Here is a 57,671-nt window from a genome sequence, read left to right as displayed (position 1 = left end):
GCCGCTGTCCCAAAGATCACCGGTGCCGGCGGCCAGGTTCGCGGCAGAGGAGGCAACAAGGATCTGGTAGGCGCTCTGGACTTCGTGGGGGTCGGGATCGTTTCCGTGCCATCCGAAGTAGGGCACCGCCGACGTGCCCACCGGACCGGTGACGTCGTCGACCCGCAAGTCGGTCGGCGCCCCGGGAGGCGAGCTCCCCGGTGGAAAAGCCGGCAGCGCGCCCGGGTCGGCATCCTTGTGAAGCGTCAGAGTGAACGTCTTCTCATCGGTCGCTCCGGCCCCCCCGGTCTCCGTGCCGCGCACTCGGACCGAGAATGTCTGTCCGTCGGCATACTGGGGGAGAGAGAAGTCGGCCGCGGTCTCGAGCTGTTCGCCGTCGATCTGGAACAGCCCGTTGTCGGTGTCGCCGGTTCCGGAAACGAGAGCGAAGCTGGAAGCTGCCGAAGCGGTGAGCGTGCCCACCTGCGTGCCCACCGGGTCGGATCCACCGAAGGCGGTGCTGTCGAGGGCGATACCGTAGCTGCCGGTTGCCGAGAGGGTCGTGACCGTCAGGTTGTCGATCAGGTGCCCGTCCTCGTTGCAGCCGACCTCGAAGTGCAGCTGCCCGGCATTTCCGTCCCAAACGAAAGTGTCGTTCGCGACCTCGACCCCGCCAATCGTGGTTAGGGCGTTCACACTCGTGCCGTCGGCAAACGAATCGAAAGCGAGATGGATCGCGACAGGCACGCTGGTGTCGTCCGCGGTCGTGACACTCAGCCCGGTGCCGAGGCTCGTTCCGCTGTCAAAGCGCTGGCAACCTCCGCTCTGCCGGATGAGGATGCCGTAGTCCGCGTCCGAGTTGTTCACACGGCTTGAGTCTCCCGAGTCCGCGTTGGTGGTGCCGATGCTCCACGCGTGCCACTCGTTACTGGCGGTATCGGTCGGCGTCCAGTCGTAGCGGATCGTCATTCCGCCCGCGGCAACCATGGCCGCGGCCCCGGAACCCCCTGCCCAGTCGTAACGGTCCGTGGCACCGGATACCGGGTCGTTCGTTTGCAACTCGAAGCGGAGGCCGCCACCGGGGGTCGATCCCGGGTAGTCGAGCGCGAGGCGGCCGCCGGAGATGTCCTGCCCTGTTCCGAAGGAACGCAGATGGGTTTCTCCAACCAGCGATCCAGACAGGCGACCGCTTGTGTCCGCGCTGTCGAAGGCTCCGTCAGCCGCATCGAAGTTGTCGCTGAAGAGCAGGCTTTCGTCCCCGGGTCCGATAATCCTCAGGTTGTCAACGGTCGCGGCGTAGTTGCTGGAGCGCACATCCGTCCAGATCCCGATGAACGCACCGGCGGAGGTAAACGAGGCGTTGGTGTAGCTGCTGACCGGATTGAGGCCGTCATCCTGGCCGACCCAACCCCCGACAAACTCGTCTTGGGAAATTCGCGTGATGTAGAGGCCCTTGAGGTTCGCAAGGTTCGCCGAGGTGTCGTTCTGCTGGCCTTCGTCCGTGGTGCCGACGAAGCGCTCGGACAAGAAGTCGTCCAAACCCGGGCGAAACGACGCCGTGAACAGGTCCTGGCGGGTGCTGGAAGTCGACGGCGGATCGGCACTCGCCTCCGCGGGGTTGCCTATCAGGGAAATCGCGAGGCCAACGTTCTCGTTGCTGTTCAGCCCGGAGACGCCAGTCAGGTCGAGGATGGCCGTTTCACCGGTTTCCAACCCGGCTGACTGGTGAAGGAACAGCGACTGGATCGCTCCGCTTCCGGAAAAGGCGGACGCCGACGTCGCCAGTTGGTTGTCGTCGCCGTCATCGATCGTGTAAGCAGGCGGGCCATCCGTGGAACTACTGTAGAGCACGTGGTAAGCCGCGTAGTCCCCGGACGTGTCGGTGCCGAAGTCGTCGGTGAATGGCGCGGCCGAGGCAAGGCCGGCAAAGGACACGGCGATGACCAACGCCTTCGCCGCGCGGCTGAGCACTGACGGGTTTTTCATGGAGAGCACGATCGGGGATCGGTGGATGGGATGACAAACTTGCATGGAACGGTGGTCAGGTCCAAAGGCGTTGGGTCGTGAAGAACGCGAAACCGCCCGCCGATCGCGCGCCGGTTCAGCGCGCGTCGGCGGGCGGGAGATGGTCGATCGGCAGATCGGCTATTCCTCGATTCGCAGGAAATATCGCGACGCGCCGCCGAACTCCGATGCCGGAACCGTGACCTGTCCCACACCGCTACCATCGGTGGATGGATTGAGCGGGGAAGCCAGCGGCACGAAGCCGGAGCCGAGGTCGGGCGACTTGGTCACGATGTAGCCGGTATTGGCCGCACCGGTGAAGTCGATGATCATATCGCCCGAGCCGTTGCGGGTCACGTTGGTGATTTCCGGCGGTGCCGGAGTCGCATCGATGATCCGGAAGTTGTCGACTTCGGCGCTGTAGCCCGATGAGCGGATGTCGGTGTAGATCCCGACATAGGCAGGCTGGCCGGCGAAGTTCGGGTTGGTGTAGCTGCCGACCTGGTTGAGCTGGAGGTTGGCGTTGTCGACCCAACCGGCGACGAATTCGGTGTCGGACACCCGGGTGATGTAAACTCCCCTCATGTCGCTCGGCGATCCGGCCTGCTGGCCGAGGTCCGTGGTGCCTTCGAAGCGCTCCGAACGGAAGTCGCCTCCGCGGCGGATGCCGGCAGTATAGATGTCCGAGCGGGCGCTGCCGCCACCCGGAGCGACCGAGGCCGGAGGGTTCGCCAGGGAGACGATCAGGCCGATCGTTTCGTTCTGCAGCGGGAAGCTGAAGTTGACGATATCGACCATTACCGTTTCACCCACCTGAAGCACCTCGCCATTGTTCGCGTAAGCAGACTGGAGGGCGCCCGCGGTGTGGGTCGGATTGCTGATCATCAGCGTGTCGCTGTCGCCCGCATCGATCTCATAGACCACCGAGCCGGTGCCCGGGTCATTGGAGAGCATGTCGCTTCCGGTCCAGCTAGCCGAGCTGTCGCTGTCAAAGCTGTCCTCGCGGAGAAGCACGAAGGCGTCGTTCAGGCCGTTCAGGTCGTCGTCCTTGAAGATCGTGAGCTCGAAGACATCCACCGAGGTTTCGCCACCGCCGTCGCCCTGGATCCGGACCGAGTAGGTCTGTCCGTTCACCGAGGCCGAGCCGGTAAAGTCGCTGCCGACCTGAAGCTCCCCACCTGCCGAGATCTGGAAGAGGGCGTTGTCGGTGTCGCCGGCTCCGGAGACGAAGGTGTAGGTCGCCGCTTGCGGGACCGCCGCGATGGTCGAACTCAGGGTGCCGATGGTCGTTCCGATCGGGTCCCCCGAGATGAAATTGGTGCCATCGATCACGGTGACCAGCGGCGGAGAAACGACAGCACCGTCGACCTCGTTGGTCAGGCCATACATGTGGAAGCTCTTGCCGGTGACCTGGGCGCTCGGGTGGGTGCCCGCATCGATCACGAGATCGGTGCCTTGCGCGGTGTAGCTCCAGCTGACGTAGCAGGCTTCGTGGTCATTATAGGTGCCGAGAGCAAAACCGGGAGCGTCCTCGGGAAAGGCCCCGAAGGCTTCCACGACTTCCGCACCGTTGGTGAAGGTGAGGTCGATCGGGCGATTGGAGCCGGGTGTCCACGAGCGGATGTAGAGACGGACGATGTAGTCCTCACCCGGGGTCAGACCGGACAGGGTGAAGGTCTGGGACTCGCCCGGATCACCGCCGTTCGTCGAGTAGGTCATCGTGCTCAGCAGGTTGATGATATCCGTGCCGGTCACGCCGCCGGTGGCGGGGGTCCAACCGCTCAGGTTGGGTGAGGTCACATTCGAGCGGGTGTTGCCACCGCTCGGGGTCCAGTCGAGGTTGGCGACGCTGTTCGAGGTGGTGAGCACGTCGAACAAAACTCCGTTCACGGTAGCAGCTCCACCGCCACTGACCTTGTGGGTATAAACCTTCGATGCAAGGATATCGCTGCTGGCGTCGTCGGTGATCGGGACGAGGCTCACACCGGGAGCGATCGGAAACTCGGCGTCGTTGTCGGGATCGGTGCCGAGCGCCACTTCGAATCCGTCGCGGCCGCCGTCACCATCCGTGTCCGGATCGTAGGGATTGGTGAGGAGCGTGTCCTCCTGGGCATCATCGAGACCGTCACCGTCGGTGTCGGCAAGGGTCGGGTCCCCGAGGGCGAGGTCCACCTCATCATAGTCGCTCAGCGTGTCGCTGTCGGTGTCCGCGTTCGTCGGGTCGATGTCCGGATAGGCTTCGGGAGAGAATCCCGAAAGTCCGACACTCAATTCATACTCATCGATGTCGTAGAGTCCGTCGCCGTCGAAGTCACCGGTTCCGGCACCCGGGCCCGTGCCGAACGCGGTGCCGTCGAGAACGGTCAGGTCGTCCGGTTCGGTCCAGCGGTATTCCCACTCGTCGGGAAGGTCGTCGTTGTCCGAGTCGGCTTCGCCGATGCTCGTGACTTCAAGGTTGTCGACGTAGAGGGTGCCGGATGCGTAGCGGTAAGCGCCGAATTCCCAGCGGAAGTCGTCGGTCGAGTCGAGGGTGAAGCTCTCGTTGAGGTACTCCACTCCGCCAACGGAAACCGTAACGTCCACCGTTTCTCCCGTGTTGAAGGACGGGAAGACCATATTGATCTCCAGCGGAGTCATCGTACCGCTCGACAGATTGGAGTTGTAGTTGGCAACGGTTCCCGTGGTCGTTCCGAAGAAGCTGATGACCCGGTCGCCTTCGAGGCGCAGACCATAATCACCGGTCTCGTAGATCTTTTCGACCGTCGGGTCGGAGTTCGGGGTTCCGAAGGAAAAGCCGAGCCAGTCGTTGTTGTTGGTGATGTTCGACAGGGCGAAGTCCATCCGGATACGGAGTCCGTTCTCGGTGAGGATCGCGGAGCGTGTGGCCCCGGCCGGATCGGCCCAGTTGTAGCGGTCCGTGGCACCGCCAAACCGGGCTCCTGCAGCCGCTCCACCCGACTTGTTCACCTTCAGGGTGTCGTTCGAGAGTTGTTGGGTTGCGGCGAACGACTCGAGATCGTGGGTCGCGGGAACAACGCCCGAGATCCCGGAGAGATCGGTGCGCGAGCCCAGACCGATGTTCCCACCGTCATCATCCGTATTGTTGAAGTTGTCGGAGAACAGATTCGTCTGGGAGGCGAGGAGCGAGCCCTGGGACCACGCGGGGGTGGTGAGGAGCCCGGCCAACATGATAGGAAGGAGAGGGTTTTTCATGGGTTGCTTGAGGGTTTCCTGATGGGTCTTGGTTGGGTCGTGTAGCGTTGAAGACTGTAGGTGGATGGCCCGGTTCCTCCTATACTCCGAAGGGACTACCCATGGTGGGTAAGGAGGTCGGGGCGCGGTCGGGAGTTAGCGTTGCCGGCGGCGGCGCAAGACAGTCGCGCCGGCTCCCACGAGCAGGACTGCGAAGGTTCCCGGCTCCGGAACCGTTCCGATCGACAGATTGTCCATGAAGCTGTCACCCCCTGCGAACGGGCTCGAGCCGATCTCCCAGCGGAAGTCATCGGTCGAATCCAGCGTGAAGGACTCGTTGAGGTATTCGGTGCCGTTGATCGAAACCACCGAAGTGACGGTTGAACCCGAGGCAAACGAGGTGAATCCGAAGTCGATCGTCACCGGCACGAAGGTGTTGTTGCCGATGCTTGAGTAGCTCACGTTGCTCAGATCGGTTCCGCCGTTGACGAAGCTGATCACCCGGTCGCCCTCGATCCGCAGGCCGTATTCGGCTTCATCGCGGTTGTAGGTCCGGGAGTCGGAGCTGGCGGGGTCGCTGTTGGCCGTGCCGAAGCCGAACGCGATCCACGAGTTGTTGTCGGTCGCGTTCGAGGTGGCGTAGTCGAAACTGATGCGCAGGGTGCCGTCGGCGAGAATCGTCGCGGCGGTGCTGCCGGTTCCCCAGTTGTAGCGATCGCCGGCTGCCCCGAAGCGCAGGCCGGCCGCGATGCCGCCCGGGTCGCGGACCAGCAGGGCGGAGTTCCCGGAGAGCTGCTGCTGTTCGCCGAAGGACTCGAGGGCGTAGGAGCCGCCGAGCGTGTTGACTTCGGGAGCGGAGGCTCCATTGAAACTGCCGTCGCTGCCGGAAAAGTCGTCGGCATAGAACAGCGTGGCGGCGTCGGAGGAGGCCACAATCGCGGTAGCGCAGGCGAGACGGAGGAGTAGCTGGTGGTTCATGGGTTTTTCGGGCAGTTGACGCCGGAGAGGGATCTCCCGCTTTCTGGATTTCCCGAATCATGCGCAGGTACGGTCCGATCCGCTCAATACTCCACGAGGGGTAGATTCGGGTGATCCCCGCTACCTCACGGGGGCGGGTTTCGACTCCGACAGACCGGCTGTCGATCCGCTCGACCCGATTCGGCTCGGTCGGCGTCTGGAATCACGTCTAACCCCTTCCACGCGGAGTTCGACTGCCTTCCTCAAGGGCTGGGGCGGGACTCCTGGCTCAGGGAGCCACCACGTGAACCACCACCCGCTGGTAACGCGTCAGACTCGGTGACCCGCCATCCGTCACCTCGCAGATCATGTGGATCGTGTTCCCGGGGACCGCACCGGCGGGAACCGCGATGGTGGCCGTCGATGAGGGAGTGGAAGGCAGGGCGGCTCCCGGGTAGGAATCGGCCTCGAAGTAGTTCCACCACATGAAGCTCAGCGCGTCGCCATCGGGATCGCTGGTGGGGGTGGCATCGAGTGTCACCACCTGCCCGGGGACGGCATCGATATCGAGCGGCGTCTTCAGCCGGACGACCGGGTGGTGGTTGGCGGACGCGTAGTCCATCACGCACCAGTCGGCGCGCGCGGCGAGGTCGTTCTGCGCGTCGTCCATCCAGCGCCAGATGGGCTTGAAGTATTGCTCGCGGTCCGGCTTGGCGTAGCCGAGCAGCGTCTTCGCCCAGCTGTTGTGAATCGACCGCCACTCCCCGGCCGCCGGGTTCGGATAGTTCCAGGTGCCGCCGGCGGCGGGCCGCGGATCCATCCAGACATTGTTGCGGCCGGGCACATTGACGTAGCGACCGCCCCACCCGCCGAAGCCTGGCGATTCCATGCTGCGCAGGCCGTTGGGAATGGTGTGCAGGAACGCCGGTGAGTCGCCTTCCGCGTTGAAGGCTCCGCCGCTGTTCACGTAGGCGGCGCAGAGCGCACCGTGACCGGTGACGATGTTGGTCGATGCCCAGGGTGAGTTGAAATGGCTGGCCTTCAGTGAATCCGGAAGGTCGTTCCCCCATTCGTAGGCGATGCAGTCGAACTGGTCGGAAATGATCGTCGGGATGTTCAGTGATTCCCAGTTCGGATAGATGTAGTCCTTGTAGCTCTGGTCCTGTTCCCAGATCAGAAAGAGGCGGAGCTTGGCGGCGACTTCCGCCATGCGTGCCGGGTGGTCGTCCTGGATGATCTTGAGCGCGGCCGCGAGCGTGTTGCAGCCACCCCATGCCTGCACCCAGACGGGACGCGGGTCGGTGTCATCAAGGAGGATGTCCACGATGAACTCGGCCCCTTCGGTGCGGGTGTTGTATTCACCGACGGCACTGATGTTGCCGACCTTGCTGCGGCTGAGCAGGAACTCAGGCGAGGGGTAGTTGGGGTCATGGAGCACCAGGTTGTCGTAGACCTGCCCATACAGCGCGATGTACTCCTTGAACCATTCAGTCCGGTGAAACGCGTTCCAGCCGGTTCCGCCGACCCAGTGGAACTGGGAGCTGCTGCTCACGATCGCTTCGACGTCGAATTCGTTGCTGGTGAGAAGGAAGCGCACCATCGAGGCTTGGTCGTCCTCTTCGCCGTCGGTGGTCACGATAACCCGGGGGCGGTCCGCTTCTTCGGCGCGGACCCGGAAGAATTTCTTGGGATCCGCTCCCACGGGCGCGGTGAAGCGCAGCTCCTGCACCATGTCGTCTTCGCTCAGGATCTCGGTCGTGCCGGCGGCTGGAGACCAAGGGCCGACGAGGTCGCCTTCTTCCACCGTGAGATTCAGGTCGGGAACGGACTTCGCCTTGCGGTAGGTGAGGCTGAGATTGGGCCCGGACAAATCGAACAGCGGCAGGAGGTCGGTATCGCTGACCAGCGGGTTCATGTAAAAGTAGCGCTCGAGCTCGTTGCTGGCGCCGTCGAGATCGAAGTCCGCATCGTCCGCGTAGGGGCCGGTTTCGTCGATCGTACCGAACTCGTCCATGCGCCACTGCTGTTCGGGCGTGAGAGGAGTGACATTGGCCGCCGTGGAGGCACCGCTTTCCGTCATGGAGCTGACGGCGGTCACCTTGTAGTCGTAGTTCGTGCCGCCTGCTGCCGTGCTGTCATAGAAGGTGTTGCCCAGAACGCCGGTCGCAATGGTCACATAACCCGACCCGCTATCACGCATGATGTTGAACCGCGTCGATCCCGGCTGCTCGTCCCAGGTGAGGGTGACGAGGCCGTCCTCGGTCGTGACGACCAGATTCGTCGGAACCGAAGGAGTAACCGGTTCGAAATACCACTCCTGGTTCAAGCTGCCGGTGTTCGTCCATTGCTGGACGTTGGCACCGTCGGCGAACGACAGGTTGACGACATCCAGCACTTTGCCGCTGTGCACCGAGCCGACGGTAAAGGTGTTGTAGATGTCACCTCTGGATTGGATCACCCATTGCTGGTTGGCTCCGCCTCCGTGAGTCCAGGTTTTGATGTCGCCGCCATCCACCGTGCTCCATCCGAAGACATCGAGCGAGAAGGCGTAATCCAAGGCACTCCTGATGGAATACGTGTCACCGGTGAGGTGCTCCACAACCCATTTCTGATTGTCGCCGCCGTTGGGTGCCCATTGCACCACGTTGGCGCCGTCGGAGGCGACCGCTCCGAAGATATCCAGCGCCTTGCCGCTGTTTCGGTTGATGATCGTGTAGGTGCCGTCTTCCAGATCGGGAGTCGGTTCTTCGATCACCAAACTGGTGGAACGAGCCTCGACTGTCGCGGCATCCATGGAGCCGCGGTAAACGTTGAATTCATGGATTTCCCCAATCCAGGTGGGGTCGGCCAGCCATGCTCCCCGCGCCAAGGTCGCCAGTTTGGTGGCGGTACCCGTGTTGATCGGGAAGGGGCCGTTGCGGGGCAGATACCCGTAGAGTTCTCCATCGAGATAAAAACTGAGCCCTTTCTCCGTCAGGACGCTGACGACATGGTGGAATTGGCCGTCATCGATTTCCGGTCTCAGAATCACCGTATCGATGATTCCGGTCTCGTGATAGCCAGGCCCGGAATATTCACACACCGAATTGTTATCGGTGCGCGTCAGGCCGACAAAATAGCCACGAGCTCCGCCCTCATTGCCGAAATGCATAAGATAGGTCCATTTGCCTGAGTTCTGCCCGTAGGACGTGGTCACGAAAGCTTCCAGCGTGATGGCATCATAGGAGTCGAAATCGAAAGCGTCCGGATCGAACGAAAGGTATTGGCCCTGTGCGGCAGTCACCAGCGCACCGTTACTGATAGAGGCGCCACCCTGGAGCGTGCCATGGGCGCCACCCGCCAGATCGTTTGCATTTCCTTCAAATGGATAGTGGTGCGTGGCGGCGATGACTTCGACGGTGTAGAGGGTCGTGGTCGTGCCATCGGACACTTCGATTTTCCCCATGCCGCGGCCGCCGGTCAGCGGGATGTTGATGTTGCCGCCATTGGTGACCGTATGGCCGCCATTCGCGGGAGTCGCGGTGAGATTGACCGACGAGGCCGCGCCGGCGATGAACACCTTGTAGTTGAAGCGGCCCTCTTCGAAAGTCAGCGAACCCGTGTCGATCGTCAGGTCGCTCAAGGTGGGGATGTCGCCATAAAAGGTGATTTCGGCGAGGTTGCAGTAGCTGTCCGCAGGAGCGCTGTACCAAACATACCGGAAGCTTGCTGTCGATGGGATGGGCAAACCGGTCGTGATCCCGTCGGCGGGTGCCGTGGCGATGGTGCCCAGAGTGGTGTAGGGGGTCAGGGTCGCGCTGTTCGATCCCCGGATTTCCCCTCCGACCATCCTCCCCGCGAATCCCGGTCTGGGAGCGAACGTGACCCAGCCGAGGCTCTTTTCGTTGCCCGCTCCGAAATCGTATCCGACATAGCCGCCCGATGCGGTCGGGGCATCGACGAAGGTCAGCAGGTTGCTGTCGAGCGCCGCGGTGATCGTGGTGGCAGGATCATTGTTGAAGGAGCCCGCATGGCCGATCGGCGTGGCACTGCTCAGTTTGATGTCTTCGTAGAATTCCAGCTCGGCGATGTTGCAGTAGCCGTCGACGGGGCTCGCGTAATAGACATACCGGAAGCTCAAGTCCGAGGAGATCGGCAACAAGGTCCTGACCCCTTCCGCGGGTGCCGTGGCGATCGTGGCGAGGGTGGTATAGCTGGCCAGGGTCGGATCATTCGATCCCCGGATTTCCCCGCCCACCATCCGGGCCGGGAATCCCGATCCCGTTCTTGGAGCATAGCAAACCAGCCCGAGGTTGACCTCATTGCCCGCCCCCACGTCATAACCGACATAACCGCCGGATCCGGACGCCGCGTCGACAAAGGTCGCAAGGTCGCCATCGAGTGCCGCCCCGATCTCGGTTGCCGGATTGTTCCCGTACGAGCCGGTATGACCGATAGGCGTTCCGGTCACCTGGTTCTGGGCGTGAGCACCGAACGGTGTGAGGGAAAGCAGGAGCACGAGTGCGCAGTGCCCCAAGGGGGATGTTCTTTCGGGTTTCATGGGTTCCTTCCCTCGCTTGACGAGGGGCTTGCTGAGCAGGCCATTGCTTGAAGTGGCCGTCGTGGGTTTTCGGGGGGCGTCTCCCATTCACCGCTTCGCGTAGAATGGGGAGCTTTTGCCGGAAGAACGCGGTTCGATGCGGTCTTCCGACATTCTCGGCGAAAATTTCTGGCTGGAAGCGCGAGCAGATCGGAAAGGAGTTCAGCGGAGGACCTTGAGCCGCATGAAGCGCTTCGGGTGGGCGGGATCGTTGACGGTAACGACATCGGTCACCTCAACGGCCCGGATGTCGCCGGTGCCCGTCTCGCTCACCAGCGCACTTGGGTCGGTGGCGACGAAGGCCGCGCCGTTCTCACTGCGGGCGATTTCCGTCCAGCCGCCGTCAAGTCCGTCGGAGACGGTGACGATGAGAATCAGGTCGGTGGCCGCGGTGTTGCGGTTGAAGGAAATCTTCAGTTTGCCGCCGGCGGTGGTGCCTTGGACGGGAGATCCATTCGCGAGGTTCGGGTCGGTGCCGGTTGCGTATTCGATCACGTTCACGTTGCCGTCCTTCTCGACGTCGATGTCGTCGCCGGACACGGCAAGGTTGTCCCAGTCGACTCCGAAATTCGCCTGCCGCCATGCCTCGGTCGGGGTGATGTCCGGTGTGAAGACGAGGGTAACCGAAGTCGCGTCTTGCTGGAGGGCGAGCGTTCCATAGTCGGTAAGGATTCGTCCGCCGGGATCATTGCTGACCGCTCCGAGGGTGAAGCTGCCACTGACGCTGGAGCCTGTCAGCACCGTCCACGAGCGGACTTGCGTCCAGAAGATGTCATCGAAGGCGACACCGCTGCCCGGAGCATTGAATGAGACATCGAGCGCCGCGCCGGAGGCAATCGTAACGGCACCGGAGGCAGAGACCTGATCGAAGCTTCCGGGGGAAACGCTGTTGGCGGTAAGTTCCCACTTCAGGACCGAAGCGGCTCCATAATCGAGCGTGCCACCGAAGTCCTGCTCGCCCGCACTCGCCCCGGGACTGTGGGTGCCGTTGATCGTGACCGGCCCGGCTATCGTACCGGTGCCGCCAAGGGTGGCGGCGCTTGCGACGGTGACGGTGGTGTTGCCCAGCGAGCCGTTAACCAGCGTCGTGCCCGTGTCGAGCAAGGTCGGCCCGGTGTAGGTATTGGTGCCGGAAAGGACGAGCGTCCCGCTGCCGCCGTTCTTGGTAAGTGCGCAGGTACCTTCGCTCGACAGGTCGGTGATGGACCCGCTGAACGTGAGCGTCCGGCCGGGGTCGATGTCGATCGCATTCCCCGTACCGAGACCGACATTGAGCGCCGTGACCGAAGAGTCGGCTGTCACCCGCAGCTTGGCGCCCGCGACGCGCTTGAAGTTCCACGAACCCCACGCGGTGCTGGGTCCACCTGCCAGGGTGCCGCCTGCCAGGGTGACCGTGCCGACGTTGACATCGGTATCACTGGCATCGGTGGTGAGCAGGCCACCGGCATTCACCGTGATCGGCTTGGTCTGCGTTCCGTTCCAACCGAAGAGCCCGTTCGGACCGGCCTTGAGGATGGCCCCGTCGTTGACGGTGATCCCGCTCACGTAGCTCATGGCGCGGTTGGTGGCCCCGTTGCCGGGATTGGCAAACAGCGTGCCGCCACTCACGGTCACACTGCCGGTGTGCGTGCAGGCGCCGCCAAGTGTCAGCGTTCCGGCACCGGTCTTGACGACGTTGATCTGGTCGGCGCTGCCGTTTTGAATCGCGGAAGTCAATGTGACGTCGCCGTCGCCCTGGAAGGTTAGGGTACGGGTGCCACCCGCAGCCGACTGCAGTACGGTGGTCATCGTAAGCAATCCGCTGTCGGACTGGATGCGGTAGTCGCCGCCACCGGCCTGTAGAAGCACACCCTGCATCGTGTTGTTGCCGGAGATGTTCCGGATGGAAGGCACGCTGTTGTTCCGACCGCTAAGATCGATCCACTTGTTGAGGGTGATGTCGCCGGCAAGTTCGAGTGTGGAACTGCCGCCATTGTTGTTTCTGATGTAGATCGGTGAGCGGGCGCCGGAAAGCGCTTCGGTCGTGGTAACCAGGAGGATGCCGTCGTTGGCGGTGGTGCTGCCGGAGTCGACGTAGACCACGCCGTTGAAGGTGCTGCTGGGGCTGTTCAGGATCAGGGAGCCCGGACCCTGCTTGGCCAGCGAACCGGCGGTCACACTCGGTCCGGTCAGTTCACAGTCGATGGTGAGCGTGCCCGTGGTGACATTGAAGGTGCCGCCGTTGACGTCGAAGAAGATGCCGCGGTTGGGATCGTCGAGGGTCAGCGTCTGCGTGGTCTCGAGCGTACCCCGGTTGAACTGGAGCCATGCTCCGCCCTTGAAAGTAGGATTGCCGCCGAGGTTGGTCTCATCACTGATTCTCAACTTGGTGGCACGTCCGTCGCCGATGATGGTGGCGCCGTGGTATCCCGAGTTGTCGCCGGTCAAGGTGATGGTGTTCTCCGAGTAGTGCATTCCACCCCCTCCCACGCCGCCCGAGATATTGGCGGAAATCACCAGGTCGCCGTTCGCGCCGCGAATGTAATTCTCGGTGGCCGTCGCCATGGTGATGTTCCCGGCAAGCGTCTGCGTGCCGCTGCCCGCGTTTGAGATCGTGCTACCCGCAAGGCGCAGGTCGTTCACCGTGGTGGTGCGCGCGGCGGTGCTCTTGATGAGCATCGTGCCGCCGCCGGTGATGGCGAGCGATTTGCCCGGGAAGGAGTTGTTCGACGAGTTGGCGGGAGTGCGCAGGGTCAACTCACCGATCTCATAGTCCTGGGTCGGGTTCGGGGTGGACTGGCCGTATTCCCAACTGCCGTTGACGAATCCCGAGCTGCCGAACGGATCATTCGCCCACAGCGTGACGACCGAGTCGTTCGGGCCCATCAGGTAGTTCGCAGCGACCTGCCTGTCATTGAGCGCCAGGCTTTGGACGCGGACGTCATGGTAATCCATGTGGGCCATCTGATCGTTGCTCCACAATGAGCGGCCGAGCCAGTTGTTGACGTCCTCGAGGTCGGCAGAGCTGAAGCTGACGCTGCGGGTCTTGATCAGGGTGCCATCGCGATACCACTTGATGGTGCCTCCACCGAACGTGATGGCGTAGTGATGAATCTCTCCGGCCGTCGTGCCCAGGTTGGAATCATCGGTCTGATAGGTTCCGTTTACACCGGTGATCAATCGCTGATTGTTGAGGCTGGCACCACCCATGGCGGCGCTCAATCCGATCTGGTCGGAGCCACTGGTGACACCGGGTGCGGGGCTTGAAGCGGTCGGCGTGTATTCGCCCGCCGCGCCCGTACCATCGCCGGCCTCGGCCGGACGGCCGATGTCGACCACACGCATCCAGGTCTTTCCCGAAAGCGGCGTGGCCCAGATCTCGAGCGTCCAGTTCGGCATCCCCGAGAACATTCCGTTGGGCAGATCGATGTAAGCGGCGATCGAGCTGCCGGCCGCATTGCCGGTCGTCCCGCCGGGCAGACGAAGCGCCGTGCCGGTGAACGTCGCTCCATTGCCGCGCACGTAAGCCGTGCCGCCCGTTCCGCCGATCGACGTCCCCGCCGGCGCGGCGCCCGCGGCTTGATTGAACTGCCAGCGGTGGGTGATCGCGCCGCGATACGAGCCCCAGACCACACGCTCCCTGCGATCGGCCACGCCTTGGGCGGCGTTTGAGAGGTTGGCGACGGCGTCGCCTCCCTGGAGCGCGGTGCCGAGACAGCTCCCTTCTCCGATCAGCTGGACGCCGTTGAGCCAGATGTTGGGGTTGGAGAAATACCCTTGGGAACCGCCACCGCAGTAGTTGTGCAGCATGATGGTCTTCGGGTCTGCCCGGCCGACCCGGTGATCCAGGCCATAGTTGTGGCCGCCGGACTCGTGGGCGACGATGTTGTTCCAGAAGGAGTTCGGCTGATAGGCGGCGTAGCGGCCCGGCTGCTGGGCGACCGCGGCGATCCCGGTGTCGGTGCCCTGGCAAATGTAGGCAACGAGGTCGGCACCCGCCGCATCGGCAGCGGAGGTCACGTCGTTCAGCTCGCTGTCGCCGTAGTTGTTCAACCAATTGACGTAGCCACCGAGGGTCGAACGGTTCCCCTGCCACCAGGTCTTGTGATAGCCGCAGACCCGCATGCGGGCCGGGCTGCCGCTGACCTGGTTGATGTAGTTGGAAGCCGCGACGGCATTGGCGGTGAGTACCTTCGCGTTCTCATCGCCACCGACGCCGTCGGTGTACGAGTTGTCGAAGGCCACGAGCAGGTCCGCCTCGGCCTCCGCGAGGGACGCCGCCGGCATGCCGAGAAGCACGGTGATGATCAGGAAAAAGCGCATGGGTTTGCGGGGGGAGAACTCAGTGATCGTGGTCCGGGTTGCCGCATCTTCCCTGGACGTAGGTCGCGGGATCGATGCTCTTGACGATGATCTCTCCCGGCTCGCGCGGGTCGGCCTGGAGGTGAAGGTTCTCCGAAGGTGAACTGACCGAGAACGCCTCGCGGCCACCCCGGAACGAGAGGATCACCATCGAGTCGGGCTGCCCGACGAGCCGGCCGGCGAGCGAGCCGGAGAATCCGGACGGGTCGAGGTCGGCATGGGCCACCTCGAACTGGAGCTCCCGACCGTCGAGCGCCGGCAAGGTAAGCCGGTCGACCGTCTTGCCCTCGGCCTTGGCCCGTTGGATCGCGACGCTCGCGGTTTCGTTGCGGTAGACCAGCTGGCGCCGATGGATGCGGTCGTTTTCCTCAATCATGCGGACAGCCTCGTCGGGGCTGTGGGCCAGCTTTTGGATCACGGTCAGATCGGAGGCATCCCCCTCGGTCCACTCATGGGTGTCGCTGGTCACGGAAACCGGAAGAGGGCGCAGAGCAACCTCGGTGGGCATCGTTGCGGGAAGCGAAGGGGAAGGATCCTTCGATGGTTGCGCGGTGGAAGAGCTTGCCGCGGCTTGGTGCTTCGGGGCGGGCGCCGCGGTCGGGCTTTTGAAAAGCGCGCCACCTGCCACCACGAGGATGAGAATCCCCCCGGCGGCGATCGCGCTCGCTGGTCGTGCTTGAATCATGGCTGGGTTTTTGCCGGACGGTGCGGCCGGGGTAATCAAGGGCCGCGTGGACCTCGGCTCAACAGGAATTAGGCGCCTCCAATAAGTCTAGTGAGTAGACTCTAGGGATGCTAGGATGGCGAAGCTGCCGGAAGGATCCGGCTCAAGGAATCCGATGCCGGGCACCCCAAAACGAATCCTGATTCACGACCAGCTTGTGACCTTGCTGCGTGAGGGGATTCTCGGCGGCCGCTGGCGGGGCAGCCTGCCTCCGGAGCTGACCTTGTGCCGGGAATTTCAAGTCAGCCGGATGACCCTGCGAAAGGCGCTGGCGCAGCTCGCCAACGAGAAATGGCTCGAGTTGGGCGGCCGGGGCCGGTCGCACCGGATCGTTCGGCGGCAGCGGAAGAGGCCCTCCGTTCGGGGGCGGATCGTCCGGGTTCTGACACCGTTCCACCCCTGGATGTTCAGCTCTTCCATCCGGGAAGTGCTGGAGGCATTGAATGAGAGGCTGATGTCGGAGGGCCTCAACCTCGAGGTGGAGCATCACCCCCAACTCTACGAGCGCTTCCAGGCCTCGAAGCTCGCTCGCCTGGACGCGCTTCCCGATACAGCAGGTTGGGCGCTGCTCTATGCGACGCCGGAGATCCAGAAGTGGTTCGCGAAAAGTGCTCGACCGACCGTGGTGGTCGGCCGGGTGACCGAAGCGGTACCCCTGTGTGCCGTTTATCCTGATGTCGAAGCGCTGGCGCGGCATGCGGCAGGCCTGCTGTCCGGGCGCGGTCATCGCGAATTGGTGTACCTGATGGCGACCGTCACCAGCGCGAGCGACCGCTTGACGGCGGAGGTCTTCAAAGCGGAAGCACTGCGGCTCGGAGCCCGGGCAACCGTCGTGACCTATGAGATGGGATCGCAAGCGGTCCGAAGGGCCATTCTGGATCTGCTCGCCTCGCGGCCGAGACCGACGGCCTTTCTCGTCGGGGCGAACGAGACGGCGGTCACCGTCCTGTGCCACCTTCTCGCAGCCGGAATCCGGGTGCCCGGCGAAGCGAGCGTTCTTTCATGTGTCGATGACTACCTGCTTGGCATGACTTATCCGACCACAGCCCGGTATCGGATCAATGCCGAGGCGATGGGGCGCAAGGCTGCGGAGATGATCGTCACGCTGATCCAGCACGGTACGGGCCGGATCCGGACCACAGCGGTCATGCCCGAGTTCGTCGAGGCCGAGAGTGTTGGTGCGGGACCGGCGTAGGTGGGGTCGCGGTCCGGAGGTCGGTGATCGGGCGGGCTGGCGGGATTGCCTCCGCTCCGGCTTGAAGTCACCCGGTCAGGAGTCTCTTCCGCGCAAACGCTTTGCCCGAGGCAGTCTTGAGGTAGGCCTCGAAAGCCACCGCATCGGGCTCCTTCTCAAAGGCCCCATACCACGCCAACATCCAGGGGCATCCGTGCCGCGTTGAGAGGTTCTCGCCCCGGTTGTGGGCCAGCAGGCGTGTCTTCAAGTCGGTGGTGAAGCCGTAGTAGAACCGGTCAGGATGCTTCTCCGAGCGTAGAATATAGGCGTAGAACACGTTTGATAGGTCACGCCAACCTGCCCTGCTTCGCCAAGGCAAGAAGTCGCCGCAGAGCACCATCGAGCCCTATCGAGAAACCGGGGCCGACCGCCGGTTCTCACGGCTACGAAGGGCATTCTTCCCTTTCGCCAAGGAACTCTCCACCTCCTACCCGCAGCGGAAGCTGCCACTTCGGGCCTGCCATTCGTAGCTTTCGCGAATGCGAAAGCGAAGAATGGTCGGGCTGGCGGGATTCGAACCCACGACCCCCTGCACCCCATGCAGGTGCGCTACCAGACTGCGCCACAGCCCGTCACACTTCCGCGAACGGGCGGGCAGACAATCAGGGCGCACGGAGGTTGGCAAGTCCTGAAAACGGGGCCGCCCACCCCGCCATCGCCATTTCCATCGGGAGTTGGCAAGGCCCGCGAATCGTGCGATTCCGGGGGCATGGAGCGTGTCAAAACCGCCATCGTCGGAGCCAGCGGCTACACCGGTCAGGAACTGGTGAGGCTGCTGTTGATGCACCCGGGCATCGAACTGGTCGCCGCCACCTCGCGTCAGGAAGCCGGCCGATCGCTCGGCGACGTGTTTCCGCGCTTCCGCGGCATGCCCGGCTCCGAACTGGCGTTCATCGGGCCCGACCCGGACGCGATCGCCGCGACTGGCGCCAAGGCCGCCTTTCTCGCCCTCCCACACGGGGTGGCGGCAGAGATCGCTCGGGCCCTTCTCGAGCGCGGACTCAAGGTGATCGACCTCAGCGCCGACTTCCGGCTCCGGGACCCGCAGGTCTATGCCGAATTCTACGGTCACGAGCACCCGGCTCCCGATCTGCTCGGCGAGGCGGTCTATGGTCTGCCGGAGGTGCGCAGCAATGCGATCGCCGCAGCCCGGCTCGTCGCGTCGCCCGGCTGCTACCCGACCAGCATTCTGCTGCCATTGATCCCACTCCTCAAGGCGGGGCTGATCGACCCCGCGACCATCGTCGCCAACTCGATGAGCGGCGTCAGCGGTGCGGGCCGGAAGGCCGACATCCCCCTGCTCTTCTGCGAGTGCAACGAAAGCGTCCGCGCCTATGGCGTGCCGAAGCACCGGCACCTGTCGGAGATCGAGCAGGAGCTGTCGCTGGCCGCCGGCGACAAGGTGACGATCACTTTCATCCCGCATCTGATCCCGGTGAATGCCGGAATCGCCACGACCACCACCGCGATGCTCAAGCCGGGAGTCGATGCCGCCGCGGTCGGCGAGGCGCTGGAGAAGGCCTATGCCGATGCCGACTTCGTCCGGCTGCTCGGCAAGGGTGGATGCGCTGATACCAAGCACGTTACGCGGACCAACTTCATCGACATCGGATGGGAACACGACGCGCGCACCGGCCGCGTCCTGCTGATGAGTGCCGAGGACAATCTCGGCAAGGGAGCCGGAAGCCAGGCATTACAATCGTTCAATCTTCTGTTCGGACTTGAGCCGATGGCGGGATTGCAATTGGTATAGTGGTTCGCGAGGCGCGGCCTCCACCCTTACTCATGGACTTTCCTGTCACCCGGATCAAAGGAGGCGTCGGCGCTGCCCGCGGCTTCCTGACCTCCGCCGTCTCGTGCGGAATCAAGAATCCGGATGCCAAACGGCTCGATCTCGCGCTCATTCATTCCGACGTGCCGTGCACATCCGCCGGCACTTTCACCACCAACCGGGTGAAGGCGGCACCGGTGAAGCTTTCGCAGACCCATCTGCGCCGCGGCGACTTGCGGACGATCGTCGCCAACTCCGGGAATGCCAACGCCTGCACCGGGATGCAGGGCATCCACGACGCCCGGGCGATGGCCAAGGACGTCGCCAAACGGCTTGAGATCCGACGCGGCGAGGTCGCCGTCTGCTCGACCGGCGTGATCGGCCTGCCAATGCCGATGGCGCGGATCGAACCGAAATACGACGATCTCGTGGCCGGGCTGGGGCCGAAGAACGGGACCGATGTCGCCAATGCGATCATCACCAGCGACACCCACCACAAGGAGCTCGCGATTTCCTTCGAGCTCGGTGAACACCGCGTTCGGCTCGGCGGCTGCGTCAAGGGTGCCGGCATGATCTGCCCGAGCATGGCGACGATGCTGTGCTTCATCACGACCGATGCCGCCATCCCTCGCGACTGTCTGCAGAAGGTCACGCTGGAGGCGGTGGAGGACAGCTTCAACCGGATCACCATCGATGGTGACACCAGCACCAACGACACCGTGCTGGTCCTGGCCAACGGCGCCGCCGGGATGAAACCGGTGCGCAAGAACGGCCCGCGCTGCCGGCAGTTCGGCAAAGCGCTGCGGTGGCTGATGATCGAGCTGGCCAAGGCGGTCGTGCGTGACGGCGAGCGGGTGACGAAATTTGTCACGGTCGAGGTCAAGGGCGCGCGCACTTATCTCGATGCCAAGAAGGTCGCCGAGGCCGTCTGCAAGTCGGCGCTGGTAAAAGCCTCATGGAACGGCGGCGACCCGAATTGGGGTCGTGTGCTGCATGCCGTCGGCTACTCCCGCGCCCGCATCCGCGAGGAGCTGGTCGACATCCTCTACGAAGGTCTGCCCGCCTGCGTGGGCGGATTGCAGGCGGACACCCCGATGGACAAGCTCCGGGACGTGGCGGCGAAGCCCGAGTTCCGGATCGAGATCCACCTCAACCAGGGCAAGGCGGACTACGAGATGTACAGTAGCGACCTCTCGCCGGAGTACATCGACTTCAACCGCTCCGAGTACGCCTACTGGAAGCAGGCGCGAAAGGACGGGCTGGTTTAGGGCTCGCGCGGTCCGGCCCCCGGTGCGGCTTCCCCGCGGCCTCGGAGCTTGCCACGCTCCGCTTTGCTCCGCAAAGTCCCGGCATGACGACCCACGAGGAAGCGGCCGAGCAGTTGCGGGCAATCCGTTCGATGATGGAGCGGGCGACGATTTTCCGGGCCTTGTCCGGCGAGGCGGCCCTGTTCGGTGGCGCGGCGTCGCTGGCGGCCGGCTGGCTTTCCGAATCGCGCTCCGGCTGGGCGTGGGGAACGGTCTGGCTGGTCGGGCTCGCCATCGTGATCGTCTTCGCGATCTGGCAGCTGCTCCGAACCGCCTCGGCCAACCAGAAATCGTTCTGGTCGCAGGGTCTGAAGATCGCCCTGCGCGGAGCCCTGCCATCGCTGCTTGCCGGCGGCTTTCTCGGTCTCCTGTTCCTCAAGTACGGTCAGACGGGCAGCGAAACCCTGGCGGCATCGATGTGGATCCTGCACTACGGACTCGCGCTGCTCGCGATCCGGGAGTTCGCACCGAAGTCGATGATCTGGCTCGGACTCGCCTTTCTGGTGACCGGTCTCGCGAGCTTCTGTGCGATGACTTTTGCCCAAACCATTTCCCCCATCCTCCGTACCCTCGGTCCTTCCGGACTCATGGCCGCCACGTTCGGGGGCTTCCATTTGCTCTACGGAGCGGCCATCGTCACCACCACCAAGCGCGGGGCCAGCGGCGAATGATCGATTTCTCCAAGCTCGACAAAACGATTCACGAAAAGGGCCGGCTCAGCATCATGACCCTGCTCGCTTCGCGTGCCGAGCCGTGGGCATTCCAAGACCTCAAGTCGGAGCTCGAGATGAGCGACGGCAACCTGATCACCCACCTGCGGACGCTCGGCAATGCGGGCTACGTCGAGTCGGTCAAACTCACCGGTGACGGACGCCCGCAGACGCTCTACTCGCTCAACCGCGCCGGACGGTCAGCTTTCGAAAGCTACCTCGCCGTGCTTGAGCAGATTCTCGATCTCGGGAAGTGAGTCCGTTGCGGAAGATGAGGCAGGGCCGAAACGCAATTTGATGCTTGCCAACTAAGCTTTGTTCTACAAAGTAAAGGTAGCCCGCGCGATCCGCGGGTTCTTTTCGAACCTCTTACTTTGTTTTACAAAGCCATGTCGACGATCATTTCCAAACCTTTGCGCGCGGAGCTTCTCCGGGCGGCGGTGCTCGGGATGAGTCAGGAGGCGCGGGATGCCGGATTGCAGGTGGACCGGCGTCTGGGATCGGGACCGCTGACCATGCTCGGCGCTCCCGGTCCGCACCGCGCGCTTCTGGACCGGGCCCGTCGTCACGGTGCTCTCGAAGGTGACCTCAACGATGCCTCCGCTCCCACCCGTCGTGTGATGGTGCCGATGACCGGAGCGTCCGCCGAGCAGCGCCAAGGGTGGCGCGCCAAGGGGCATGAGCTGGTCGACCTCACGCTTCCGTCGGTGCGACGCCTCCACGCGATGAAGTCGCTGCTGGCTTCCGAGCTCCGGCATCTGGTGCTGGTCGGGTTCCGAGGCGATCCCGAATGCGAGGCGCTGGTCGGGGGAAATGAGCGGGTGACGGTCGTCGAGAATGCCGACGAAGTCGTCCGGCTGCCGTTCTCACCCCGCTTCGGCCTGCTTTGCCAAACCTCGGTCGCCAGCCGCCGTTTCGCCACGGTCGCGGCGGCGCTGCGCATGCGGCATCCGGATAGCGATGTCCAGGCACTCGACACCCGGAGTCCGGCGATGATCCGGCGGGAGGATGCCATGGCCGACCTCACCCGGCGCTGCGATGCGGTGCTTGTCCTCGCCGACCTCGCCGACCTCAGCGGCACGACCCTTTACGAAGTCGCTCGGTGCCATGGGAAGCCGGCGGCACGAATCGGAAGTCCCGACACCGCCATTCCCCTCGATCTAACAGAATACCGAAGGATCGGACTGACGGCTGGAGTCCACACTCCGGACGCGGAGCTTGAGGCGCTCGAAGCCCGCCTCCGGGGTGGCTGAAGTGGTGCTGGCAGGGGTGGGGGATTTCTGACAAAAGCTCCGGCTGTGAGAATCCGTTCCCTGGCCATCGCGACCCTGCTTGTCCCGCAACTTCATGCCGCTCCCTTGAGCGAAGCCGACCGGCAGGCGCTGATCGAGCAGCTCGACGAGCTGAAGGGCCAGGCTGGCGAACAGGCGACCACCCGCTTGAAGGCTGCCGCCGCTGCCTTCTCCAGCGCGATGAAGGACGAGGACGCCGCGACGGAGCTGTATGTGAAGTGCATCGAGAAGGTCGACTTCGAGATGCAGGACCGGGATTCCTCGGCCTTCCGGGATTGGAAGCGTCGCAACAAGGACCGGCTCGATGAAGAAGGCCACGGCCTTGCGCTGCGCCACCAGCTCCGTTGGGCAGTTCTCACTCTGCAGGCCGCCAGCGACCGGACGAAGACGGCGGAGCTGGCGCCCGAGTTGCTGGAAGCACTCGAAGCGATCTACCGCGACCCGAAGGCCTTGAGTCGCCACTTCAACATCCTCGGCCAACCGGTCGATTCGACGGTCTTCGCGCGGGCCTATGGACTGAGCGGCTACAAGATCGAGAACTGGCCGATGTCCCCGCTGCAAGCCGGACGCGACAAGGTGAGGGTGGACGCTCCCTTCCAGCTGGTCATCTTTCCCGCGCTTCGACAGAAAAAGGACTTCGCAGGCCTGCGTGAGGCTTGGGACCGGCGGATTCACTTCGAGGATGTCACCTGCGGCTTCTGGTCCGGCGGCGACGCCGAGGATGGCATGAGCCCGGAGCGCATCGCTTTCACCACTGATACCCGTCCGATGCTGGAGTGGGAAAAGGAAGAGGATCTCTTCAAGCAGGGCGACCAGCAGACCGCCGCGGTCGCGATGCTGACCCATCTCAAGAACCACATCGGCCACAGCCATGCCCGCGACTGGGAAGCACGCTTCCGCGAACTGGTCGAGCCGAAGGACGAGGCGACCGATACCCAAGGCTAGGAATTGTCAGCAGATGGACCGCGAGCTTCAGCTCGCCCCGTCATGCCAGCTGCCGGACCAACCCGGGCGAGCTGAAGCTCGCGGTCCATCATTCCGGCGAAAAAGCTCAGGCCAGCTTCGCCTTCGCCGCGGCTTCCATTTCGCCGAGCTTGTCGCGTTCCGGTGCCGCACCGCGGGCCATGTCCGGCTTGCCACCGCCCTTGCCGCCGGCCAATGCCGCCAGCTCGCGAAGAAGATCGCCAGCCTTGAGACCCCGAGCTTGCGCCGCCTCGCCGCAGTAGGCGCCGAGGTGGAGCTTGTCGCCGTCGTCCACGATGACGAAAGCGGCATCCGTGAACTGCTTCTTCTTCAGGCCGTTCAGAAGCTCCTGCAACAGTGACGCGTCGGACTCGATCGAAGTCACGATCGGTCCTCCCTGTTCGATCAGCAAAGCCAGCGCGGCATCGGCCTGCTTGGCTGCGGCGGATGCCTGGAGTTTCTTCACCCGCTTTTCGGCCTCGATGCCCGCCTCGCGGAGCTCGTCCAGCTTCGAACGAAGCATGCCGAGCGTGTGATTGATCTGACGAATGTCGCCCTTTTCGACAAGCATCGCGGTCATGATCCGCGGCATGTCGCCCACCGAAACCGGCTCCTCGCCGAGCTCGTCGAGCTTCGCGTTCGCCGCCGCGAGCTTCGCTTGGAGCGTGTCCGTTTCGTCATCCATGTCGCGCGCCATGTGCTGCAGGTGCTCCCACGCACTGTCGCCGCAGACCGCCTCGATGCGTCGGACACCCGACGCGATCGCGCCTTCACTGCGGATCTTGAACAAACCGATTTCTCCCGTCTTGCGGACGTGGGTTCCACCGCAGAGTTCCATCGAATAGCCGTCGAGCTCGCGGGGGGCGCCACCGATTTGTACGACACGCACCGTATCTCCGTACTTGTCGCCGAAGAACTGCATGATGTCCTTGCGCTCCTTGATTTCGGCATGCGGGACCTCTGCCCAGGACACCGGCTCGTCGGCGGTAATGCAGGCGTTGACCTTTTCCTCCATCGCCTCGATCTGCTCGGCGGTGACCGGAGCGCTGTTGAAGTCGAAACGCAGGCGCTCCTCGTCGACCGACGAGCCCTGCTGGGCGGCGTCGCTCGACACCACCTCGTGAAGCGCCCAGTGAAGCAGATGAGTCGCGGTGTGGTGCGCCTCGATCGGGCGGCGGCGCTTCGCATCGACCCGGAGCTTCACGGTGTCGCCCGGCTTGACGTCGGCGTCGGCGGGAACCGCGTGGGCACGCGCACGACCGATCTGCTGAACCGCGGTGACGTTGTGGGCCAGCGCATCCTTGACTAGAATGCCGGTGTCTCCGACCTGACCACCCATTTCAGCATAGAACGGGGTCTTGTCGGTGATCACGAACAACGAATCGTCCTGGGGATGGACTTCAAGGACCAGCACATCGGCTTCGTCGGAGTCGAAACCCGTGAAGGCGGTCACCGCCTCCGTCGAGATGTCGAGAGCGCGCACCACCGAGGTCTTCTGGGCTGCGCGGGCGCGTTCACGCTGCTCCTCCATCAGTTCCTCGAAACGCTGCATGTTGACCTTGATCGCGCGGTCCGCGCAGAGCAGCTCGGTCAGGTCGATGGGGAAGCCGAAGGTATCGTAGAGCTCGAACGCCACCTCGCCCTCGATCCCGTAGAATGAATCGTTCAACCTTCGGAGCTGTGATTCCAACGTCCTAAGGTCACTTTCAAATCTGTCTCTTTCAATGGGTTCTCCGGTCAATAGCTCAGAGTTCGGCGGCTTGATGACGCTTTGCCAATCGTTAGAAAAACTAAGCGCCCTACTGGCAGCCTCTTGGACCCGAGTAGTTGAATATCTGTTGAAATGATCATATAGCTCTACCCCAGAAGCGTGCATCGACTGGAGAAGGTCGAGAATCAACTCCGATGCCACTCCGTCTTGAATCGCATGTCTGAGTTTTGCACAAATCTCCAGAAGCCTCGGGACTTCGATCTTTCGCTTTTGTAGGTGCTGATAGTGCGCGCCAAACAGCACTAGCCCACGGTCCAGCGTCTCGTTGAAGCTCGCTTCCTCGCGCTCGAGCGTCACGCGGATCGCAGCCTCCCGCTCCTTCAGTTCCGGGAAGACCCCTCCCATCTGTTCGACCAGCGTGGAAACCAGCGCGCCGAAGAACGGCTTGTCGCCTGAAAAGCCCAACTCGCGACCGTAGCGGACGGCCCGGCGCAAAATACGGCGAAGGACGTAGTTCCGGCCGTTGTTGCCCGGGAGAATCCCATCGGCGATCGAGAACGATAGCGTGCGCAGGTGGTCGGCGATCACCCGGAAAGCGATGGCCACCTTCATCTCCTCCGAGAACGCCGAGCGGTCGGCATCGAGTTCCGGATAGATGTTCACGTAGGTCTTGCCGCTCAGCTCCTCAAGCTTGCGGAAGATCGGGGTGAAGACGTCGGTCGCGTAGTTGCTCGGCTTGACCGAGAAGTCGGTGAAGCCCTTCGTGTTCTGGATGATCGAGCAGGCTCGCTCGAATCCCATGCCGGTATCGATGTGCTTGGCAGGCAGGTCGCGGAAGGATCCGTCGGCCTCGGCGTTGTACTGGATGAACACGAGGTTCCAGATCTCGATGCACAGGTCAGAGTCACCATTGACCAGCTGACCGTTCGAGTCGCCGTTCGGGGTGAGGTCGACGTGAAGTTCGGAGCAAGGGCCGCACGGGCCGGTCTCGCCCATCATCCAGAAGTTGTCCTTCACGTTGCCATCGACGATGTGCTTGCGGGGATCGAGGCCCTTGCCTTTGAAGAGCTCGGCCCAGAGATCCCAAGCCTCCTGGTCGAACTCACCCGGATCGCCCTTGGCCTTGTCGGGCGCGTAAACCGTCGCGTAGAGCCGGTTGGCCGGGAGGCCCCAGCGCTCGACCACCAGTTCCCACGCCCATTGGATCGCCTCGGCTTTGAAGTAGTCGCCGAACGACCAGTTCCCGAGCATCTCGAAGAAGGTGTGGTGGTAGGTGTCGTAGCCGACATCATCGAGGTCGTTGTGCTTGCCACCGGCGCGGATGCACTTCTGCGTGTCCGTCGCCCGTCCCGGATCGTACGGAGCCTTCTCGGTCCCGAGGAAATACGGCACGAACGGGTTCATCCCCGCGTTGGTGAAAAGAAGACCCGGCGATTGGGGAAGCAAGGGCGCGGAAGGCACGATGGTGTGCTGCTTTTCGCGGAAGAAATCGAGGAAGCTCTGGCGGATCTCGGCGGCGGTCATGGACGCGGGAAGTCGTTGAGGACGAAAGGGCGGGGAACTTGGGAAAATCCCGGCGCCGAGTAAAGCGTCGGCTGAGCGGACGCGCGGGGGCAAAGGGCCGTAGAGAAAGCCCACGGACGCGCGGGGGCGCGCGTCCCTACCTTTGCCGCCACGCTTGGGCGTAGCGTCGACCGAACTCGATCAACGCGTCCCGGCCGAAGTGCACCGAGTCGACCTTCTCCAAACCGGCCGCTTCGACAAATCGGGAACCGCGATCTTCTTCGGCAACCGCCCTCAAGCCCTGCCGGACCCGCTCATGATCGATGTTCGGCCGCGTCGGTTCGGCAAGGTCTCCGATCAGGAATGGGAGATCGGGTTGATCGAGCTCCCCCCTCATTGCGTGCATCAATCCCCGGAGTCGATCTGCATGGGCTGCCGAGTCCGCAGGATCGAGCGCATCCGTTTCCCCCTGGTGCCATAGTACCGCCCGGAGCACGCCGAACCGCTCCGCGTAGCGAGCACGGCGCACGGTATTCTGGAAGCTTGGTGAGCCCGGACCCAGAGACTGGATCGGAGCGCCTCCCCAAGCGCACGGAATCAAGCCGACCGAGTGACCCGGGGTTTCCTTCCTCAACTCGACCGCAAACGGCAAGCCGAGCCCGAAGCCCGCGCTCCGTTGGTTGAGATGCAAGGGATGGGATGCCGGTCGCCATCGGATCGAACCTCGCCGCTTCGAGTCCTTCAGCTTCGCCTGCCCACCGAGCACGAGCACGCCGGGCACCGGATCGAAATCGTCGGCCTGCCACGGGTCATCCGCACGGATACATCCGAAGCCCGCCATGTTCGATTGCCCCATCAAGAGGAACAGGTCGAACTTTTCCCGAGCCTCGGGAATCGACCACGGACCGCGAGGGCAGGCGGGAAAATGTCGCAGGCGCCAACGACGCACCGCGAGCCGTCTCACCACTGAACGGGAGCGAGGGCGGTCACATCGACGCTCTCCTCACCGGTGTAGCGGTAGTGGCCGATCACTTTGAAGTTGAGCAGGCAATTCTCCCACACGGGACCGGAACCGATATTGTGGACCACCCACGACTCGCTGCGATGCTCACCGGGACCCGGAACCACGATGCCGATGTGGCTGCGTCCGCCAGCCAAACGCCATGCGACCACGTCGCCGGGTTGGTAGTCGGTCAGGTCCTGACTCGGCTGATCGCCGTCAGCGGTGCTGACCAACAGCTCGGCGCCCGAGCGGCGGAAGAAGCGCTGGAGATTCGCGGTGAGGCGGTGGTCGATGTTCCGGTCAGCCGACTTGCGGCCGAAGATCTGCGGGTACTCGGAGAAGTTCCGGACCATGTCCTCATGAACCCGCTTCTGGAGGTCGATCCCAAGTGCCCGATACGAGCGGATCACCAGATCCTCGGCGCGGCCCTTGTCCGAAGGAATGTCGCCGTTGGGGTAAGGAATCTTGTAGTAAGCGTCCTCGTAGGCCACGGCCGACTGAGTCCGCTGGAGAGCGGCGGCAGCGAGGCGCTCGCCCGGTTTGGCGGACGGCTGAAGCTCGGCAATCAGACGGTCAGCACGCTCTGTCGTGGGAGCCGTTTGCTGGGCCTGAAGGAGCGGCAAAAAGGGCTTCCCGAAAAAGTAAACGGCGCCGGCAGCGACAAGCAGAACCACCCAGCCCGCAAGGAAATTCGGCCGCTTCGCCGGCTTCTGAGGCCGGGGGCCGATGTATTCGATCGTGTCGAGGTGATTGTTGGAGCGGCGAGCCATTTGACCGGGCAATCGATACTTGTCCTGTTACCAATCGCAATACGGGATTTGTCTTTTCAACTTTTCTGAAAGTTAAGGTTTCTGAATCTCGACGGCAACCCCAAAACTACCTATCTCATTGGGCATGAACGCGGTCCGATTCGAAAAGCCCCTGAGGTGGGGTGAGCTGGATGTTCCGCTGTTCGGCATCAGCTCGGATTGGTTCGGAAAACCCGTACAGCCGCCGGTCGCGTGGAGCCTCGCGCTCGATCCGGAGCGCTTCTGGTTCATCGCCTCGCATGGTCGGCCGGCAAGCATCCATCCCAAGGCCCGGCCCGGTCGTTTTTTGGCGGAGTTGTGGAAGTTCGATGTCGCGGAGCTCTTCATCGCGGATCCCGGAAGCGGACGCTACCTCGAGCTGAATCTCTCTCCGAACAGTGCCTGGTGGAGCTGCGAATTCAGCGCTCCGAGAGTCCGAACTTCGCCCGACGAAAGCGAGTGGCCGGGTGTGGAAACCTTTGCCGAACTCGCTGCCGATGGCACCTGGGTCGCGGCGATGGCACTTCCGCTCGCCACGCTCCGCGAACGCCTCAGCTTCGGCGAAACCACCACCGCCAACTTCACCTTCATCGTCGAATCACCGGAACAGCGCTTTCTGAGCGCCTCGCCGCTGGGCGACGGCGAACCCGATTTCCACCGTCCGGAGAAGTTCCAGCCGCTGCGGATTCACGATGGCGGCTTGCCCGGAACCGGCAGCCATCCCTAGCGTCATCCCGTGTCGGACGAGTCCTTGCTGATCGTTTCCCCGGAGTGCTGGCGCGACGCCTGTTTCTCGCTTCCGGCGACGCGCGCGCTGGCCCGGGTCCGTCCCACAGACATTCTCTGCCCCGAACCGCAGCGTCGACTTTGGGAGGCGTCCGGGGTCTCGCAGGTCCTGACCCACGACGGCAGCAAGAAGTCACTGGCGGAGTCGCTGACAGGAATCCAGCATGTGTTGCTCTGGGAAGACGGCGTGGTTGCGAAAGCCTGTGTGAAGGCCGCTATACCGGACCGGATCGGACTGCCCGCACCCGGTTTGGCGAAGAAGCTCACCCGTTCACTCGAGCGCACGGTGCGTCCCGGCCCTCCTGAACACGACGTTCGCCGATTCCTCGACACCGCCGCCACACTCGGTGCGGAACCTTTCCAGCAAGAGAACTTCGCGGCGTTGGAAATCGAGGGGGAACGCTACCCTGACAAAGTTCTGATCGTTGCTGACAGCGACTTCGGGAAAAACCACGAATGGCCTGCCGGGCGCTGGATCGAGCTGTTGGAAGAGCTTCCAAAGCATCTGCTGGTCCTTGCGTCGGGGCCGCTCGCGCGGAAAGTCGCGGAAGCCACCGGCATCGAGGTTCTGGAAATTTCCGATCCGATCGAAGCGGCCCGCTTCGGACAGCTGATCGGCGCGGACGGCTCCATGCCCCACGTCGCGGCCGCATTCGGTACGACATGTGCCGTACTATATGGTCCCGGCGACCCCGATCTGATCCGTCCGCTGGGCAAGCAACATTCGATCATCCGGAGGAAAGTCGAATGCTCTCCCTGCTTCGTCTCAAGCTGCCCGCTGGATCTCCGTTGTCAGGAAGACCTCAGCGTGGGACGGGTATCGAACTTGCTCCGAGGATTCATTCCCGCATGAGGAAGTCCAGCAACAGCCCTTGCAGCACCTGGTAGAAGTGGGAGCGGATCCGTGCGGATCGCTTGTCCGGAGGCATTGCCTCGAGCTCTTCATTCCCGAACCCGAACCGTGCTTCGAGAGAGAGGCGGGCCTGGTTCAGGCCTCCGTACCACAGCTCGGCATCCGGTCGCTCGATGAACAATGGCTGACCCGGTTCCAGCGGACCGAGCGCTTTCGCGATGACTTCAAGCTGGGCATTGAACTCGCCGCGAAGTTCGGGCAGCACGAAGTCCGACCAGTCATCTGCCAACGAGGCATCCATTTTGCCGGAGAGCCTTGTGGCGAGATCCGACCCGCCGCCTTGCGCGTCAGCAATGATCGACCGCAGCACCAGCAGATCCAGATCGGTTTCGAGGTCGACCCGGATGCGGCCGTCGAGCGTCGGTGCGGCCTTCATCCCTCGGTCTTCTCCATCGCCGCCTTGAGCTGGTGGGCCTGGAGTTGCTGCGTGTAGAGCTCCGCCTTTTCCTTCTGGCCGGTCCAGACCACCGAACGCCCGAGCTGGTGGACCTCGAGCATCAGCTTCTCCGCCCTCGGCTTGCCATAGCCCAGGACCTTCATGAAGACCCACGTCACGTAGTCCATCAGGTTCACCGGATCATCGTGAACCACCACGCTCCATGGCTGGTCGAGCGCCGTCTTCTCTTCTAACAGCGTATCGCTCTCCGGCATCGTTCAGACCTCGGCAGGTTCTTCGGTCGGAGCATCGATCCATTTGCCGTGCTCGCGGATCAGGTCGATCAGGCGGTCGACCGCCTCGGCTTCCGGGATATTGAATTTCACCGCCTGCTTGCCGACGTAGAGGTTGATCTTGCCCGGAGCGCCACCGACGTAGCCGAAGTCGGCGTCGGCCATCTCGCCCGGTCCGTTGACAATGCATCCCATCACCGCGATGCGGACGCCCTTCAGGTGGCCGGTGGCCGCGCGGATCTTCTGGGTCGTGGTCTGCAGGTTGAAGAGGGTCCGGCCACAGCTCGGGCAGGCGACGTAGTCGGTCTTGAAAATGCGGGCGCCCGCAGCCTGGAGCACGTTGTACGATAGGCGTAGTGATTGCCCCGGGGCTGGCTCACCCTGGATGATCACGGCATCACCGATGCCGTCGCAGAGCAGCGAGCCGATGTTGCCCGCTGCTGCCAGCAACGCCTCGACGAAGTCACCGCTTTCGGCGGCCGGAACCAGCGTGTCCTTGAGAAGGATCGGGTGGCGGGCATCGAGCCGGAACGCGAGCATCCGGAAGGCGTGGACGACTTCCAGATCGAGTCCGTCCGCCACGGTGACCAGGCGGGCCTCGGTGCCGGCGTTGATGGCGGAAATTGCCGCCTCGTCTCGTGGATCGACACTGACGACGCCGGAACGTTCGATGACGATCTCCGGCTTGTAGTCACCCATCTTGGCGATCTTGTGTGCGACCGCATTCCACTTCTCTTGAGAGGTGAACACGCGGATCTCGTGTTCTCCTCCCAGCTCATGGCCTTCGATCTCCATCACTTCCGTCTTACGACGTTCATAGGAAAAGGGAGCGTAGGAGGGCGTGAGCTGTGGCGTGGCTGGAGCGTCCCGCTCCAGTCCGTGATCGGAGCGTCCCGCTTCGACTTCATCCCAAGAAGCACCATAAGGCGACCCGGTCCACTTCCCGCCGTCTTCCCCCGGATTCCGCAGCACATACCGGACCTGATTCCGGAAGTCATCAGCATCGCGAACGATGTGATCATACGATTCCTCCTGCCAGAACGGTCCCGTCCGACCCAGAAGTCGATTCGCTTCCTTCGCCGTGAACGACTTCCACGAGTGTGTGACTCCAGCGAGATCAAATCCTTCGGCCGGCGTCACCACCGCATGAACGTGGTTCGGCATCACACTCCAGGCGTGGAGCGTGTAGCGGCTACCGTCGAAATGCCGGAGTGCCTTCTCGACCAATTCCGCGACTTCTGGATTTGCCAAATGACACTCGCCATGGTTCTCGTGCAAAGTCGGCTCGATCAGCGATTCCTGAAGCTCCCGGATCTCTTCCCGCAGCGGAAGGATCTCGCCTAGGGCGTTTCGCGAGCCGGCGGCGGCGATGGCCTTCTCGATTCGCTTCAGCAGCATCAGGCGACGATCGCGGTGCTCGGTCATCACGGTGTCGGGAAGGGCATCATCCAGCCGGAACGTCACCGTATAGGTCGCGCCGGGGATTCTCCAGTGAGGGAGGTTTGTGGAGGTGCCTCGTTCAAGGTGCTCCCAGTTCGGGCGAATCGACGCGGCGGTTTGGTTGAAAGAGGGGCGGGACGCCCCTTGCACAGACTGGAGCGGGACGCTCCAGCCACCCTTGTTCTGGAATGGCTCTGCGAGCGCTCGGGCGACGGGGATCTCGAATACCGGATCTTCGGTCAGTGAAACGCGGACGGTGTCGCCGATGCCATCGGCGAGCAACGAGCCGATGCCGATCGCGCTCTTAATGCGGCCGTCCTCACCATCACCCGCTTCCGTAACGCCGACATGCATCGGGTAGTTCCAGTCGTCACCCTCCTCTGATAGCCGGGCGACCAGCAGGCGATAGGCCTCGATCATGACTTTCGGATTCGAGGCCTTCATCGAGAATACGAAATTGTGGTAGTCGAGGTCGCGGGCGATGCGGGCGAACTCCAGCGCGCTTTCCACCATGCCGAGCGGCGTGTCGCCGTAACGGTTCATGATACGGTCGGACAACGAACCGTGATTGGTACCGATGCGCATGGCCCGTCCGAGGTCCTTGCACATTTCGACCAGCGGGGCGAACTGCTCACGGATCCGCTCGAGTTCCTCCTCGTACTGGGCGTCGGTGTATTCGCGGATCTCGAACTTCTTCTTGTCGGCGTAGTTGCCGGGATTGACGCGGACCTTCTCGACCCACTTCGCCGCTTCGAGCGCGGCGTCGGGCTTGAAATGGATGTCCGCCACCAGCGGCACCTCACACCCGGCGGCCCGCACCTCGCGGGCGATGTTTTCCAGATTGGCCGCATAGACTTTTGTCTGAGCCGTGATCCGCACGATTTCGCAACCGGCGTCCGCGAGTTCCAGCACCTCCTTCACGCACGCCAGGGTGTCCCGGGTGTCGGCCGTGATCATCGACTGCACCCGGATCGGGTGGTCGCCGCCGATACCGACATTGCCGACCAGCACCTCGCGGGTCCGGCGGCGGGTGTAGGACAGCAGATCGGGACAGTAGTGGAGCAGCGAGTGTTCGCTCATCGGTCGGGCAGGAATACACGAGGATTCCGGCCTCGGCAATGGCGGTCCGGCCGAGTGCTCTCTCAAGATTTCTCCGCCTTCATCCGGCGCTTCCGCTCCAGCCCTTCGAAGTGGACCCGGCGGGCCTCCGCCTTCCGCTCGCGCTCCTTGCGGCGGCAGTTCCGGCACCGGATGGCGATTTGCTCCATTTCGCCACCCGCGTCCTCAAACCACCACTTCTGCTGCGCACCGGTCCAGACCTCGGCTTTCCCACAATCCCTACACGTGAATCGCCAGTCGAGATAGTAGCGGCCGACAAAACAGGGAACTCCGAAGGAACCCATCACACTGCGAGTGTGAAGCTTGGTACGGTCGATCGGCGTGAGACGCAGTTGCCACGCCCGGTCCCGGATCGCCCGCTCTTCTTCCCCGCGTTCGAGCTCACGCTCTTTCCAGTAGCGCCGGCACTTGCGCGTCCCCTCCATCCGGGGCTTTCGCTTCTCCCGCTTTGGCTTGTGTCGGCCACGACCCATCTGCGGTGAAACTGCAATACGTCCACCCGGGAGTCAAAGATCCGTGGGAACCGCGTCGAGTGCGTTACCCTCCCACGCAAAACGCCGCTCCAATCGGAGCGGCGTTGCAGAATCAATCGGGAGCCGGACGGCCGGACTCAGTTCCGATGCCGGCGCTTCAGGTGAAGCTGGGCGAGCGACTTGGCGATGATCGCCTGGAGGTGGGCCACCTCTTCGGCATCCTCGTCGTGGCTGATGCCCTTGAGCTGCTCTTCGGCACGTTGCATCGCTTCCTCGGCCTTGGCCTCGTCGATGTCGTCCTCGCCGAGGGCCATGTCGGTCAGCAGGTTGACCCGTTGCTGGGTCACTTCCGCAAAACCACCACCCACAGCGAGCGTGACGATCTGGCCGTCCTTCTCGTAGCGGAGCTCGCCCGGCTCGACCGCGGTCACGAGGGCCGCGTGACCTTCGAGCACACCCATCTCTCCGTTCGCGCCCGGCAAGTAGACGTTGCCGACGGTATCGGAGAAGATCTTCTTCTCGGGAGTGACGATTTCGAGGTGGAGAGACATCGCGCGGGGATTTGAAGAGGAATGCGTTCAGGCAGGCGCCGCGAATCAATCGCGGGAGACGGTGTCGATGCCGGCCTTCATGTAGAAGTTGCCTTCGGCGACGTCGTCCCACTTGCCGTCGAGAATCTCGGCGAAGCCCTTAACGGTGTCTTCCATCGAAACCAGCGCGCCGGGCACGTTGGTGAAGATTTCCGCAACGTGGAACGGCTGGGTGAGGAAACGCTGGATCTTCCGGGCGCGGAACACGCTCAGCTTGTCCTCATCCGAAAGCTCGTCCATGCCGAGAATCGCGATGATGTCCTGAAGGTCGCGGTAGCGCTGGAGAACCTGCTGCACGCCACGGGCGACGCGGTAGTGCTCCTCACCGACGACTTCCGGGGCAAGCGCCTTGGAGGTCGAGGCCAGCGGGTCCACCGCCGGGAACAGCGCCTGCTCTGCAAGCGAACGCTCGAGAACCACGGTCGCGTCAAGGTGGGCGAAGGTATTCGCGGGAGCCGGGTCGGTAAGGTCGTCCGCAGGGACGTAAACCGCCTGGATCGAGGTGATCGAACCCTTGTTGGTCGAGGCGATCCGCTCCTGCAGCGAGGCCATTTCCTCCGACAGGGTCGGCTGGTAACCCACCGCGGATGGCGTCCGGCCGAGAAGCGCGGAGACCTCGGAACCGGCCTGCGAGAAACGGAAGATGTTGTCGACGAACAGCAGCACGTCCTGGCCGTCCTCGTCGCGGAAGTGCTCGGCCATGGTCAGCGCGGAAAGCGCGACCCGGAGACGCGCACCCGGAGGCTCGTTCATCTGGCCGTAGCAGAGGGCCACCTTCGAACCGTCGGCGATGACGGGGTTGCCCTTCTCGTCGAGCTTCGGGTGACCCTTCTCGTCCTTCTCGGTGGCGATAACGCCGGACTCGATCATTTCCCAGTAAAGGTCGTTACCCTCACGGGTCCGCTCACCCACACCGGCGAACACGGAGAAACCACCGTGTGCCTTGGCGATGTTGTTGATGAGCTCCATGATGACGACGGTCTTGCCGACGCCAGCACCGCCGAAGAGGCCGCCTTTTCCACCCTTCACGAGCGGGCAGATGAGGTCGATGACCTTGATGCCGGTGGGAAGGATTTCCTCGGTGGCCGATTGCTCGGTGAGGAGGGGGGCGGGACGGTGGATCGGGGAACGCAGGTCCGGGTTCGGAAGCGGCACGTTCTCGTCCACGAGATCACCGGTGACGTTGAAGATGCGTCCGAGAACCTGCTTGCCCACGGGCACCGCGATCGGCTTGCCGGTGTCGACCAGCGACATGCCGCGCTTGAGGCCGTCGGAAGTGGACATCGAGACCGCGCGGACCCAGCCGTCGCCAAGGTGCTGCTGCACTTCGAGGACGAGCGTGGTCGGCTCGCCGTTGAGCTCGTAGCTGACTTCGAGGGCGTTGTAGATCTCGGGCAGCTTGGTAGCTTTCGAGAAGTCGGCGTCGACGACGGCGCCGATGACCTGGACGATGGTTCCTTGGTTGGACATGTCTGTTATCAGTGAAGGGTTGTCAGTTATCAGTTGTGGGTCCTGGAAGCTCGGTCACCAGAAACCTGATAACCGATAACAGAGAACGTGTTACTCCATCGCCTTCATGGCGGTGGTGATCTCGAGCAGTTCCGCGGTGATCGCGGCCTGACGGAGCTTGTTGTACTCGAGCGTGAGTTCCTTGATGAACTTCTTGGCGTTGTCGGTGGCGGCCTTCATCGCGACCATCCGGGCGGAGTGCTCGGAGGCGCGGCTCTCGACCAGCATCTGGTAGACCTGGAAGTTCACGTAGAGTGGCAGAAGCGTGTCGAGGACTCCCTCGGCGTTCGGCTCGAAAAGGTAGTCTTTACCCAGCGCGGCCATGTGGTCGGTGTCACGCACCTGGCCCTTGCCAACGCCTTCGTAGTCCTGCTTCTCGCCGAGGGAACTGGCGGAAATCGGAAGCAGTTGGGTCACGGTCGGCTCCTGGGTGAGGGTCGACACGAAGTTGGTGAAAGCGATGCTCACCTTGTTGTACTTCCCGTCGAGGAAGAGCTGGGTGAGCAGCTTGGCGATCGGACGCGCTTCGCCGAAGGGAACCGGATCCTTGACCTCGAAGTCGGCGACCATGTTGCGGCCGGCCTTGCCGAGCTGGATTCGGAGCTTCCGGCCGACAGTGACAACATCGGCGTCCGGAGCCGCGGCGCGGACCTTCTTTCCGAGGTTCGTGTTGAGCGCGCCGCAAAGTCCCTTGTCGGTCGAGATCACCAGGATCAGCTCCTTTCCGCCCTCGCGCTGTTCGAGCAGCGGGTGGGCTTCCTCATCGACGTTCTCCTTGAGGTTGACGAGAACCTGGTTGAGCAGGTCGGCGTAGTCCCGGCCGGCGATGGCTTGGTCCTGCGCCTTCTTCATCTTGGCGGCGGCGACAAGCTGCATCGCCCGCGTGATCTGGGCGGTGTTCTTGACCGACTTGATGCGTCGGCGGATGTCGCGGAGGTTGGCCATGTGCTAGCGGAGAGCTGGGAGCTTGGAGCGGAGAGTTCGAAGAGAGGCGGAATTACTTCCAGGAGCCCTTGAAGTCATCGAGGGCCTGCTTCACGGCATCGACCATCTCGGTATTCTTCTTGAGGTCCGGCTTCTCGTTGCGGATCTTGTCGAGAAGCTCGGTCTTGCGGGTCTCGAAGAACTCGCCCATCGCGGACTGGCACTCCTTGACGCGGTCCACGGCAACATCGTCGAAGTAGCCGTTCTGCATCGCGAAGAGGTAGACCGCCTCGAGCTCCATCGAGATCGGCGAGTACTGGTTCTGCTTGAACAGCTCGACGATGCGCTGACCACGCTCGAGTTTCTTCTTCGTGCCGGCATCGAGGTCGGAACCGAACTGGGCGAAGGCCTGGAGCTCGCGGAACTGCGCGAGGTCGAGCTTGGTCGTGCCGGCCACCGACTTGATCGTCTTGGTCTGGGCAGCGGAACCGACCCGCGAAACCGAGAGACCGACCGAGATCGCCGGGCGGATGCCTTGGTAGAAGAGGTCCGTTTCGAGGTAGATCTGACCGTCGGTGATCGAGATCACGTTGGTCGGAATGTAGGCCGAAACGTCACCGGCCTGCGTTTCGATGATCGGCAGCGCGGTCAGCGATCCGCCACCGGCTTGCTCGGAAAGGCGAGCGGAACGCTCGAGCAGGCGGGAGTGGAGGTAGAAAACGTCACCCGGGTAGGCCTCACGACCGGAGGGGCGCTTCAGGATCAGCGACACCTGGCGGTAGGCCACGGCGTGCTTGGAAAGGTCGTCGAACACGATCAGGCACTCCTCGCCCTGATCCATCAGGTACTCGGCGATCGCGCAGCCGGCGTAGGGAGCGAGGAACTGCATCGCCGCGGCGTCCGAAGCGGAAGCGGAAACGATGGTCGTGTATTCCATCGCGCCGGACTCCTCGAGGGTCTTCTGGATCCGGGCGACGTTGGAGAGCTTCTGGCCGATGGCGACGTAGATACAATACAGCGGCTTGTGGTTCTGCAGCTTGCCCTGCTCGGCCAACTTGTTCTGCTTCGCTTGGGAAATGATGGTATCGACGGCGATCGTCGTCTTGCCCGTGGCACGGTCACCGATGATGAGCTCACGCTGGCCGCGGCCGATCGGGATCATCGCGTCGATCGACATGATGCCGGTCTGCACCGGAACCGAAACCGACTTCCGCTTGATGATGCCCGGAGCGATCTTCTCCATCGGGTACTGGGCGGCGGCCTCGATGTCGCCCTTGCCGTCGACAGGCTGGCCGATCGCATTGACCACGCGGCCGAGGACGTTGCGGCCGACCGGAACGGAGAGGAGCTGGCCGGTGGCTTGGCACTCGACGCCTTCGGTCACCGCGGCGTAGTCACCGAGGAGCACGACACCGACTTCGCCTTCCTCAAGGTTCATCGCCAGGCCGGTCACTCCGCCCGGGAAGGAGATCATCTCGTTGAGGGAAACGTCCGAAAGGCCTTCGACCTTGGCGACGCCGTCACCCACTTCGCGGACCACGCCGACGTTGGTTTTCTCGACCGAGGTCGTGATGTTGGAGATCTCCTTTTCGAGTTCCTGGAGGATGCTGCTCATTTCAGTGACAGGTTTGAGGTGGTCGGTGATGGTTCAGAATGCTTGGGCGAGGCGGTCGAGGCGGCCCTTGACCGAGCCGTCCCAGACATCGCTGCCCACGCGGACCTTGAGTCCGCCGAGGAGTTCCGGGTTCACCCGGTATTCGAAAGTCAGTTGGTTGCCGTATTTGGCGATGAGACCCGCCGTGACCCGCTGCTGGGTCGCCTCGTCGAGCGTATCGGCGCTTTCGATGATCACACGACGGCTCTCGAGCTCGAGTCGGACCAGTCGCTTGAGGGCACCGAGGATGCCGCGGTAGTCGCGCGGCTTTTCGGTGGCCAGCTGGCGAACAGCCTTGGCAAGGCGTTCCTCGTCAAGACGGCCGTCGGTCTGGCAGAGCCGGAAAATGCGGCGTGCGGTGCTGGCGGCGACCTTTGAGATCTTCATGGCGAGCTGGCGGAAATGCGTGGCAGGAGGATCAGCCTTCGACCTTGGCGAGGGCTTCCTGGTTGATCCGGCTCTTGTCGTTCTCGTCGAGCACCTTGCCGGTCACCTGGGCGGTGGTGGCGGTGACGAGACGGCCGAACTCGCGCTTGAGTTCCGCGGCAATCTGGTCGCGCTCCGCCTTGGCGGCGGCTTCGGCCTTCACCAGGATCTGCTGGGCTTGGGCGGTGGCTTCCTGGGCCTTCGACTCGGACAGGGCGGCGGCACTGTCGCGGGCTTCGGCGATGAGGCGCTGGGCGTCGTCGTTGGCCTTGGCGATGGCGGCGGCAGTGGTTGCCTCCGACTCGGCGAGCTGCTTCTCGATGCGCTTCAGCTTCTCCTCGCCCTCGGCGATGCGGCTGCGGCGCTGCTCGAGCATCGCCTGGATCGGTCCGAAGGCGAACTTCTTGAGAAGAAATGCGACGATCAGGACCGAGATGCACTGCGCGATGAACGGACCCCAGTGGATGTGGAACGTCTCTTGGATCCGCTCGACGACGTTTCCTTCGGCGGCAGGCGCGGCCGCGAGAATCGAGAAAGTGGCGTTCATAAGAGTCGCAGGGATCGGATGAGGTCGGTGGAACGGAAGAGGAAAGAGGGTGCGCCGGGCGGCACCTGCCGCCCGGCGCGAATAGCCTTAGTTGGCGAGGAAGATCGCGAAGAACACGATACCTTCGATAAGCGCTGCAAGAATGATCGAGATGGTCAGCACGTTACCGGCAGCGCCGGGATTGCGGCCGGTGGCTTCGGCGGCCTTCATGCCGAGGAGGCCGATGCCGATACCGGAGCCGACAGCGGCGAGGCCGACGTGAATCTTACCTTCGATCGCCGCCATGATAAGCGGGAGCATCGCGATGATGGAGTCCATGATTTCTTGGTGTTGGTTGGTTGTCGTTTTCTGGCAACGCCGGCACCCGCAGTCTTGCCACGGTCATACCGGCGAAAGGGTCAGTGCGAGTGTTCCTCGTCGTGGTGGTCGCCGTGATCGCAGATCAGTTTCAGGAAGACGGCGGTAAGGAGCATGAAAACGAGGGCCTGGATCAGGCCGACGAGCAGCTCCATGAAGTAGAAGGGAAGCGGCGGCAACCAGGCGAGCCACGGCTTGTCGACCATCAGGGTCATGCTCTCGAGCATGTTCTCACCGGCGTAGATGTTGCCGTAGAGACGGAAGCTGAGGGCGACCGGGCGGAGCAGGATCGAGGCGACTTCGATGATGCCGACCGCGAAGAAGATCACCGCCATGAAGACCAGCATGAAACCGCCGAACTTGCCCTTGGGCGCGAAGATGTGGGCGAGGAAGCCCTTGAAGCCGTTCTCGGTGATCGCCCAGTAGAACCACAGCAGCGCGAAAATCACGGCCATGGCGGCGGTCAGGTTGAGGTCGGCGTTGGCGCCGCGGAGAAACGGACGGAACTGGTCGTGCGGGTCGCCGTTGAAACCGGCGGTGTCGAGCTGGCCGACCGTGCCGACGCCTGGGAATAGGCCGGCCCAGTTGGTGAAGAGGATCAGGATGAAAATCGTCGCGAAGAACCAGAAGGTGCGCTTCACGAGGTGGGTGCCGAGGACGCCTTCGAGGAAGTTGTAGAGAGCCTCGACGATCCACTCGACGAAGTTCTGCAATCCGCTCGGCACCAGCTTGAGGTCGCGGGTCGCCATCTGGGCAACGAGGATGATCACCGCGGCGACCGCCCACAGCATCACCATCGAGTTGGTCACCGGAAACGGGCCGATATTGAAGATCGCCTCGGCGTGCGCCGGGAGGTGGTCGTGTCCGACAGCTCCGTCCCCCGCGCCGAAAGCGGCGCTCAGGCTGCAGAGCCATGCGAAGATGATGGGAAAAATCGGGCGGCGGAACATTCCGGAAAAGGGTCGGTGGCGGCGACGCGGGGGCGTTTAGCAGACCCGTTTGTAATGGCGCAAGGGTGATTTGTGAAAAATTTCACAAGCTCGACAAATCACTGATTTTCTGATCATTAGGAAAGGCGTCAGATCGCCTCCCGAGAGGCGTCGAGAGCCCTCTTGGCATCGGCTCCGGTCAGAATTCCGGATCCGCCGACTCCGCACACCGCTACCAGCTCGAAATTCTGCTTCCGGCATTGGCGGATCAGTTCCTCGGCGGGCAGGCAAAGACGCCCCCCGGTTTCAAGCAGCGAGAAGACGAGTGGCCCGCAGCCGTCGAAGGCCCGGTAGACCACCTCAGTGCAGGCCAAACGGTCGCTGCGACGGAAATCGAAGACGAAGTCGTAGAGCTTTCCGGCATGGCCGGCCGCCCGGGCGAGGGCTCCGGCGAGGTCGGATGCCTCTAAGGGCGGTCGCAGGACGAGGAAACAATCGACGGCCAGCGTTTCCTCGGCCGTGCGGAACCGGACGCCATCCTTTTTCGATTCGAGAAAGCGGGCCGGATCCGCGGCCTGCTTCGCGTGGGCGGCCGGGATCTCGACTCCCAGCCCCCGCCGTTCCTCCTCGCTGCCGATGTAGAGAGCCGCATGCGGCCAAAATCCCGGCAGGAACAGGTTCGTCATGGCGTCGTCATGGCGGGTGATGAAGACATCGCCAGGCCGGACGAGCTCCAAAACCTCCCGCCGGAGCTCATCGGTAACCCGTTTTTCGGCCGGTGGAGGCCTAAATCCGGGCTGCCGAAGCTCTGAAATCAGGCGTCCGGAACCCTCGAAAACGCCGAAAACCGCCGATTTCCACCCCGAATGATGGCGTCGTCGGAAAGAAAAATAGCGATATTTCAGGCGCTCCCGGACGAACTTCAGGGGTTCCTGATCGGCGAAGAAGGCCGCCTGTCTGTCTAACAAATCCAACAATTCCCCGAATCCCTCCGCCTCTCGGAGCTCTCCGAATTCGGCCCGGTGGGAACGGTAGAACCCGAGAGTCTCCCGGAAGCGGACAAGGGCCCGCAGGCTGGTGTCGCTGCGGTACAGACGGGCAAAGGTCTTGCGGGGGATGCCCCGGCGGGCATCCGGTTCGTCGAGCTTCTTCCGAAGCAGCCGTGAATGGCTCGCCAACCCGATCAGCTCGGCGCTTCGTCGATTCAGCAGGCAGGCTGCTCCCAGAGCCGCCAAAAACGCCGGAATCCGGCTTGGCCAAAGGGATTCCTCGCGTCCGCAGGTTTCCTCCATCGCTCTCAAAGCACCCAGCAAAGCCGCCCGACCTCCGAGAAACGCCTGATACCAGATCCGGATCGCGTCGTCCTCCTCCGGCAGGAAATAGCCACGTGCTTCGGCCCGTTCCAGCCGCTCCCAGGTCGCGGGCAGATGGGGTTCCTCGCCCGCCGCCCGGGCGACCGCCAGCACCGTCGAAACGGCCCGTCGGATCCGGGGGTCATCGGGGGCGATCGGGTTCATCGGAGGGGGTCGAATCGGGTCGAAGTACGACACTCGACGTAGTTGGCGACCTCCAAACGGGGAGCCGGAACACGCCGGAATCCCTTTTTATTAAGGAAATTCAAGGGTTGCAGCGAGTTTATTTTAGCTTGCCAAACTAGCTGGACGGGCGCATTACGGTCTCTGCCATGAACAAAGCTGAACTCGTTGAAGCCATCCAGGGTGCCCTCGGCAAGGAAGCGACCAAGCGCGCTGCCGAAGACGCACTGTCCGCCGTCCTTGACTCGATCGTCAAAGGCATCAAGTCCGACCAGAAGGTCCAAATCATCGGTTTCGGCACCTTTGAAGTGAAGCATCGCGCCGCGCGCATGGGCCGCAACCCGAAGACCGGTGAAGCCATGCAGATCGCAGCCTCGAAGTCCGTCGGCTTCAAAGCCTCGTCGAGCCTCAAGGAATCCCTCTGATCTCCGCCCGCGGCGATCCCGTGCGGATCGCCGCCCGCTTCAGGGCACAAATCCTAAATGAAAACCCCGGCCGTCCGGCCGGGGTTTTCGTTTTCATTGGGAGTGGTGGAAATGCGGGGGATCAGAACCAAGGCTTCTGACCCTGCACGTAGATCCTGTCGAACTCCTCGTCGGACTTCGTCAGGTAGATGATTCCCTCGATCAGCCCGATCACGCCCATCACGCTGTAGCCAATGCCACAGGTCAGGACACTGACCAAAAGCATGATGAGTCCTTCCTTCTGGTATCCGAGGTAGAACTTATGGATCCCGAGCCCGTTGAGCAGGATGCCAAGCAGCCCGGCAACGAGCTTCTTGTCACTCTTGCCCGCCGGAGCGGGTGCGGGCGCGGGTGTCGGCTCGGAACCTTCAGGAGCGGGCGAGGGGGGCGGTGTCTCAGCTTCGTTGGACATATCGACGGTTTTCTACTAAGTCCTCCCGCGCATCGCAAGGAAGCATGAAGCCAAGGGTCATTCTCGCCGAAACCACCCAGCCGGACGGTTCCGCCCTGGTGCTCCACGAACATGACGGGCGCCCCTATCTAACCGTAGACGGCGTTCAGACGTCCGGACCGTCGACCCGGGCCAGCGAGGTCGCGCTCGCCCAGATCGGCACTTCGCCCTTCCGGCCCGTCCGCCAACCGAGAATCTGGATCGCCGGCCTCGGACTCGGCACGGTACTCAAGGCCGCCCTTGAGGCTCTTCCCCAAAAAAGGGGCGTGTTCCATGTCGCCGAGCCGTGCGCCGAACTGGCTTCGTGGCATCGCAAGTACCTCGACCCAACTCCACTCGAAGACAAGCGGGTGGAAACGGGTTCCGATCCGGGCGTTGGCGGGCTCGCGGCAAGCTCCGACGGCTGGCACGCCATCCTCGTCCATGCCGATACCGCTCCGCTCCTCAACCGCAAACGGCTGCTGCACGAAGACCGCCGCTGGTTGACCGCCGCCTACGACCATCTGAAGCCCGGCGGCCTGCTTGCCATCGCCTCGGCGCGACCGATTCCGAAGATCGAGTCGAACCTCGGACGCACGGGTTTCGAGGTCATCCGCCACCAGGTCGATGCCGTGCCCAACGCCCGGCGACCCCGCCACCACTTCCTCTGGCTTGCCCGAAAAGGCAAATCCGACGACGCGTAACGCTCCACCACCGTTCATGAACTGCCGATACCTGCTCCTCTCGCTCCTCGCCGCGCCGCTGACCGCGGGCGAACTGACTCTCGAAACGAAACCGTTCCGGATCGAACACAAGTTCCAGGCCACGGTGCTTCCAACCGAACCCGCTGTCTTCTCGATTGAGTCCGAAGTCTGGTCGGAATTCGTGATCGAGTCGCTCGCCGACCACGGATCGGCAGTCAAGGAAGGCGATCCGGTGGTCGTCTTCAAACGCGAGAACTACGACCGTCGCGTCGAGGATTTGGAACGAGCCGTCGCTCTCCAGGAGCTGGCGGTCGCCAAACAGCAGTTGGAATTCTCGAAGCTCGCCGAGGAACAGAAGATCCAGATGGAGAGCGCGCGCCGGGCGATGGAAACCGCGTCCGAGGATCTCAAGTATTTCAAGGAGATCGGTCGCCCCGCGGCGGAAGCCGAGATCGAGCAGGGTCTCGTGATTTCCCGCTTCCGGCTGGCATCGGCCGAAGAGGAGCTGAAGCAGCTCAAGCAGATGTATGAGGAAGACGATCTCACGGAGGAGACCGAGGAGATCATCCTCAAGCGGCAGCAGGTGCAGGTGGACGACAGCAAGTTCGACCTCAAGCAAGCCGAGCGGCAGGCCGAGCGTTCGTTGAAGATCTCGCTGCCACGGCAGCAGGAATCGCTCGAGCGCGCCGCTGCCCAAGCGGCCATTGCCTTCTCCAAGACCGAGAAGACCCTGCCGGCGGATCTCGAATCCGCTCAACTGGAGCTCAAGGGGGCCGAGCTCGGACTGGCGCGCCAGAAGCTGGAGTTGGAGCGGCTGAAAAAGGACGGAACGCTCCTCGAATGGAAGGCACCCGCCGCCGGTATCGTTTTCCACGGCGGTCTCGAGGGCGACTCGTGGGACTACGGCGACCTCGGTAAAGTTCTCAAGGTCGGCAGCGCCGTTCCGCAGCGCAAGACACTCGTCTCGATCACGCCGGCTGACGGTGGAGTCCGGATGAGCGCGAAGGTGGATCCCGCGGTGGCCGACACCCTGAAGAAAGGAGAGGCCCTGACACTGCGCGTGCCCGGCGGTGGAGGCGGCGACCCGGTGGGAACCATCACCGAGATCACCACCGTGCCCGGACCCGATGGCAAGCAGGTCGCGACCCTCGCTGCGGAGTGGGAAGCCGGACAGGCACCGAAGGTCGGCACGTCCGTCGAATGCATCCGTGTCGCCTACACCCATCCCGAAGCGTTGGCGGTGCCGAGCGGCGCCTTGGTCGCCACCGCCGACGGCGGCTGGTCGGTCGAAGTGAAGCTGGCGGACGGCAAAACCGAGAGTCGTGCGGTCAAGCGCGGTCCGACCGACGGCAAACTCGTCCAGGTCCGCGAAGGCCTTGAGCCCGGACAGGTCGTGGTTGTTCCCGAATGATCCCGATGCGCGTTCCAGCCCTCATCATCCTGCTTGTCTCGTCGGCCCTCTGCCAGGAGCGGCCCGATGCGGTCGTGAATCCGACCACGGTCGCCGATTCGATCCGGCGCGGTGTCGACTTCCTCGTTGAGGACCAGAATGCCAACGGATCATGGGGCGGACCGACCCGCACCAAGGGACTGAACATCTACGCGCCGATCCCCGGAGCACACCACGCGTTCCGGGCCGGTGCCTCGGGCCTCGCTCTCAGCGGGCTCCTCGACAGCGGCGACACCCGCCCCGAAACGCTGGCTGCGATCGAGAAGGGCGCGGCGTGGATGGAGGAACACCTTCCCAAGCTCCGCCGCGCCGACCAGACGACGACCTACAACGTCTGGGGCCACGCCTACGGGCTGAGGGCCATCACGCGGCTCTACGAAATTGCAAAGACCGATGCCGACAAGTCGAAGTGGAAGACTTTGGCCCAACAGCAGATCGACCTGCTCAACCGCTATGAGGACGTCAACGGCGGGTGGGGGTATCTCGACCTGTTCGACGGCCTGACCACGAACAAGCCGACCGGCATTCCGACATCATTTACGACGGCTACCGTACTTCTCGCGATGCACGAGGCCCGCGAGGCGATGGGGGTCGAGCTGAACGAAAAACTGATCAAGCACTCGACCGCCAGCGTCGTGCGCCAGCGCACCCCCGACTTTTCCTACGTCTACTCCCACGACCACTGGGTCAGGCCACGCGGTCCGATCAACCGACCGGCCGGCTCGCTGGCCCGCAGCGCCGCGTGCAACGCCGCCCTGCGCGTGTTCGGTGACGAGAAGGTGACCGACGAGGTCATCGAGACCTGGTCCACGCGGTTCATCGAGCGCGAGGGCTTCCTCAGCATCGGCCGCAAGCGCCCGGTGCCCCACGAAACGCACTTCTCGATCTCCGGTTACTTCTACTACTACGGCATCTTCTACTTCACCGAATCCGCCCGCCTGCTTCCCGAGGCACGGCAACCTCACCACGCGGAGGAACTCGCCCGGGTGATCCTGCACCGTCAGGAGAAAGACGGCTCGTGGTGGGACTACCCGCTCTACGACTACCACCAACCCTACGGCACCGGCTATGCTCTCATGGCCCTCGCGTGGTGCCGGGACGAATTGCCGAAGCCCTGAGCTACTCCTCGTAGGTGATCTGCACCTGCGTCGGTCCGCCCGTGCCTGAGGTGGCGGTCAGCTCGAGCCGCTTGCCGCTGTCGCTGAAAGTACGCGTTGCCTTGATGGTGTCGCCGACCGTGATGGTGCCGCTCGAGCTGCCTGAGAAACTGGCCAGCTCGTCGCTGTAGAAGTCGGCGACTTCCTCCGCATCGTCGCTGGTGGTGAACATGAGGACGCCTTCCGCGCCCGACGCGGTGTCCTGATGGAAACCGGCCATCCGGTCGGTCATGTGCGGGTAGCGCGGCACCCAAGTCGGGATCTTGGTTTCATCGAGCTGTCCGACTGTAGTCACCGTGCCATCCGCCTGAGTGACGGTGAACTTCCCGCTCGCGAGATCCGAGTAGCTGACCGTCACTTCCTCGCCAGTTCCGCGGACAAGGATCGTCATTTCGCCCGCGGCCTCATCCTGGCGTACCATCTCGAGATCGGGGTTCATCCTCACGATCATCTCGGCCGCCGTTTTCTCCGGAGCGGTCGCGAAGTCGTCACGGATCTCCTCATACTTGCGCTTGGCCATTCCGACGAGGATCGCTCCCGCGATGATCACGACCACCAGCAAGCCTCCGCAGCCGATCCCCACCCAAGCCAGCGGATGCAGACCTTTCTTCGGAGGTTCGACAAGAGGAGGCTGGGCCGGCGAAGGAGGTGGGGGCGGTTGTTCCATGGTGCATCTCTACCGCCACCGGGACGTCCACGCAAGGATGACCGCCAAGTCGGGGCCCAACTCAGACGCCTGCCAAGGCGGCCTTCAACGCATCGATGGCCAGATCCAAATCCTCCCGTTCGACGCACAGCGGCGGCATCAGCACGACTGTGTCCCGGATCGGGCGCGTCAGCAGGCCGTGGTCCCGGGCCCGGAGACAAACCGGGGAACCCAGACCGGCACGGAGCTCGATGCCCGCGACAAGTCCGCATTGGCGCACATCCACCACGCCTTCGCACGAGGCCAATTCTTCTAACAGTTTTGCGAGGTGTTCCACCTTCGCGGGTAGCTCTTCGAGCGTTCGCTCTGTCAGGAACAGATCGAGGCTCGCCAGGGCGGCGGCGCAGGCGAGCGGATTGGCCGTGAAACTATGCCCGTAGTAGAAAGCGTTTACGGGATCACCGAGGAAAGCATCGTAAACCGGGGCGGTCGTCAGCGTGGCGGCGATCGGCAGATAGCCGCCGCCCAGTCCCTTGGCGAGGCACAGGAAGTCGGGAATCACGTCCTCCCGCTGGCAAGCGAACATCGTTCCCGTGCGGCCGAAGCCGGTCATGACCTCGTCGAGGATCAGAAGCACGCCGTGGCAGTCGCACCAGTCGCGCAGTTCGGCGAGCATCCCGGCGGGCCAAGGCCGCATCTCGTTCACGCCCTGGATCAGCGGCTCGATCACCACCGCGTTGATTTCGGAAGCAGCGAACTGGTCCAGACCCGCCAACGAACGCACGAAGCCGACGTCCGGTCCGAAGCGCCGGAAGCGTTCGAAGAACCGCGACACTCCGCCGAGTGCTGCCGCGCCCATCGTGTCGCCATGGTAGCCGTCGGCAAAGGCGACGAAGCGGGTCCGCTCGGGTTCGCCGGTCTGCATTCGGTACTGGAGCGACATCTTCATCGCGACCTCGATTGCGGTGGAGCCGTCGTCGGAGAAGAAGACTCGCTCGAGTGTGCCCGGCGGAAAGAGGCCGGTCAGCCGGCTGGCGAGTTCGCTCGCACGGGGATTCGCGAAGCCGAGAAAGGAGCTGTGCGCGATCTGTCCGAGCTGCTCGACGATCGCGCGGTTGATGGCCGGATGGGCGTGTCCGTGGATGTTCGTCCAGATCGAGGAATTGCCGTCCAAATACCGGCGGCCTTCCGAATCCCAGATCCACGGGCCTTCTCCGCGCACGATGACCAGAGGTTCATGGTCGTCCGCCGTCCACGGACCCTGCGGCGTGAACGGATGCCAAGCGTGCCGCTTGTCAGCCTCGATCCATCGCCGGGTGTCCTCGCGCATCGGGCCGAGCATGATCTGCCGTCCGGGTCCGCCCAAGCGATTTCCGAGCTCCTGCTACGCGATCGCGCAATGGCCGAAACCGGCCGGAAGCATCAAAGTCCGGACGTCACACATACGGGGATCCAAGTCCCCCCGACAATGACGACCGGCGGCTCCGGGGTTTGGCGACCAAGAGAGCTTGCCGGTCGTTTTCTTTCAGGGAGCGGCGGCTTCCAGCCGCCGTAGTGGCAACCCGGGGAGTCCCGCCGCTCAGCCCTACCTCAGGTCTTGAAGTCCCTCATCTGGAAGGCGATCAGGCCGACCATGAAGAAGGTGAAGTTCAGGCCTCCGAGAAAGACATACGCCTCGGTGATCTTCGGCCACGAGATGTCGGGTTCGAAGAGATACACCCAGCAACTCATCCGCCAGGTGACGAACCATTCCTCGTAGGGGCGGAAGAACGGGAAGTTCTGCAGGATCATGTCCACGAACAGGATCGCCAGAGTGAGGATCGTCGCGGCGGCCGGCTTGATCCGGAAGCAGCTGAACATGAAGGCGAGCGACGAGATCGTGATCATGCTGAGTCCGATACCGACCGCACCAAGGCCGAGCCGGGTGATCGCAGGCCCCCACGTGTCGTAGACCGCGAAGACCTTCATCTTCGGCTCGGCGACAAACAGGCCTCCTTCCCAGCCGACCACGCTGACGGCCATCAGGTAGCCGCTGATCCCGACGAAGAGCACGAAGGTGAAGGTGTAGATGGCCACCGCGGTGTACTTGATGACCAGTAGGCCGAGCCGGCTGATCGGACGCGCGAGCACGAGGCGCAGGTTACCGTCCTCGTATTCCTTCGCCACCACGTCGCCCGCCACCAGCGCGAAGAAGATCGAGCCGAGCAGCAGCATGCTCCAGATCATCATCATGAAGGTGATGGTCAGCGAGCTGTAGAAGAACTCGAACACGTAGCCGTTGCGCTCGATCAGGTCGCGCATGTAGTGCTGGCCGTTGCTCGCCTTGTAGACGATGACGATCAGCAGCTCCATGACGAGGAAGGCCCCGTAGCCCATGTAGGTTCTCGGACGTGCGAAAAGTTTCCGCAGCTCGCCGCGGAGTTGTCGGAGAAACATCATCGGGTGATCTCGAGGTAGAGGTCTTCCAGCGATCGCCGGACCGGACAGAAGGCCGATACGCGGACTTCGATTCCGACCAGCGCCGCGACCATCAGGGCGGGATCGAGCTCCGGTGGCAGCGAGACGCGGCCGGGTGCGAGGATCTGGCAACCCTGGAGTTCGAGGAAGTGGGCCGCCTTCTCCCATGGGTCGACGTCCAGTTCGTAGATCCTCTCGTCACCGCCGAGTTGGTCGACCCGTCCTTCGAAGACGCGTTCGCCCCGGCGCAGGATGGCCACGCGGTCGCACATCTGCTCGACCTCGACGAGAAGGTGGGAGTTGAAGAGCACCGTCATTCCCCGCTCCTCGCGGAGCTTCAGGACAAAGTCCCGGAACCACTTGATGCCTTCCGGATCCAGCCCGTCGGTCGGTTCGTCGAGCAGCAGCACGCGGGGCATCGGAAGCAGGGCCTGGGCGAGCGCGAGACGCTGCCGCATTCCGTGAGAATAAGTCCTTACCTTCGAGCGGATACGATCGCCCAGGCCGACCATCTCGACGACGGCCTTGGTCGCGGCCGGATCGAACTTTGCCGAGTAGGTGCTGAGGATCCGGAGGTTCTCCCAGCCACTGAGGTAGTCGTAAAAGCAGGGGCTCTCGAAAATCGAGCCGACCCGTCGGAGGGCCGACGCGCGGTTCTTCTGAACCGAGATTCCGTCGATCCGGGCCTCCCCCTGATCCGGCGCGACCATCCCGAGGATGATGCCGAGCGTGGTGCTCTTGCCGGCGCCGTTGTGTCCCAGCAGGCCGTAAATTTCGCCCTCCTCAACGCGGAACGACACGTTCTTCAGGGCGGGCTTCCCGCCGAAGGACTTGTGAAGGGTGTCGAGCTCGAGCATCGCGGGTCAGGGCGAGGTGGAGAACCGGACGCGGTTCTCGGCGGACTGGTCCGCGTAGAGGAAGTTCGAACCGGTGGTCTCGCCGCCGTGCCACGCTTCCTTGTCGATCACCAGCGGGATCCGCGAGGCGTCGTCGGTGCCGAAGAACTCGAGCTTGGTGACGTGCAGGCCGCTCTGGGTCGGGTTCCACAGGTAGCTGCAGCCGCTGGCTTTGAATTCCTTGCTGTCGGCCGGGCAGTGGAACACGTCCGGAGTCTCAAGGTATTCGATCAGGACGGTCTCGAGCACCGGGAGATCCTCGTTCTTCGAAGCGCGACCGGCTTCGAGTTCGGGCATTCTCTGGTGATTGTCCTGAAGGTAGGCCTCCAGACCGGTACCGATCTGCTTCAGGTTCGAAAGGCAGGCGGCCTTCCGCGACGAGTTCACGCCCGAGCGGATGATCGGGTATGCGATGCCCGCGAGAGCGGCGATGATCACAAGCACCACGAGGAGCTCGATCAGGGTAAAGCCCCGGAAAGGCCGGACTGGATCCACGCTCCTCATTGGCCTTGGGGAAATTCGTTTCCTCTCATCCCTTTCATCAGGTCATCCATCGCCTGCATCAGCGGCGCCAGATCCAGTTTTGTCTGGGTTCCCGCCTCCTCGAAGTAGGCCTTCATCCCCTCCTCGCTGATCCGGTTGAGCAGTTCCTCGCTGATCTCCTCGGCTCTCTCCATCTCCTTCTGGGTCTTGCCTTCCTTGATCTCACGGAGACCGCGCTCGACCATCCCGCGCCGTTCTTCCGCACTCATCGCATCGAGCGCCCGCATGAAATTCTCCATCGTCTTGGAAACCGTGAGATCGATGAAGAGTTCCTTCTCCGAGTCGGCCATTTTCTCGAACATGCGCTCGCCCACCCGCTGCTGCTGGGCTTTCTCCCGTTCGGCAAAGTCAAGGCGGTTGTACATCCCGGCGACCTCCCGGATCCGTGCTTCCCGGTCGGAGATCACTGCGCCCTCCGGAATTCCCTCCGACCAGTCCTCGAACTCGCTGGCCGAGATTTCCCGGGCGATCTTCTCGGCCGTCACCCTTTTGGATCCGGCGATGGCCCGGATGCCGATAATCACGGCCCAGACCAGGACCAGAGCCACGGCGGCCCGGATGAGAATGCGTTTCTTGCCCATGTGCGTGGCAGGTTAGGCTCAAATTCCCACCACGCAAGAGCGCTTGGGCGGGTGACGGAAGTGGCGATGCGTCAGCGCCGGAAACCCGCCCTGAGCTCGGCGACCGAGGTTGCCTTGAGACCGATCGCCAGCATTCCGAATGACACCATTCCGGCGGCGACAACCGCCAGCATCGCCACGATCCGCTGCCACTGCAGGCCTGCGAACCAATCGCCAAGCCCTTGGTGGGCCAGCCAGACGACGCCTCCCATCGCCGACGCGGCGAGGAAGGTCCTGAGCAGTTTGCCGCGCCGTTCCGGTCCCAGACCGAGGCGGCCGCGCAGGCCCTTGACGAGGAGCAGGACATTGACCCAGCCGGCGATGCTCGTGGCAACCGCGATGCCCACGAACCCGATGTAGCGGAACAGGATCAGGCTCGCGGCGGCGTTCACGCTTACCGTGACGATCGCGATCTTCATCGGGCCCTTGGTATCCTCTCGGGCGAAATACCCCGCCTGTAGTACTTTCACGAGGACATAAGCCGGCAGGCCGACCGCGAACGCCGCAAGGGCCTGCGAAACAAGCCGCGTGTCCTCGGGTGTGAACTCGAGCCGTTCATAGATCGGTCCGACAAATGCCTGGGGCGCGACCACGAAGGCGATCATCGCCGGCAGGGTGATGAGCATCGAAAGCAGCACGCCGCGACCGATCGCATCGTTGGCGGCGGGTTCGTTGCCCGAACGGAGCAGCCGGGTGATCTCGGGCAGCAGCACCACGCCGAATGCGGCTCCGATCATTCCGTTCGGCATCTGGAACAAGCGGTCGGCGTAGTTGAGGCTTCCGATCGCCGACTTCTGCGACGAGGCGATGGCGGTTCCGACCACCAGATTGATCTGCTGGATGCCCGCCGCCATCACGCCCGGGCCCATCAGGATCAGCAAGCGGCGGATGCGGGGCGTCAGGTGCGGCCGCACCGGATAGATCCTGATGCCCTTCCGCCAGCAACTGATCCACAGCAATGCGAGTTGGGCAAATCCGGCGGCGCAGACCGACCACGATACAGCGGTGCCGATCAGCGCGAGCTCCCCCTGCCAGTGGGCCAGCGGGACGATCACCGCAAGCACGGTGAGCATCAGCACATTGAGCAGGACCGGAGCAAAAGCCGGCATCGAGAAGACTCCGACCGTGTTCAGAACCCCGCTCAAGTGCGCCGACAAGGCCATGCACAGCAGGTAGCTGAACATGATTCGCCCGTAGGCCACGACCAATTCGTAGGTCTCCGCGTCGGCAAGCGGCACGAGCAGGCGTGCGAACCACGGCATGGCCGGAATCAGAATGATCGTCGCGACCAGCAGCACGCCTCCGAGCCAGGCGAACGCGTTGCGGGCGAATCGATGCGCCTCCTCGACATGTCCTTCTGCGAGCTCGCGGCCGAAAAGCGGAACGAAGGCCGAGTTGAAGGCACCTTCGCCGAAGATCCGGCGGAACATATTCGGAAGACGGAGTGCGGCGTAGAACGCGTCGGTCACGACTCCCGTTCCAAGGAAGGCCGCCATGAAGATCTCCCGCACCAGACCGAGCACACGGCTCATCATCGTGAAGCCGCCGACCGTGGAGAGTGCCTTGAGCATGCGGGTGGAAGATGCGGATCGGAAGTGAAGCGGGGGCGAAACGCAGGTGAAGAATCAACGGGTCGCCGCACGGCGCAGCCGGTCCATGATCGCCTGGCCGAGGCCGACATCGCTGACCGGCTCGGCGATGATGGCGTCGAGGCCGGCTTCATCAAGTGTCCGCATCACATGGAAGAATCGGACGGCGGCCTCCGGCAGCTTGCCGCTGCCCGGGCTCAGCGACTCGACCTTCGCCCACTCATGCCGGTTCACATAGCCGGCCTTAGGATCGCCTTTGTAGCTCATCAGCCCGTAACGCTTGCCCGGCTCCGGCTTGAACTCCTCGGGCTTGTCGAAAAGGTACAACGAAGTACGAGGGGCATAGTGGCTGGCGAGCTGACCCGGAGCGTCGGCCGGCTCGTCGATCAGACGCTTCTTCTCGATCACCACCCGGCCGAAGTTCTGGAGTTCCTTCTTGGTCACCGGTCCGGGGCGCAGGATGTGGATCTCGGGGCGTTTCTCGCCGGCTTCGATGCGGATGATGGTGCTTTCGAGTCCGTTGCTGCAGGCACCGCCATCGACGACCAACGGAATGCTCCCGCCCAACTCCTTGACCACCGCGCTGGCGGAAGTCGGGGAAATCCGGCCGAAGCGATTGGCGCTCGGTGCCGCGATCGGCTTGCCAAGTTCACGGCCGATCGCGCGGAAGATCGGGCTGCCGCTCTGGCGGACGGCCACCGTCGGGAGACCGCTGGTCACCAGATCGGGAATCGCTTCCGTCTTCGGCAGCAGGATGGTCAGCGGACCCGGCCAGAAGGCGGAAATGAGCTTCTGGAACACCTTCTCGATGTCCTCAGGCACGCTGGCGACCTGCGGCAGGTCACGGACCGAGGCGATGTGGACGATGAGCGGATCGAAGGAGGGCCGTTGCTTCACCTCGAAAACTTTCGCGACGGCGACGGCGTCGGTCGCGTCGGCACCGAGTCCGTAGACCGTCTCGGTTGGCAGTGCGACCACCTCGCCCTTCGACAGCAAAGCGACCGCCTCCCGGACGGCCTCTTTCATGTCCAGTTCGTTGGCGGAGATGACTCGCGTTTCCACGTCCGCGGAATAACGGCTGATCCCTCGACCGACAAGCCGTGGTTGGGCTGCCCGGGGTCAGGCGACCATCCAGACGACGAAAATCGCGATCCACGCGACGATCTCGGCCAGGATCCCGCAAAGCCCCTGCGGCAGCGAGGGCTTCGGAGTCCGGAAGTATCCGATCATCAGATGACCCACGACCACGGTGGCAGGCAGGATCGCCAAGCCAGCCAGAAGCATGAGGATCGGACTCACTCCGGCCGTAGGCGTGCCCGCCATTGCCGAAATCAATCCGAAAAGAGAAAGCACGACGGCCGACACACCCATGGCGGCCGTCATCATCAGGAGGATCGCGATCGCGCGGTTCAGCTCCGACGGCAGCCAGACCACAGTCTCCCTTTCCGGCGGTGTATCTTCGTGGGTGACTTCCGAGTGCAGCACTGCGACTCCCCAGTCGGGGTGTGGACCCCAAAGATGGGCGGCGTTCACATGCAGTAGCTCGGCGAACTGACCTTCATCCCGCCGCAGGGAAGCGAAAATGGCGGCGTCGGAAAAAGTGCTGAATCGGGTGATCATTCGGGCGTGAGTCTCCCGTCGCTGCTCGGGGTTGTCGATCCCATCGGAGCCATGCGAAACACCGACCCCGTTGTGGGGAAGCCTTGGGAATAAATCGGGGGGAACTGTTGGGAATTCCAAGTCCCTAAGTCAGGGAACCGGTTTACTCAGGATTCCCCGCGCCTTGTTCCGAACAAGTTGAAGCCGTGGAATCCCATGGTTTCTAGGTGGAACATCGATTCAGCCGAGTTGTTCACAAGATGAAGAAGAAGAATCTTTTGAGGACCCAAGAGATCTCTTCTTCAAGCATGTGGAAAAGTCGGACGTTACCCGGGTCAGACCGCGGCTCGGATTGGTCAGGCCCGGTGGCCCAAACAGAAAAGCCCGACCACATGGCCGGGCTTCCCTTGGAATCTTCACGGGTGAGGAAACTCAGATCAGCATCAGGGCCGGCTGCTCGAGGAGCTTCTTGAGCTCGGCGAGGAACTGGGCGGCCACCGCGCCATCGACGACCCGGTGGTCGCAGCTGACGCCAACGTTCATCCTCAGGCCTGGCACGATGGCACCGTCCTTCACGACCGGCTTCTGGATCGCGGCGCCGACGGACACGATCAGGGCCTGGGGTGGGTTGACGATCGCGTCGAAGCTCTCCACGCCCCACGCCCCGAGGTTGGAGACCGTGATGGTTCCACCATCGAATTCGTTCGGCTTGAGCTTCTTCTCACGAGCGCGGACGGCGAGGTCCTTCACTTCCTTCGAGATCTGCAGCAGCGACTTGCTCTCGGCCTGCTTGATCACCGGGGTGACGAGGCCGTCGTCGACCGAGATGGCCACCGACATGCCGACGCTGGCGAAGCGGACGATCGAGTCGCCGGCGAACGAGGCGTTGACCTCCGGGACCGCCTGAGCGGCGTTGATGGTCGCCTTGAGGACGAAGTCGTTCACCGAGTACTTGTTGCCGTGAGTCTGCTCGGCTTGGGCATTGATGTCTTTGCGCAAGGCCATCAGCGGGGCCATGTCGACCTCCGCGTGCAGGTAGAAGTGCGGGATGGTCTGTTTCGAGAGGAGCAGGCGGTCGGCGATGATGCGCCGCATCGAGCTGAGCTCGATCGTTTCGTCCTCTTCTTTGGCGGTCGGCTGGATCGCCTGAGGGGCGGGCGCAGGCGCGGTGGCCTTGGATTTCGCGGCAGCAGCAAGACCCGCGGCGGCGGATGCGGCCGTGGATGGCTTCGCGCCGCCCTTCGAGGCTGCCTCGACGTCGGCACGGACGATCCGGCCGCCGGGTCCGGTTCCCGAGACGGACGCGATATCGACTCCGAGCTCGTCGGCAACCTTGCGGGCGAGGGGTGAGGATCTGATGCGTTCACCGTCGGCGCTGGCGGCTGGTGCCGGAGCGGCCGCTGCGGGCGAGGACTCTTGCTGCTTGGCGGGCTCCGGAGTCGCTGCTTCGGGCGCCTTCTCGGCCGGGGCCGAGCTACCCGTGTCGGAAGAGCTGCCGGCTGCGTCGCCGTCGAGCACGGCGAGCACGCTGCCGATGGCCGCCTTTTCGCCCTCTTGGACTCGGATTTCAGTGATGGTGCCTTCGTCGAAGGCTTCCATCTCCATGGTCGCCTTGTCGGTCTCGACCTCGGCGATGATGTCACCGATCTCGATCTCGTCGCCGACTTGCTTGTGCCACTTGATGAGGGTGCCCTCGGTCATCGTGTCCGAGAGCTTGGGCATTTCGATATTGGTCGCCATGTTGGTGGAGTGGGAAAGGGTCGGGGGAGGCTTGCGCGAGCTTTCCGGCTTTTCCAGCGTTTTTGCGGTTCCTGACAGGAAAGAAAAAAGCGGAGCCCCCACGGTGGAAGGCTCCGCTTGGAGAAAGTCGGGTTCCGGTCAGGGAACGATCGGTTTCATCGTCGGGATCAGGCCCATGTGCGGGCTGCCCGAAGCTCCTTGGGCCGTAGCCATCTTGCGGGCGGCTTCGGTGCTCGATCCGCAGCAGCCTTCCTTGAGGCAGTAGTAGCGGGTACAAGACGGGCACTTCGCCCAGACCTTCTTGGTCTTGGTCTTGTAGCGGGGCACCTTGGTTTCGGTGACTTCGACAAGGCCGCTCTTGGCGTCGATCACCTTTTCCTCACGGACGATGTCGTAACCGCAGGTCTTGACCTGGTAGGTTTCCTCGGTGGATCCGGCTGCGAAGTTCTTGATGCCGAACATCGAGCAGCATGACGAGAAGCCGAGGGAAACGGCCGCAAGCGACAGGAGTAGGAAGAGTTTTTTCATGGAGTCAGGAGTTTAGGAGAAGAGGCAGCAGCAGGAACTCGCGGCGAGACAGAAACCGGCCACAGCGGCGAGGCGTAGTGCAAACATCATGATAGGCCCGATGCTAGGCATGGCCCGGAGGCTGGCAACGAAAAAGGTTGCCAGTGGGAATGACGGCCGAGGTCTCCTGACTCACCGGGCGGAGGTCCGCTTCGCCGCGTCCGATTGGAGCTGGTGGAAGCGGGTGCGCATGCGCTGGCCCTGGACATCGATGGCGCGATTCAGCGCGCCGTCTGCGAAGCGTCCGAGCTTCAGGGCCTCGACTTGGGAAAAGTCTGCTGCCGGGTCGACGAGCGCGTCGGCGAGCCGGATCTCCTTCGACGGCTGGATCAGCTCAAGCCTCGCCACGAACACGCGGACCAGCTTTTCGGGCTTCGGATCAACTGTGAGCGGCAGGACTTCATCGACCCAATCCTGCGGAAGGATCGAGAATACCCGGGTGCCCTCTTCCCGGAACCACGTCTCGTCCCAAGTGTCGATCATGGCCGCCGCTTCGGCGGACGTCAGGCCCTCGCCGGTGAGCGACCCCTGAAACCACGAGCCGATTTCCTTTTCGACTTCTCGCACGGGACGCATGGGGCCGTCGAGAATCTCGGTTTCGGGTACCTGCTCGTGATCCTTGACCGCGGTAAGGGTCCGCCAGCGTGCCGACTCCCCCTTCACTTCGAGTGCGATGTTCAGTTTGTGGGGATGGGTGGAGCCGGTGGAAAGCGTGATTCCGTTCGATGCGTCGAGCTGGGCGATGAGGGCGGGTGTGTTCGCACCGGAGCCACGGTAGAAAATGAACTTCTCCGCTTCTTCGGTGGTCACGGTCTTCTCCTCCGGGGTCACGTGGGTGCGGGACGAGCGAAAGATCCACGCATCCGGAACGGCCCGCGCG

General features: G+C 63.3%; 49 protein-coding genes and 1 tRNA gene (2 of these 50 only partly in view). 13 read left to right on the top strand and 37 right to left on the bottom strand.

The genetic code is table 11. The features are described from left to right. From HAHE_RS09135 to HAHE_RS09110, 6 genes are all read right to left on the bottom strand, one after another. A protein-coding gene (locus tag HAHE_RS09135; protein WP_338690383.1) for a family 78 glycoside hydrolase catalytic domain crosses the window boundary here: on the bottom strand, positions 1-1,965 show its start. Its footprint begins 2,868 nt before the window's first position; 1,965 of the gene's 4,833 nt are visible here — the first part of the coding sequence; it begins with the start codon at positions 1,963-1,965; its stop codon lies off the left edge, out of view. Positions 1,966-2,124: 159 nt separating this feature from the next. Beyond that, positions 2,125-5,196: a hypothetical protein gene (locus tag HAHE_RS09130; protein WP_338690381.1), complete on the bottom strand. Its 3,072-nt coding sequence runs from the start codon at positions 5,194-5,196 to the stop codon at positions 2,125-2,127. 135 nt (positions 5,197-5,331) lie between these two features. After that, positions 5,332-6,153: a PEP-CTERM sorting domain-containing protein gene (locus HAHE_RS09125; protein ID WP_338690379.1), complete on the bottom strand. Its 822-nt coding sequence runs from the start codon at positions 6,151-6,153 to the stop codon at positions 5,332-5,334. Between the two features lie 268 nt (positions 6,154-6,421). Continuing rightward, positions 6,422-10,672, bottom strand: coding sequence for a nucleoside hydrolase-like domain-containing protein (locus HAHE_RS09120; RefSeq protein WP_338690377.1), 4,251 nt, complete (start codon positions 10,670-10,672; stop codon positions 6,422-6,424). A 201-nt stretch (positions 10,673-10,873) separates the two neighbouring features. Continuing rightward, on the bottom strand, positions 10,874-15,013 hold the full coding sequence (locus HAHE_RS09115) for a LamG-like jellyroll fold domain-containing protein (protein WP_338690375.1): 4,140 nt from the start codon (positions 15,011-15,013) through the stop codon (positions 10,874-10,876). Between the two features lie 19 nt (positions 15,014-15,032). Next, positions 15,033-15,737, bottom strand: a complete 705-nt coding sequence (locus HAHE_RS09110) for a hypothetical protein (protein WP_338690373.1) — start codon at positions 15,735-15,737, stop codon at positions 15,033-15,035. Between the two features lie 115 nt (positions 15,738-15,852). Here HAHE_RS09110 and HAHE_RS09105 point away from each other — a divergent pair, with 115 nt between their 5' ends. Further along, positions 15,853-16,971 carry a substrate-binding domain-containing protein gene (locus tag HAHE_RS09105; RefSeq protein WP_338690372.1) on the top strand — a complete coding sequence of 373 codons (1,119 nt, stop codon included), beginning with the start codon at positions 15,853-15,855 and terminating at the stop codon, positions 16,969-16,971. A 67-nt stretch (positions 16,972-17,038) separates the two neighbouring features. Here the strand turns inward: HAHE_RS09105 and HAHE_RS09100 are convergent, their stop codons facing one another. Then, positions 17,039-17,287, bottom strand: a complete 249-nt coding sequence (locus HAHE_RS09100; protein ID WP_338690371.1) for a GIY-YIG nuclease family protein — start codon at positions 17,285-17,287, stop codon at positions 17,039-17,041. A 218-nt stretch (positions 17,288-17,505) separates the two neighbouring features. Next, positions 17,506-17,582 (bottom strand) — tRNA-Pro (locus HAHE_RS09095). Positions 17,583-17,719: 137 nt separating this feature from the next. Between HAHE_RS09095 and argC the strand changes: the two genes are divergently transcribed. The 6 genes from argC (at position 17,720) to HAHE_RS09065 (ending at position 23,035) form a co-directional block, all read left to right on the top strand. Beyond that, positions 17,720-18,763 carry an N-acetyl-gamma-glutamyl-phosphate reductase gene (gene argC, locus HAHE_RS09090; protein ID WP_338690370.1) on the top strand — a complete coding sequence of 348 codons (1,044 nt, stop codon included), beginning with the start codon at positions 17,720-17,722 and terminating at the stop codon, positions 18,761-18,763. A 32-nt stretch (positions 18,764-18,795) separates the two neighbouring features. Then, a complete protein-coding gene (argJ, locus tag HAHE_RS09085; protein ID WP_338690369.1) occupies positions 18,796-20,049 on the top strand; it encodes a bifunctional glutamate N-acetyltransferase/amino-acid acetyltransferase ArgJ in 1,254 nt (417 codons plus the stop codon). Positions 20,050-20,132: 83 nt separating this feature from the next. Beyond that, positions 20,133-20,759 (top strand): hypothetical protein, encoded by a 627-nt coding sequence (locus tag HAHE_RS09080; protein ID WP_338690368.1) that lies wholly within the window; start codon positions 20,133-20,135, stop codon positions 20,757-20,759. Beyond that, positions 20,756-21,055, top strand: coding sequence for a transcriptional regulator (locus tag HAHE_RS09075; protein ID WP_338690367.1), 300 nt, complete (start codon positions 20,756-20,758; stop codon positions 21,053-21,055). The genes HAHE_RS09080 and HAHE_RS09075 overlap by 4 nt, the downstream gene beginning before the upstream one ends. 132 nt (positions 21,056-21,187) lie before the next feature. Beyond that, the gene (locus HAHE_RS09070) at positions 21,188-22,051 is read left to right on the top strand and encodes a hypothetical protein (RefSeq protein WP_338690366.1); all 864 of its coding nucleotides are present in this window, start codon (positions 21,188-21,190) and stop codon (positions 22,049-22,051) included. A gap of 45 nt (positions 22,052-22,096) precedes the next feature. Beyond that, positions 22,097-23,035: a hypothetical protein gene (locus HAHE_RS09065; RefSeq protein WP_338690365.1), complete on the top strand. Its 939-nt coding sequence runs from the start codon at positions 22,097-22,099 to the stop codon at positions 23,033-23,035. A 106-nt stretch (positions 23,036-23,141) separates the two neighbouring features. Here HAHE_RS09065 and alaS read toward each other — a convergent pair whose 3' ends face one another. The 3 genes from alaS to HAHE_RS09050 all read right to left on the bottom strand — a co-directional run bounded on the left by alaS (position 23,142) and on the right by HAHE_RS09050 (position 28,040). Continuing rightward, entirely contained in the window at positions 23,142-26,288 is a 3,147-nt protein-coding gene (gene alaS, locus HAHE_RS09060) for an alanine--tRNA ligase (protein WP_338690364.1), read from the bottom strand. A gap of 136 nt (positions 26,289-26,424) precedes the next feature. Continuing rightward, positions 26,425-27,231 carry a sialate O-acetylesterase gene (locus HAHE_RS09055; RefSeq protein ID WP_338690363.1) on the bottom strand — a complete coding sequence of 269 codons (807 nt, stop codon included), beginning with the start codon at positions 27,229-27,231 and terminating at the stop codon, positions 26,425-26,427. Then, positions 27,228-28,040 (bottom strand): DUF1287 domain-containing protein, encoded by an 813-nt coding sequence (locus HAHE_RS09050; RefSeq protein WP_338690362.1) that lies wholly within the window; start codon positions 28,038-28,040, stop codon positions 27,228-27,230. Before HAHE_RS09050 ends, HAHE_RS09055 begins: the two co-directional genes overlap by 4 nt. Before the next feature lie 124 nt (positions 28,041-28,164). Here HAHE_RS09050 and HAHE_RS09045 point away from each other — a divergent pair, with 124 nt between their 5' ends. Next, positions 28,165-28,785 (top strand): hypothetical protein, encoded by a 621-nt coding sequence (locus HAHE_RS09045; protein ID WP_338690361.1) that lies wholly within the window; start codon positions 28,165-28,167, stop codon positions 28,783-28,785. 9 nt (positions 28,786-28,794) lie between these two features. Then, positions 28,795-29,697 (top strand): glycosyltransferase family 9 protein, encoded by a 903-nt coding sequence (locus tag HAHE_RS09040; protein ID WP_338690359.1) that lies wholly within the window; start codon positions 28,795-28,797, stop codon positions 29,695-29,697. Here HAHE_RS09040 and HAHE_RS09035 read toward each other — a convergent pair. The 13 genes from HAHE_RS09035 to HAHE_RS08975 form a co-directional block, all read right to left on the bottom strand. Then, the gene (locus HAHE_RS09035) at positions 29,684-30,133 is read right to left on the bottom strand and encodes a hypothetical protein (RefSeq protein ID WP_338690358.1); all 450 of its coding nucleotides are present in this window, start codon (positions 30,131-30,133) and stop codon (positions 29,684-29,686) included. The two genes, HAHE_RS09040 and HAHE_RS09035, sit on opposite strands and share 14 nt — an antisense overlap. Beyond that, positions 30,130-30,408 carry an ATP-dependent Clp protease adapter ClpS gene (gene clpS, locus HAHE_RS09030; RefSeq protein WP_338690356.1) on the bottom strand — a complete coding sequence of 93 codons (279 nt, stop codon included), beginning with the start codon at positions 30,406-30,408 and terminating at the stop codon, positions 30,130-30,132. The genes HAHE_RS09035 and clpS overlap by 4 nt, the downstream gene beginning before the upstream one ends. Positions 30,409-30,411: 3 nt before the next feature. Further along, complete coding sequence (ispG, locus tag HAHE_RS09025) at positions 30,412-32,946, bottom strand: (E)-4-hydroxy-3-methylbut-2-enyl-diphosphate synthase (RefSeq protein ID WP_338690354.1); 2,535 nt, start codon at positions 32,944-32,946, stop codon at positions 30,412-30,414. Between the two features lie 62 nt (positions 32,947-33,008). Further along, on the bottom strand, positions 33,009-33,458 hold the full coding sequence (locus HAHE_RS09020) for a zinc-ribbon domain containing protein (protein WP_338690352.1): 450 nt from the start codon (positions 33,456-33,458) through the stop codon (positions 33,009-33,011). Positions 33,459-33,595: 137 nt separating this feature from the next. Continuing rightward, positions 33,596-34,009: an ATP synthase F1 subunit epsilon gene (gene atpC / locus HAHE_RS09015; protein ID WP_338690350.1), complete on the bottom strand. Its 414-nt coding sequence runs from the start codon at positions 34,007-34,009 to the stop codon at positions 33,596-33,598. Positions 34,010-34,054: 45 nt separating this feature from the next. Next, the gene (gene atpD / locus HAHE_RS09010) at positions 34,055-35,518 is read right to left on the bottom strand and encodes a F0F1 ATP synthase subunit beta (RefSeq protein ID WP_338690348.1); all 1,464 of its coding nucleotides are present in this window, start codon (positions 35,516-35,518) and stop codon (positions 34,055-34,057) included. A 90-nt stretch (positions 35,519-35,608) separates the two neighbouring features. Beyond that, positions 35,609-36,502 carry an ATP synthase F1 subunit gamma gene (gene atpG / locus HAHE_RS09005; protein ID WP_338690346.1) on the bottom strand — a complete coding sequence of 298 codons (894 nt, stop codon included), beginning with the start codon at positions 36,500-36,502 and terminating at the stop codon, positions 35,609-35,611. A gap of 52 nt (positions 36,503-36,554) precedes the next feature. Further along, positions 36,555-38,096: a F0F1 ATP synthase subunit alpha gene (gene atpA, locus HAHE_RS09000; protein ID WP_338690344.1), complete on the bottom strand. Its 1,542-nt coding sequence runs from the start codon at positions 38,094-38,096 to the stop codon at positions 36,555-36,557. Between the two features lie 33 nt (positions 38,097-38,129). Then, complete coding sequence (locus tag HAHE_RS08995) at positions 38,130-38,522, bottom strand: F0F1 ATP synthase subunit delta (protein ID WP_338690342.1); 393 nt, start codon at positions 38,520-38,522, stop codon at positions 38,130-38,132. Between the two features lie 31 nt (positions 38,523-38,553). Then, a complete protein-coding gene (locus HAHE_RS08990; RefSeq protein WP_338690340.1) occupies positions 38,554-39,108 on the bottom strand; it encodes an ATP synthase F0 subunit B in 555 nt (184 codons plus the stop codon). An 87-nt stretch (positions 39,109-39,195) separates the two neighbouring features. Continuing rightward, positions 39,196-39,426, bottom strand: coding sequence for a hypothetical protein (locus HAHE_RS08985; protein ID WP_338690338.1), 231 nt, complete (start codon positions 39,424-39,426; stop codon positions 39,196-39,198). Between the two features lie 80 nt (positions 39,427-39,506). Continuing rightward, complete coding sequence (gene atpB, locus HAHE_RS08980) at positions 39,507-40,415, bottom strand: F0F1 ATP synthase subunit A (protein WP_338690336.1); 909 nt, start codon at positions 40,413-40,415, stop codon at positions 39,507-39,509. A gap of 128 nt (positions 40,416-40,543) precedes the next feature. Further along, positions 40,544-41,911 (bottom strand): YiiX/YebB-like N1pC/P60 family cysteine hydrolase, encoded by a 1,368-nt coding sequence (locus HAHE_RS08975; protein ID WP_338690334.1) that lies wholly within the window; start codon positions 41,909-41,911, stop codon positions 40,544-40,546. A 167-nt stretch (positions 41,912-42,078) separates the two neighbouring features. Here HAHE_RS08975 and HAHE_RS08970 point away from each other — a divergent pair, with 167 nt between their 5' ends. Further along, complete coding sequence (locus HAHE_RS08970) at positions 42,079-42,354, top strand: HU family DNA-binding protein (RefSeq protein WP_338690332.1); 276 nt, start codon at positions 42,079-42,081, stop codon at positions 42,352-42,354. Between the two features lie 121 nt (positions 42,355-42,475). Here HAHE_RS08970 and HAHE_RS08965 read toward each other — a convergent pair whose 3' ends face one another. Continuing rightward, positions 42,476-42,805: a TM2 domain-containing protein gene (locus tag HAHE_RS08965; RefSeq protein WP_338690330.1), complete on the bottom strand. Its 330-nt coding sequence runs from the start codon at positions 42,803-42,805 to the stop codon at positions 42,476-42,478. Positions 42,806-42,849: 44 nt separating this feature from the next. Between HAHE_RS08965 and HAHE_RS08960 the strand changes: the two genes are divergently transcribed. From HAHE_RS08960 to HAHE_RS08950, 3 genes are read left to right on the top strand one after another with little or no spacing between them, the layout of a single operon-like run. Next, on the top strand, positions 42,850-43,527 hold the full coding sequence (locus HAHE_RS08960; protein WP_338690328.1) for a hypothetical protein: 678 nt from the start codon (positions 42,850-42,852) through the stop codon (positions 43,525-43,527). A gap of 16 nt (positions 43,528-43,543) precedes the next feature. Next, a complete protein-coding gene (locus HAHE_RS08955; protein ID WP_338690326.1) occupies positions 43,544-44,938 on the top strand; it encodes a hypothetical protein in 1,395 nt (464 codons plus the stop codon). Positions 44,939-44,943: 5 nt separating this feature from the next. Beyond that, positions 44,944-46,095 carry a hypothetical protein gene (locus HAHE_RS08950; RefSeq protein ID WP_338690324.1) on the top strand — a complete coding sequence of 384 codons (1,152 nt, stop codon included), beginning with the start codon at positions 44,944-44,946 and terminating at the stop codon, positions 46,093-46,095. A gap of 1 nt (position 46,096) precedes the next feature. On the opposite strand, the gene HAHE_RS08945 is transcribed toward HAHE_RS08950, so the two are convergent. The 12 genes from HAHE_RS08945 to HAHE_RS08890 all read right to left on the bottom strand — a co-directional run. Next, positions 46,097-46,801, bottom strand: a complete 705-nt coding sequence (locus tag HAHE_RS08945; RefSeq protein WP_338690321.1) for a hypothetical protein — start codon at positions 46,799-46,801, stop codon at positions 46,097-46,099. Between the two features lie 61 nt (positions 46,802-46,862). After that, positions 46,863-48,110 (bottom strand): adenosylmethionine--8-amino-7-oxononanoate transaminase, encoded by a 1,248-nt coding sequence (gene bioA, locus HAHE_RS08940; protein ID WP_338690319.1) that lies wholly within the window; start codon positions 48,108-48,110, stop codon positions 46,863-46,865. A 260-nt stretch (positions 48,111-48,370) separates the two neighbouring features. Further along, positions 48,371-49,219 carry an ABC transporter permease gene (locus HAHE_RS08935; RefSeq protein WP_338690318.1) on the bottom strand — a complete coding sequence of 283 codons (849 nt, stop codon included), beginning with the start codon at positions 49,217-49,219 and terminating at the stop codon, positions 48,371-48,373. After that, positions 49,216-50,094, bottom strand: coding sequence for an ABC transporter ATP-binding protein (locus tag HAHE_RS08930; RefSeq protein WP_338690317.1), 879 nt, complete (start codon positions 50,092-50,094; stop codon positions 49,216-49,218). Before HAHE_RS08930 ends, HAHE_RS08935 begins: the two co-directional genes overlap by 4 nt. A gap of 6 nt (positions 50,095-50,100) precedes the next feature. Further along, positions 50,101-50,637, bottom strand: a complete 537-nt coding sequence (locus tag HAHE_RS08925) for a type II secretion system protein (protein ID WP_338690316.1) — start codon at positions 50,635-50,637, stop codon at positions 50,101-50,103. Further along, a complete protein-coding gene (locus tag HAHE_RS08920; RefSeq protein ID WP_338690315.1) occupies positions 50,634-51,257 on the bottom strand; it encodes a hypothetical protein in 624 nt (207 codons plus the stop codon). Before HAHE_RS08920 ends, HAHE_RS08925 begins: the two co-directional genes overlap by 4 nt. Before the next feature lie 71 nt (positions 51,258-51,328). Next, complete coding sequence (murJ, locus tag HAHE_RS08915) at positions 51,329-52,867, bottom strand: murein biosynthesis integral membrane protein MurJ (protein ID WP_338690314.1); 1,539 nt, start codon at positions 52,865-52,867, stop codon at positions 51,329-51,331. 54 nt (positions 52,868-52,921) lie between these two features. Continuing rightward, entirely contained in the window at positions 52,922-53,947 is a 1,026-nt protein-coding gene (locus tag HAHE_RS08910; protein ID WP_338690312.1) for an L-threonylcarbamoyladenylate synthase, read from the bottom strand. Positions 53,948-54,004: 57 nt separating this feature from the next. Continuing rightward, positions 54,005-54,505 (bottom strand): hypothetical protein, encoded by a 501-nt coding sequence (locus HAHE_RS08905; RefSeq protein WP_338690310.1) that lies wholly within the window; start codon positions 54,503-54,505, stop codon positions 54,005-54,007. Between the two features lie 411 nt (positions 54,506-54,916). Next, entirely contained in the window at positions 54,917-56,224 is a 1,308-nt protein-coding gene (locus HAHE_RS08900) for a pyruvate dehydrogenase complex dihydrolipoamide acetyltransferase (protein ID WP_338690308.1), read from the bottom strand. A 138-nt stretch (positions 56,225-56,362) separates the two neighbouring features. Beyond that, a complete protein-coding gene (locus tag HAHE_RS08895) occupies positions 56,363-56,752 on the bottom strand; it encodes a hypothetical protein (RefSeq protein ID WP_338690306.1) in 390 nt (129 codons plus the stop codon). 171 nt (positions 56,753-56,923) lie between these two features. Beyond that, positions 56,924-57,671 carry the 3' portion of a hypothetical protein gene (locus HAHE_RS08890; protein ID WP_338690304.1) on the bottom strand. The gene runs 434 nt beyond the window's last position, so 748 of the gene's 1,182 nt are visible here — the last part of the coding sequence; its start codon lies off the right edge, out of view; the stop codon is at positions 56,924-56,926.

This window comes from Haloferula helveola, assembly GCF_037076345.1.
Taxonomy (GTDB): domain Bacteria; phylum Verrucomicrobiota; class Verrucomicrobiia; order Verrucomicrobiales; family Akkermansiaceae; genus Haloferula; species Haloferula helveola.
The sequence above is the reverse complement of the archived record's forward strand: the minus strand, read 5'-3'. Positions and strand labels throughout refer to the sequence as shown.

Coding starts and splice junctions, on each gene's coding strand:
- HAHE_RS08920 (WP_338690315.1), bottom strand. CDS start 51,257: ATGGGCAAGAAACGCATTCTCATCCGGGCCGCCGTGGCTCTGGTCCTG.
- HAHE_RS08995 (WP_338690342.1), bottom strand. CDS start 38,522: ATGAAGATCTCAAAGGTCGCCGCCAGCACCGCACGCCGCATTTTCCGG.
- ispG (WP_338690354.1), bottom strand. CDS start 32,946: ATGAGCGAACACTCGCTGCTCCACTACTGTCCCGATCTGCTGTCCTAC.
- HAHE_RS09120 (WP_338690377.1), bottom strand. CDS start 10,672: ATGAAACCCGAAAGAACATCCCCCTTGGGGCACTGCGCACTCGTGCTC.
- HAHE_RS08900 (WP_338690308.1), bottom strand. CDS start 56,224: ATGGCGACCAATATCGAAATGCCCAAGCTCTCGGACACGATGACCGAG.
- HAHE_RS08985 (WP_338690338.1), bottom strand. CDS start 39,426: ATGGACTCCATCATCGCGATGCTCCCGCTTATCATGGCGGCGATCGAA.
- HAHE_RS09125 (WP_338690379.1), bottom strand. CDS start 6,153: ATGAACCACCAGCTACTCCTCCGTCTCGCCTGCGCTACCGCGATTGTG.
- HAHE_RS08955 (WP_338690326.1), top strand. CDS start 43,544: ATGAACTGCCGATACCTGCTCCTCTCGCTCCTCGCCGCGCCGCTGACC.
- argC (WP_338690370.1), top strand. CDS start 17,720: ATGGAGCGTGTCAAAACCGCCATCGTCGGAGCCAGCGGCTACACCGGT.
- HAHE_RS09075 (WP_338690367.1), top strand. CDS start 20,756: ATGATCGATTTCTCCAAGCTCGACAAAACGATTCACGAAAAGGGCCGG.
- HAHE_RS08925 (WP_338690316.1), bottom strand. CDS start 50,637: ATGAGGAGCGTGGATCCAGTCCGGCCTTTCCGGGGCTTTACCCTGATC.
- clpS (WP_338690356.1), bottom strand. CDS start 30,408: ATGCCGGAGAGCGATACGCTGTTAGAAGAGAAGACGGCGCTCGACCAG.
- HAHE_RS09020 (WP_338690352.1), bottom strand. CDS start 33,458: ATGGGTCGTGGCCGACACAAGCCAAAGCGGGAGAAGCGAAAGCCCCGG.
- HAHE_RS09080 (WP_338690368.1), top strand. CDS start 20,133: ATGACGACCCACGAGGAAGCGGCCGAGCAGTTGCGGGCAATCCGTTCG.
- HAHE_RS08970 (WP_338690332.1), top strand. CDS start 42,079: ATGAACAAAGCTGAACTCGTTGAAGCCATCCAGGGTGCCCTCGGCAAG.
- HAHE_RS08895 (WP_338690306.1), bottom strand. CDS start 56,752: ATGAAAAAACTCTTCCTACTCCTGTCGCTTGCGGCCGTTTCCCTCGGC.
- HAHE_RS09130 (WP_338690381.1), bottom strand. CDS start 5,196: ATGAAAAACCCTCTCCTTCCTATCATGTTGGCCGGGCTCCTCACCACC.
- alaS (WP_338690364.1), bottom strand. CDS start 26,288: ATGACCGCCGCCGAGATCCGCCAGAGCTTCCTCGATTTCTTCCGCGAA.
- argJ (WP_338690369.1), top strand. CDS start 18,796: ATGGACTTTCCTGTCACCCGGATCAAAGGAGGCGTCGGCGCTGCCCGC.
- HAHE_RS09115 (WP_338690375.1), bottom strand. CDS start 15,013: ATGCGCTTTTTCCTGATCATCACCGTGCTTCTCGGCATGCCGGCGGCG.
- HAHE_RS09070 (WP_338690366.1), top strand. CDS start 21,188: ATGTCGACGATCATTTCCAAACCTTTGCGCGCGGAGCTTCTCCGGGCG.
- atpD (WP_338690348.1), bottom strand. CDS start 35,518: ATGTCCAACCAAGGAACCATCGTCCAGGTCATCGGCGCCGTCGTCGAC.
- HAHE_RS09045 (WP_338690361.1), top strand. CDS start 28,165: ATGAACGCGGTCCGATTCGAAAAGCCCCTGAGGTGGGGTGAGCTGGAT.
- HAHE_RS08965 (WP_338690330.1), bottom strand. CDS start 42,805: ATGTCCAACGAAGCTGAGACACCGCCCCCCTCGCCCGCTCCTGAAGGT.
- atpA (WP_338690344.1), bottom strand. CDS start 38,096: ATGAGCAGCATCCTCCAGGAACTCGAAAAGGAGATCTCCAACATCACG.
- atpG (WP_338690346.1), bottom strand. CDS start 36,502: ATGGCCAACCTCCGCGACATCCGCCGACGCATCAAGTCGGTCAAGAAC.
- HAHE_RS08945 (WP_338690321.1), bottom strand. CDS start 46,801: ATGGAACAACCGCCCCCACCTCCTTCGCCGGCCCAGCCTCCTCTTGTC.
- murJ (WP_338690314.1), bottom strand. CDS start 52,867: ATGCTCAAGGCACTCTCCACGGTCGGCGGCTTCACGATGATGAGCCGT.
- HAHE_RS08960 (WP_338690328.1), top strand. CDS start 42,850: ATGAAGCCAAGGGTCATTCTCGCCGAAACCACCCAGCCGGACGGTTCC.
- HAHE_RS08950 (WP_338690324.1), top strand. CDS start 44,944: ATGCGCGTTCCAGCCCTCATCATCCTGCTTGTCTCGTCGGCCCTCTGC.
- HAHE_RS09110 (WP_338690373.1), bottom strand. CDS start 15,737: ATGATTCAAGCACGACCAGCGAGCGCGATCGCCGCCGGGGGGATTCTC.
- bioA (WP_338690319.1), bottom strand. CDS start 48,110: ATGCGCGAGGACACCCGGCGATGGATCGAGGCTGACAAGCGGCACGCT.
- HAHE_RS08930 (WP_338690317.1), bottom strand. CDS start 50,094: ATGCTCGAGCTCGACACCCTTCACAAGTCCTTCGGCGGGAAGCCCGCC.
- HAHE_RS09050 (WP_338690362.1), bottom strand. CDS start 28,040: ATGGCTCGCCGCTCCAACAATCACCTCGACACGATCGAATACATCGGC.
- HAHE_RS09105 (WP_338690372.1), top strand. CDS start 15,853: ATGGCGAAGCTGCCGGAAGGATCCGGCTCAAGGAATCCGATGCCGGGC.
- atpC (WP_338690350.1), bottom strand. CDS start 34,009: ATGTCTCTCCACCTCGAAATCGTCACTCCCGAGAAGAAGATCTTCTCC.
- HAHE_RS08990 (WP_338690340.1), bottom strand. CDS start 39,108: ATGAACGCCACTTTCTCGATTCTCGCGGCCGCGCCTGCCGCCGAAGGA.
- HAHE_RS08935 (WP_338690318.1), bottom strand. CDS start 49,219: ATGATGTTTCTCCGACAACTCCGCGGCGAGCTGCGGAAACTTTTCGCA.
- atpB (WP_338690336.1), bottom strand. CDS start 40,415: ATGTTCCGCCGCCCGATTTTTCCCATCATCTTCGCATGGCTCTGCAGC.
- HAHE_RS08905 (WP_338690310.1), bottom strand. CDS start 54,505: ATGATCACCCGATTCAGCACTTTTTCCGACGCCGCCATTTTCGCTTCC.
- HAHE_RS09035 (WP_338690358.1), bottom strand. CDS start 30,133: ATGAAGGCCGCACCGACGCTCGACGGCCGCATCCGGGTCGACCTCGAA.
- HAHE_RS08975 (WP_338690334.1), bottom strand. CDS start 41,911: ATGAACCCGATCGCCCCCGATGACCCCCGGATCCGACGGGCCGTTTCG.